General features: G+C 67.1%; 37 protein-coding genes and 1 pseudogene. 36 read left to right on the top strand and 2 right to left on the bottom strand.

All coding sequences use genetic code 11. The annotated features are described in order from the left end of the window. Positions 1-120: 120 nt before the first annotated feature. Complete coding sequence (locus N864_RS03480) at positions 121-1035, bottom strand: helix-turn-helix domain-containing protein (protein ID WP_034713578.1); 915 nt, start codon at positions 1033-1035, stop codon at positions 121-123. Between the two features lie 181 nt (positions 1036-1216). Between N864_RS03480 and N864_RS03485 the strand changes: the two genes are divergently transcribed. The 3 genes from N864_RS03485 to N864_RS03495 all read left to right on the top strand — a co-directional run bounded on the left by N864_RS03485 (position 1217) and on the right by N864_RS03495 (position 4052). Further along, a complete protein-coding gene (locus N864_RS03485) occupies positions 1217-2584 on the top strand; it encodes an MFS transporter (RefSeq protein ID WP_240474195.1) in 1368 nt (455 codons plus the stop codon). 95 nt (positions 2585-2679) lie between these two features. Beyond that, the gene (locus N864_RS03490; protein ID WP_034713580.1) at positions 2680-3087 is read left to right on the top strand and encodes a (R)-mandelonitrile lyase; all 408 of its coding nucleotides are present in this window, start codon (positions 2680-2682) and stop codon (positions 3085-3087) included. 71 nt (positions 3088-3158) lie between these two features. Continuing rightward, positions 3159-4052, top strand: coding sequence for an aldo/keto reductase (locus tag N864_RS03495; protein ID WP_051518141.1), 894 nt, complete (start codon positions 3159-3161; stop codon positions 4050-4052). A gap of 319 nt (positions 4053-4371) precedes the next feature. On the opposite strand, the gene N864_RS03500 is transcribed toward N864_RS03495, so the two are convergent. Continuing rightward, positions 4372-5448 carry a TIGR03617 family F420-dependent LLM class oxidoreductase gene (locus tag N864_RS03500; RefSeq protein ID WP_034713581.1) on the bottom strand — a complete coding sequence of 359 codons (1077 nt, stop codon included), beginning with the start codon at positions 5446-5448 and terminating at the stop codon, positions 4372-4374. A gap of 285 nt (positions 5449-5733) precedes the next feature. Between N864_RS03500 and N864_RS03505 the strand changes: the two genes are divergently transcribed. The 33 genes and pseudogenes from N864_RS03505 (at position 5734) to N864_RS03665 (ending at position 40553) form a co-directional block, all read left to right on the top strand. Continuing rightward, on the top strand, positions 5734-7038 hold the full coding sequence (locus N864_RS03505) for an MFS transporter (RefSeq protein ID WP_205620852.1): 1305 nt from the start codon (positions 5734-5736) through the stop codon (positions 7036-7038). Positions 7039-7119: 81 nt separating this feature from the next. Further along, positions 7120-8346, top strand: a complete 1227-nt coding sequence (locus tag N864_RS03510; protein WP_034713584.1) for a CaiB/BaiF CoA transferase family protein — start codon at positions 7120-7122, stop codon at positions 8344-8346. After that, positions 8343-9134 (top strand): enoyl-CoA hydratase/isomerase family protein, encoded by a 792-nt coding sequence (locus N864_RS03515; RefSeq protein WP_034713586.1) that lies wholly within the window; start codon positions 8343-8345, stop codon positions 9132-9134. Before N864_RS03510 ends, N864_RS03515 begins: the two co-directional genes overlap by 4 nt. Continuing rightward, entirely contained in the window at positions 9131-10354 is a 1224-nt protein-coding gene (locus N864_RS03520; RefSeq protein WP_034713587.1) for an acyl-CoA dehydrogenase family protein, read from the top strand. The genes N864_RS03515 and N864_RS03520 overlap by 4 nt, the downstream gene beginning before the upstream one ends. Beyond that, positions 10351-11109: an SDR family NAD(P)-dependent oxidoreductase gene (locus tag N864_RS03525; protein ID WP_034713588.1), complete on the top strand. Its 759-nt coding sequence runs from the start codon at positions 10351-10353 to the stop codon at positions 11107-11109. The genes N864_RS03520 and N864_RS03525 overlap by 4 nt, the downstream gene beginning before the upstream one ends. 20 nt (positions 11110-11129) lie before the next feature. After that, positions 11130-12008, top strand: a complete 879-nt coding sequence (locus N864_RS03530) for a 3-hydroxyacyl-CoA dehydrogenase family protein (RefSeq protein ID WP_034713589.1) — start codon at positions 11130-11132, stop codon at positions 12006-12008. 12 nt (positions 12009-12020) lie between these two features. Beyond that, positions 12021-12920 carry a 3-hydroxyacyl-CoA dehydrogenase family protein gene (locus N864_RS03535; RefSeq protein ID WP_034713590.1) on the top strand — a complete coding sequence of 300 codons (900 nt, stop codon included), beginning with the start codon at positions 12021-12023 and terminating at the stop codon, positions 12918-12920. Positions 12921-13009: 89 nt separating this feature from the next. Next, entirely contained in the window at positions 13010-14068 is a 1059-nt protein-coding gene (locus N864_RS03540; RefSeq protein WP_034713591.1) for an acyl-CoA dehydrogenase family protein, read from the top strand. After that, positions 14065-15735 (top strand): AMP-binding protein, encoded by a 1671-nt coding sequence (locus N864_RS03545; RefSeq protein WP_034713592.1) that lies wholly within the window; start codon positions 14065-14067, stop codon positions 15733-15735. Before N864_RS03540 ends, N864_RS03545 begins: the two co-directional genes overlap by 4 nt. Next, entirely contained in the window at positions 15732-16853 is a 1122-nt protein-coding gene (locus tag N864_RS03550) for a CaiB/BaiF CoA transferase family protein (protein ID WP_034713593.1), read from the top strand. Before N864_RS03545 ends, N864_RS03550 begins: the two co-directional genes overlap by 4 nt. 46 nt (positions 16854-16899) lie before the next feature. Continuing rightward, positions 16900-17892 carry an NADPH:quinone oxidoreductase family protein gene (locus N864_RS03555; RefSeq protein WP_034713594.1) on the top strand — a complete coding sequence of 331 codons (993 nt, stop codon included), beginning with the start codon at positions 16900-16902 and terminating at the stop codon, positions 17890-17892. Positions 17893-17991: 99 nt separating this feature from the next. After that, a complete protein-coding gene (locus N864_RS03560; RefSeq protein ID WP_034713595.1) occupies positions 17992-19176 on the top strand; it encodes a thiolase family protein in 1185 nt (394 codons plus the stop codon). Positions 19177-19190: 14 nt separating this feature from the next. Next, positions 19191-20033, top strand: a complete 843-nt coding sequence (locus N864_RS03565; protein WP_034713597.1) for a 3-hydroxyacyl-CoA dehydrogenase family protein — start codon at positions 19191-19193, stop codon at positions 20031-20033. Between the two features lie 48 nt (positions 20034-20081). Further along, positions 20082-20873 carry an enoyl-CoA hydratase/isomerase family protein gene (locus N864_RS03570; RefSeq protein WP_034713599.1) on the top strand — a complete coding sequence of 264 codons (792 nt, stop codon included), beginning with the start codon at positions 20082-20084 and terminating at the stop codon, positions 20871-20873. Between the two features lie 87 nt (positions 20874-20960). Next, complete coding sequence (locus N864_RS03575; RefSeq protein ID WP_051518143.1) at positions 20961-22316, top strand: MmgE/PrpD family protein; 1356 nt, start codon at positions 20961-20963, stop codon at positions 22314-22316. A 9-nt stretch (positions 22317-22325) separates the two neighbouring features. After that, positions 22326-23699, top strand: a complete 1374-nt coding sequence (locus N864_RS03580; protein ID WP_034713601.1) for an MmgE/PrpD family protein — start codon at positions 22326-22328, stop codon at positions 23697-23699. Positions 23700-23789: 90 nt separating this feature from the next. Then, entirely contained in the window at positions 23790-24965 is a 1176-nt protein-coding gene (locus N864_RS03585) for a thiolase family protein (RefSeq protein WP_034713602.1), read from the top strand. A 9-nt stretch (positions 24966-24974) separates the two neighbouring features. Continuing rightward, positions 24975-25409 (top strand): Zn-ribbon domain-containing OB-fold protein, encoded by a 435-nt coding sequence (locus tag N864_RS03590; protein ID WP_034713604.1) that lies wholly within the window; start codon positions 24975-24977, stop codon positions 25407-25409. Continuing rightward, positions 25406-26800 carry an MmgE/PrpD family protein gene (locus tag N864_RS03595; RefSeq protein ID WP_034713606.1) on the top strand — a complete coding sequence of 465 codons (1395 nt, stop codon included), beginning with the start codon at positions 25406-25408 and terminating at the stop codon, positions 26798-26800. The genes N864_RS03590 and N864_RS03595 overlap by 4 nt, the downstream gene beginning before the upstream one ends. Beyond that, the gene (locus N864_RS03600; RefSeq protein WP_034713608.1) at positions 26800-28041 is read left to right on the top strand and encodes a CaiB/BaiF CoA transferase family protein; all 1242 of its coding nucleotides are present in this window, start codon (positions 26800-26802) and stop codon (positions 28039-28041) included. The genes N864_RS03595 and N864_RS03600 overlap by 1 nt, the downstream gene beginning before the upstream one ends. Positions 28042-28079: 38 nt before the next feature. Further along, positions 28080-29261, top strand: a complete 1182-nt coding sequence (locus tag N864_RS03605; protein WP_051518144.1) for an acyl-CoA dehydrogenase family protein — start codon at positions 28080-28082, stop codon at positions 29259-29261. A 9-nt stretch (positions 29262-29270) separates the two neighbouring features. Beyond that, on the top strand, positions 29271-29750 hold the full coding sequence (locus tag N864_RS03610; RefSeq protein ID WP_051518145.1) for a MaoC family dehydratase: 480 nt from the start codon (positions 29271-29273) through the stop codon (positions 29748-29750). After that, positions 29750-30214 carry a MaoC/PaaZ C-terminal domain-containing protein gene (locus N864_RS03615; RefSeq protein WP_034713610.1) on the top strand — a complete coding sequence of 155 codons (465 nt, stop codon included), beginning with the start codon at positions 29750-29752 and terminating at the stop codon, positions 30212-30214. Before N864_RS03610 ends, N864_RS03615 begins: the two co-directional genes overlap by 1 nt. Before the next feature lie 54 nt (positions 30215-30268). Further along, positions 30269-31330 (top strand): LLM class flavin-dependent oxidoreductase, encoded by a 1062-nt coding sequence (locus N864_RS23425; protein WP_051518146.1) that lies wholly within the window; start codon positions 30269-30271, stop codon positions 31328-31330. Then, positions 31327-32205, top strand: a complete 879-nt coding sequence (locus N864_RS03625) for an alpha/beta fold hydrolase (RefSeq protein WP_051518147.1) — start codon at positions 31327-31329, stop codon at positions 32203-32205. The genes N864_RS23425 and N864_RS03625 overlap by 4 nt, the downstream gene beginning before the upstream one ends. Before the next feature lie 11 nt (positions 32206-32216). Continuing rightward, the gene (locus tag N864_RS03630; protein ID WP_034713612.1) at positions 32217-33479 is read left to right on the top strand and encodes an MFS transporter; all 1263 of its coding nucleotides are present in this window, start codon (positions 32217-32219) and stop codon (positions 33477-33479) included. A 171-nt stretch (positions 33480-33650) separates the two neighbouring features. Continuing rightward, positions 33651-34340 (top strand): FadR/GntR family transcriptional regulator, encoded by a 690-nt coding sequence (locus N864_RS03635; RefSeq protein WP_205620854.1) that lies wholly within the window; start codon positions 33651-33653, stop codon positions 34338-34340. Between the two features lie 101 nt (positions 34341-34441). After that, positions 34442-35287, top strand: coding sequence for an IS5 family transposase (locus N864_RS03640; RefSeq protein ID WP_034713613.1), 846 nt, complete (start codon positions 34442-34444; stop codon positions 35285-35287). 258 nt (positions 35288-35545) lie between these two features. Continuing rightward, a complete protein-coding gene (locus N864_RS03645; protein WP_051518149.1) occupies positions 35546-36376 on the top strand; it encodes an ABC transporter ATP-binding protein in 831 nt (276 codons plus the stop codon). After that, positions 36373-37248, top strand: coding sequence for an ABC transporter permease (locus N864_RS03650; protein WP_081793337.1), 876 nt, complete (start codon positions 36373-36375; stop codon positions 37246-37248). The genes N864_RS03645 and N864_RS03650 overlap by 4 nt, the downstream gene beginning before the upstream one ends. Before the next feature lie 193 nt (positions 37249-37441). After that, positions 37442-38488, top strand: a complete 1047-nt coding sequence (locus N864_RS23430) for an ABC transporter substrate-binding protein (protein WP_051518150.1) — start codon at positions 37442-37444, stop codon at positions 38486-38488. A gap of 264 nt (positions 38489-38752) precedes the next feature. Continuing rightward, positions 38753-39753, top strand: a pseudogene (locus N864_RS23440) (LLM class flavin-dependent oxidoreductase). Between the two features lie 38 nt (positions 39754-39791). Next, the gene (locus N864_RS03665) at positions 39792-40553 is read left to right on the top strand and encodes an SDR family NAD(P)-dependent oxidoreductase (protein WP_034713614.1); all 762 of its coding nucleotides are present in this window, start codon (positions 39792-39794) and stop codon (positions 40551-40553) included. Positions 40554-41912: the final 1359 nt, after the last annotated feature.

The following is a 41912-nucleotide window of genomic DNA, read 5'->3' on the forward strand; positions in this document are numbered from 1 at the left end:
ACGTCAGCACTCCCGATCCTCCTGTCCCAGAGGCACTTCCATAGCCCGCCACGCCGAACTCACCGATCCGCCCACTGTCGGTCCATGGATCGAGGCTAAAGGCTCGGTCCGTGGCTTCGGTCAGGCGTGCGATGCCGGGTCGCTGACCGGCGCGGCCACCGGGGCGGGCGTCAGTTCAGTTGCAGCCCAGACGGCCAGCAGGCGCAGCCGTTCCTCGTCGGGGGAGCCGGGTTCGGTGGTGTAGACGGTCATGGTGAGTCCGGGATCGGCGGGCAGGTCCATCCCGTCGAAGGAGACGGCGAGCTCGCCGACGACGGGGTGGCGAAAGCGTTTCAGGCCGGTGCGGTGGCTGCGGACGTCGTGGTCGGCCCACCGGCGGGCGAAGTTGTCGCTGCGGGTGCACAGCTCGCCGATGAGGTCGGTCAGCTGCTTGTCGTGCGGTCGGCGTCCGGCTTCGGCGCGCAACAGCTGGACTGCGGTGTTCTCGGACGTGTCGATGTCGGGGAAGAAGTCGGGGCCGTTGGGGTCGAGGAAGTGGAATCGGGCGATGTTCGGTGGCGCGGCCGGGGTGGGCCGGGTGGGGCTGTCGAACACGGGCGAGTAGAGGGCCCGGCCGAGCAGGTTGGTGGCCAGGATGTCCAGGCGCCCGTTGCGCACGAAGGCCGCCGCACCGGTCATCGCATCCAGGACGCGCTGCAGGGACGGGTGGATGGTCGCTGCTGTTGGCCGCTCGCGTCGGCTGCTCGCGGCGTTAGCGGCACGGGCGAGGTCGAACAGGTAGATGCGTTCTGCTTCGGTGAGTTGCAGAGCGCCGGCGACCGCGTCGAGGACGCTGTCGGACACCCCGGACAGGTTGCCTTTCTCGAGGCGGGTGTAGTGGTCGACGGAGACGCCGGCGAGGATGGCGACCTCTTCCCGGCGCAGCCCGGGGACGCGGCGTTGACCGCCGTAGCGGCGCAGCCCGGCCTGCTCGGGCGTGATCTTGGCGCGGCGGCTGACGAGGAAGTCCCGCGCCTCTTGGCTTCTCCTGCTCACGGTGTCAACGCTACGGCCGCTTGACGACCCTCGAGCAGCGTGTGGGGGGTCGCGTCGTGACCCGGAAGAACGCCACCTGTTTCGTGCACCTGAACCGGGCTTGCATGGAGACATGCCCCCTTCCATCTCCGACCCCGCCTACACACCGCCTTCGCGGTTAGGTCGGTCCACCACCACGTTGGTGGCCGCGACGCTCGTCTTCTTCGTCATCACGCTGGATGCCGTCATCGTCAACGTGGCGCTGCCACGGATCCGCACCGACCTCGGCGGCGGCATCGCCGGGCTGCAGTGGGTGGTCGACGGCTACACCTTGATGTTCGCCGCACTGCTGCTTTCGTCCGGTTCGCTCGCGGACCGGGTCGGTGCCAAGAAGGCGGTGGCCTACGGCATGGTCTTGTTCGTTGTCGCCTCCGCGGGCTGCTGCGCGGCACCCACTCTCGGGCTCCTGGTGGCAGCCCGGTTCGTGCAGGGCGCCGCGGCCGCCGCCATGATGCCCGCCTCGATGGCGCTGCTCGGGCACGCCTTCCCGAACCCAGTCATGCGGGCGCGCGCGGTCGCGGTGTGGGCGATGGGCGGTGCCATCGCCTCCTCCGCCGGGCCGGTCCTCGGCGGACTGCTCAGTCTCGCGAGCTGGCGGCTGATCTTCCTCGTCAACGTGCCCGTCGGGGCCCTCGCCCTGCTCCTGATCGCCCGTACCGCTACGACCAGCCGCCAGCGGGCCCCATTCGACTGGATCGGGCAGCTGACCGGCGTGCTCGCCATGGGCGGTCTCACCTTCGGCGTCATCGAGGCCGGCGACCGCGGCTTCACCTCCCCACCCGTCCTGGTCGCGCTCGGGACCGCGGTGGTCGGCATCGTGGCGTTCCTGCTCAGCCAGACGCGCGTCGATCACCCGATGGTCCCGGTGGCCTTGTTCCGGGCGCGGAACGCAGCCACGCCGGTGGTCATCGGGTTCACCTTCATGGTCGGCTACTACGGGCTGCCGTTCGTGATGAGCCTCTACCTGCAGCAGGTCCGTGGCCTGTCCCCGCTGGGAACCGGCGTGGTGTTCCTGCCGATGATGCTGATCGGGCTGGTGCTCACCCCGTTCGCACCGCGGATCGTGCAACGCCTCGGCGGCAAGACGGTCATCGTCACCGGGCTCGTCTCGATGGTGCTCGGACTTGCCCTACTCGCGTTCATCGGCGTCACCACACCGCTGCCGGTGTTGGCCGCGCTGATGGTCCTTGTCGGGCTCGCCGGTCCGCTCGTGATGCCGCCGACCACCGCGATCCTGCTCGACAGCGTCCCGGCCGACCGCGGCGGCGTGGCCTCGGGGGTGTTCAACACCAGCCGCCAGGTCGGTGGCGCGCTCGCGGTCGCGGTCTTCGGCGCGCTCCTGGGGCACGGCGCCTTCATGCCGGGCATGCGCGCCAGCCTCCTTCTCGCCGCCGCCGTCGCCCTTCTCACCGCGGCCGCCGCGACCGTGCTGCGGCCCGTCCACCACCTCGAGACCGACGCGTCCCTCGCCGCACATCAGGGCGCCGACCTAGCACGGACAGCGGCGTGAGCAGGCGAGCTGGACCTCCACGCACGAGCCCCCGCTCCGCTGACCGCGACCACCGGCGGGTACCACCGCCGGAACACCGAAACACGGGAGACATCATGAAGTTCACCCAGAGCGGCGGCCAGACCGCCACCGGCCCCGCTGACTGGTTCACCGGCACGGTCTACATCGACGGCATCCGCAACCCCGACGACCAGTCCGCCGTCGGCTGCGCCCACGTCCGGTTCACCCCCGGGGCGCGGACCGCCTGGCACCACCACCCCAAGGGCCAGACCCTGTACGTCACCGACGGCATCGGCTACGTCGCCCGCCGCGGCGACAACGGGGCCACCCAGGTCCAGGAGATCCGACCCGGCGACGTCGTCTACATCGAGCCCGGCGAGGAGCACTGGCACGGAGCCACCCCGGACCGGTTCATGGCCCACGTCGCCATCCAAGAAGCCGACGACCAAGGCCAGGTCGTGACCTGGCTCGACCACGTCACCGACGCCGAGTACGGCGCCTGAACCACCACAGACACGATGCGCGGCCGCATCACGCGACCCCGCACGGTCGACGGCAAAGGAAGAACGCACCGATGATCCTGAACGAGACGTACACGCTGTCCAACGAGGTCACCATCCCCAAGCTCGGCCTCGGGACGTGGTTCATCGACGACGACAAGGCCGCCCAGGCCGTCACTGACGCGGTCGCGGCCGGCTACCGCAACATCGACACCGCGCAGGCCTACGGCAACGAGCGCGGCGTCGGCGAAGGCGTCCGCTCCAGCGGCGTCCCGCGCGAGGACCTGTTCGTGTCCACCAAGCTCGCGGCCGAGATCAAGGACTACGACGAGGCGGCCGCAGCGGTCGACGGTTCGCTGGCCACCCTCGGGCTCGACTACATCGACCTCATGCTGATCCACAGCCCGCAGCCGTGGAGCGACTTCCGCGGCGGGGACTACGCCGAGGGCAACCGGGAGGCCTGGCGCGCCCTCGAGGACGCGTACCAGGCGGGCAAGCTCCGCTCCATCGGCGTGTCCAACTTCGAGCGGCACGACCTTGAGAACATCCTGCAGTCCTGCACGGTGGCGCCCCAGGTGAACCAGCTGCTCGTGCACGTGGGGAACACCCCGGCAGATCTGATCACCTACTGTCAGAAGAAGAACATCCTCGTGGAGGCCTACTCACCAATCGCCCACGGACAGATCCTGAAGAGTCCCGACGTGACAGCGATCGCCGAGCGCTACGCGGTCACCGTCCCGCAGCTGTGCATCCGATACACCCTGCAGCTCGGCACCGTTTCCCTGCCCAAGACGGCGAACCCCGATCACATGCGCGCCAACGCCCAGGCCGACTTCATCATCTCGGACGACGACATGGACGCTCTGCGAAGCCTGCAGTTCCGGGACTACGGCGAGCACTCCGCCTTTCCCGTGTACAGCGGGAAGGAGCCGCCGCCGCCAGCACGGGTGACGGCGTGCAACGAGTAGTCATGCAACCACCTTTGCGTGCTGCTCGCCGGCGAGGATGTGATGGCCTCTCACACGGAGCATGTGGGCCTCTGACAAACAGCATCTTGGGCCGCGTCTTGGGCGGCGGGCAGCGTTGGTCCTTGAACCCCAGAGGGTGCCCTTTGGCGATGGAGTTGGGTGGTTCGGGCCATTCGTTGGCATGGCAATTAGTCGCGTGACCAAGGCAGGACGTGCCTTGATTCCAATGTACCAAGGGGATGGAGGGTCACGGTTGGTCGCGGCGTGACTGCACAACCGTCATGGGCCGAACGGTCCTGCTCGCACTGGTGGGCTGAGGCTACGACTCTCGAACAGGTCCTGCCGGCATCGAACCCCGCTCTGCGCGGGCGGGGCTGGAGTCGCGCACGGCCGCTGTCACCTCGTCCAGCAGACCGGAATCCGGGTGGTAGGGGGTGTAGTACCACAGGCGATCCGCGATGCCGCTGTATCGTTCGACGAGCGCTGCGCCGGCCATTGCCGGAGGCGCGATGACGGCGAAGGTGCCAAGCACTTGGTCGTCCACCAGCTGAGCCATGGTCGCCCAGCGATCAGGGTCGTCGGTCCGGGACAGCCGGTTCAACTCGCTGCCGAGCTCGCCCCAACCGTGGTGCTCCAGCACCGGCTGGTATGCCGGGGTGCTGCCGTAGAAGGCAATCCGGCGACGCACGGCTTCCGTCGCAGCGCGGATGTCGTCCTCAGTGCGGCCGGTAGCCAGAAAGACGCGACAGCTGACATCGAACGCGGTCCGCAGCGTCCCGCGAGCGTCCAGCCCTTCCGTCACCGCAGGTAGGACGACCGATTCCAGATAGGACGGGGTCGAGAAGGCGTGGACAAGAAGACCGTCCGCCGCCCGGCCCGCGGTCCGCACCATGGCCGGCCCGACTCCTCCGATGATGATGCGCGGCATGCCGAGGCCGTGCGGTTCTGGCCGGAACATGGCGGTCATCAGGGTGTGTCGGTAGAACGCGCCCTCGAAGGACAGCGGCGTGCCCTCCTCCCACGAGCCGAGAATCGCGCGGACCGCATGGATGAACTCCTCGAGCCGCGCCGCGGGTGAGGACCACGGCATGGAGAACCGGCGTTCGACGTGAGACCGGACCTGCGTACCGAGCCCCAGGGTGAACCGGCCACCGGAGAAGCGCTGCAGATCGTGTGCCGCGTTGGCCACCGTCATGGGGTTGCGCGCGAACGCAACCGCGACGGCGCATCCCAACTCGATGTGCGAGGTGTGCTCTGCGGCAACGACGAGAGGCAGGAACGGGTCGTGAGCCGTTTCGGAGGTCCACAGGCCGCCGTAACCCGCCGACTCCGCGTGCCGTGCCGCATCCCGGATGTCATCGAGAGAACCGGGGTCCAAGCGGGCGTCAATCTTCACCGTTCACCTCTCGTTGCACGCGAGTGAGTCGTGCCAAGCGTAATGTCAAACATCGGATAAACACCGGTCGCGAAGCGAGAAGCGACCCGTCTCACATGTCGGCCAGCAGATGAATGCTTAATGTCAAACCTTGCGCACGCTGTCTAAGATCTGTACGGTTCCATCAATGCACAAGGCCGTGTAGGGACCGCTCCCTTAACGGCGATGCAGGCCAGACCGACTTGAGAGGGCATCGTGTCAACCTCGACGACCGACACCAGGGACGTCTCGATCACGAAGGTCGCAGTGGCCAGCCTGATCGGCACCACGATCGAGTTCTACGACTTCTTCATCTTCGGGACAGCAGCTGCGCTCGTCTTTGGCAAGCTGTTCTTCCCTGATCTCAACCCACTCGCGGGCACGTTGGCCGCCTTCGCGACCTTTGGCGTCGCATTCGCGGCCAGGCCGCTCGGCGCGGTCATCTTCGGCCACTTCGGCGACCGACTCAGCCGCAAGAGAATGCTGGTGACCAGCCTGCTCATGATGGGCCTCGGCACCATCGCGATCGGCCTGCTGCCGACCTACGCCCACGTGGGCATTCTCGCTCCCGTGCTGCTGGTGCTCTGCCGGCTCCTCCAGGGTCTCGCCCTCGGCGGCGAGTGGGGCGGCGCCGTCCTCATGGCCGTTGAGCACGCTCCCGCGAACCGGAGGGCCTTCTACGGGAGCTGGCCGCAGATCGGCGTACCGCTGGGGCTCGTCCTCGCCACGGGGCTCTTCTACCTCATTCAGCAACTGCCGGAGGCCCAGCTGGAGTCCTGGGGGTGGCGCGTACCCTTCCTCGCCAGCGGTCTGCTCGTCGCAGTCGGCCTGTACATCCGGCTGAAGATCGAGGACTCGCCAGCCTTCAAGAAGATCAAGGCCACGCGGCAGGAAGAGCGCTTTCCAGCAGCGACGGTGTTCCGCGAGGACGGACCCAGTGTCCTACTCGGCGCCCTCTCCGTTGCTGCCGCCAACGTTCCGTTCTACATGGCCACCGTCTTCGCGCTGACCTATGGGGTCGATGAGGGCGTCAGCCGAAACACCGTCCTCGGGGCTGTGTGCATCGCTTCCCTGATCCAGATGTTCACCATGCCGCTGGCAACCGGGCTGTGCGACAAGTTCGGGCGCCGGCCCGTGCTGCTCACCGGATGCGCGCTCACCGTCCTGATGGGCTTCCCCTTCTTCTGGCTGCTCGACACGCACAACACAGCAGCCATTTACCTGGCGCTGATCATTGCGCTGCCGCTCTGCCACGCCCTGAGCTACGGACCCCAGGCCAGCTTCATCCCGGAACTGTTCCCGACCCAGTTGAGGTACAGCGGCGCCGGCATCGCCTACACCTTGGGCGGCCTGCTGTTCAGCGCGCCGGTACCGTTCGTGGCCACCGCCCTGCTGGACCGCTTCGAGGGTGCCTCGCCACTCGCGCTCTACATCATGGTCGCCGGCGTCCTCACCTTTGTCGCGGTCGCCATTGCTCGGGAAACCCGCCAGGACGACATTGCGTGGTCCACCCGTCCCGCCCCGCCCGGTGACCCGCGGGCGGCCGCTGCGCTCGTCGCGTACGACGCGTAGTTCTCCAGCCGCTGCGGCAGGTGGTCTCCGACGGCGGACCTGCCGGCCCACGAACGACAATCTCGAAGGAAGTGACTGAAGGTGATTGAGCTCGGACCGTTGAACGGCGTACGTGTCGTTGACCTCACCACGTCGTATGCCGGACCGACGGCCGCCATGTACCTGGCGGATCTCGGCGCCTCGGTCATCAAGGTTGAGCGGCCGGACAGCGGGGATGACGCCCGCGGCTGGGGTCCGCCGTTCGTAGACGGCGCCTCGGCGTGGTTCGCGTCGGCCAACCGCAACAAGCAGTCGGTCGTGCTCAATCTCGGAGCGCCGGAGGGCCGGGAGGCGTTGCTTCGCCTTCTCGACACCGCGGACGTCTTCCTCCAGAACATGAACCCCGCCAAGCTCGAACGGATGGGGATTGACAGCGACACTGTCCGGGCACGCAATCCTCGCCTGGTCTACTGCGCGATGTCCGGGTTCGGGCAGGACGGCCCGGATAGTTCGCTTCCTGGGTACGACCTGGTGGCACAGGCCCGCTCCGGGCTGATGTCGGTCACCGGCGAGCAGGGCCGAGCGCCGCAGCGCGTCTCAACCGCGCTCTCCGACATTGTCACCGGCATGTGCGCCACCATCGCCATCAACGCCGCCCTCGTCCGCCAGCGGGTTTCGGGGATCGGCGAGGTGATCGACGTCTCCCTGCTCGACAGCGACCTCGCCCTCATGGCACCCCGCATCGCGGCCTTCCATGCCGGTGAGCCGGAACCGTCGCCGAGCGGCGGCACCGACTCCGTGCTTGCCGTGTACCAGCCCTTCGAGACGGCTGACCGGACCATCGTCGTCGCCATCGGCAACGACGCCATGTGGCAGCGGTTCTGCCGAGTTGTGGGGCTGGAGGACCTGTCTGCAGACCCGGCCCTCCGGGACAACGCCGGCCGACGCGACCATCGCGCTCGCATCACGGCGGCCGTGAGCGCGCGGCTCGTCACTCGTCCGGCCGCGGAGTGGCTCGCCGACCTCGCCGCCGTTGAGGTGCCGGCGGCGGCCGTCCAGTCCCTCTCTGAGGTCGTCACGGACCCACAGGTGACCGCTCGCGGTTCGCTCATGCCGGTCCCGTACTCCGGTGGCGCGATGGTCACTGTTCGCAGTCCGTTCCGGTTGGCCTCCTGCCCCACCCCGCGCAATGAGCGGTTCCCGGAACTGGGGGCCGACACCGAGTCCGTCCTCCTCGATATCGGCTACACGCCCGACGACATCGGCGGCCTGGTGGAGGCCGGAGTTCTCGGTCGGTCGCAGCGCGTTGAGCATGAGGCCGTGCTGTGACCGAACTGCTGACTGAGCAGTGTGACGGGGTGCTGCAACTGACGATCAACCGCCCCGACGCACTCAACGCACTCAACACCAACGTGATCGGCCTTCTCGTCGATACGGTTCGGGAGGCGGCCGACGATCCCGCCTGCCGCGCCGTCGTGCTGACCGGCGCCGGGGAGAAGGCGTTCTGCGCGGGCGCCGACCTCAAGGAACTCGCAGAGATGGGCGCAGACCGAGCCCATGAAGTCATGCGGGCCGGTCAGGCCGCCTTCCGGGCGATCGAGCGGACCCCCATCCCCGTCATCGCCGCGGTCAACGGCCTGGCACTGGGCGGTGGTTTTGAGCTCATCCTCGCCTCCACCATCCCCGTCCTGTCGACCCGTGCCTCTCTTGGCCTGCCTGAGTCAGGACTGGGACTGATCCCCGGCTACGGCGGGACCCAGCGGCTACCGCGAGCGGTGGGTGAACGGATCGCTGCGCACCTCATGCTCACTGGCAGCAGGCTCGACGCCGACCGGGCTTACGATCTTGGCCTCACGCCGGTGCCCCCCGTGGCGCCGGACAACCTGCACGAGGCCGCCATGGACATCGCACGCACGATCGCGCGGCAGGGCCCTGTCGCCGTGCGCTCCATTCTCACGGCGCTCGAAATCGGCCGCGACGCTTCCCTCGACGCCGCTCTTACCGCGGAGACGGGCATGGCAGCCCTCGCCATCGCTGGAGACGAATCAGCCGAGGGCATCTCGGCCTTCCTCGAGCGCCGGCCGCCACGATTCGTAACGGAAGGGGATCGACGTTGACCGTCGCAGCACTCTCCATCGACACCGACCCGACCGCCTACGAGGCGCTGCAGAAGGCCGTGGACGAACCCGTCGCGGACGGGGCACTCACCGACCGGGAGCGCGAGGTCCGGGCCATCGCCCGCGGCATTGCCGCCCGGGAACTGGCCCCCCGCGCTGCCGCCATCGACGCAGAGCACGCCTTCGCCCTCGAGGGGGTGGGCGCCCTCAACGAGGCCGGCCTCGGCGGACTGCTCTTCCCGGAGCGGTTGGGTGGAACCGGCGACAGCAACGTCGCGTACGCCCTTGCCATGGAGGAGATCACCGCCGCCTGCGCCGCCACGAGCTTGATCTTCATGACGCAGATGCATGCCGCCTACCCGATCCTGCTCTGCGGCAACGAGGAACAACAGCGCCGGTACATTCCCGGACTGATCCAAGGAACCGCCTTCGGCTCCATTGGGGTGACCGAGCCCGATGCGGGATCTGACGTGGCGAGCCTGCGCACGACCGCGACGCCGACGGAGCACGGATGGTCTCTGAGCGGACAGAAGACGTTCATCACCACCGGTGATCGGGCCGATGTGATCATCTGCTTCGCCACCGTGGACCGCGACCTCGGCCGCAAGGGTGTGACGGCCTTCATCGTCGAGGGCAACTGGGAGGGCGTCCAACGAGGGAAACCGTTCCACAAGATGGGAATGAACGGCTCCAGCACGGCCGAACTCTTCTTCGACCAAGTGGCCGTGCCCCGCGAGAACCTTCTCGGCGAGGAGCGAGGGGGGTGGCCCGTCGTGATGAGCTCAGTGGTGAAGACGCGGCTGAGCGCCGCCGCGCAAGGGGTCGGCCTGGCCCGCGGTGCCTATGCCCGCACGTTGGCCTTTCTCACAGACCGCTACGGCAAGCGGATCCCCGAGGAGCACACCTTCGCGCTCGCCGAGCTGCGCGGCCGGCTGTTGCAGGGCCGGCTGCTGCTGCACGCGGTCGCACGTCAGGCGGACCGCGACCCGCACATCTCACCTGGGTCGGTCGGGATCATGAAGCAGTCCTGCACCGATCTCGGGTTCATGGCCGCCGTCGAGGCGACCCGCATCCTCGGCCCGCACGGTGACCTTGCCGCCCTCGGCGTCGAACGCTTCCTCCGCGACGCGAAGGTCACGCAGATCTACGACGGCACCAACGAGATCCAGCGGCTGCTCATCGGCCGTGAGACCACCCGCGCCCTGGAGGCCCTCTCATGACCAGCGCATCGCTCACCGGCAAGGTCGCCATCGTCACCGGGGCAGGCCGGGGACTGGGGCGTTCGATGGCCGACGCGCTCATCGACGCCGGCGCCGCCGTGACCGTCGCCGCGCGGACCGGCACGGAGCTCGACCGCTTCGTGGCTGACGCCGAGCAGCGGGGAGGACGCGCTCTGGCAGCCCCCACGGACATCACCGACGAGGATGCGGTCGAGGCCATGGTCACCGCCACGGTGAAGACCTTCGGGCGCGTCGACATCCTGGTCAACAACTCGGGGATCGTGGCGACACGAGCGCTGATCGAGCAGCCCGCAGACGAATGGGACCGCGTGATCGCGACGAATCTGCGCGGTACCTATCTCGCGACTCGTGCGGTGGGACGTCACCTCGTCGCGCAGGGCGACGGGAAGGTCATCAACATCGCGTCCAACTTTGCGCTCCAAGGCGTCGCCAACCACGCGGCATACTCCGCCTCGAAGGCCGCGGTCATCGGCTTCACCAAGTCGATGGCGATCGAGTGGGCACGCTTCGGGGTCCAGGTCAACGCCATCGCCCCTGGCTACTTCGCCACGCCGCTCAACGCCGAGATGCGGGACGACCCGGAGACGCTCTCCCACGTGGTACGCGCGATCCCGGCGCGGCGGATGGGCGAACCCGACGAGCTGAAGCCGTGGCTCTTGCTGCTCGCTGGCCCGGCCTCAGACTTCATGACCGGCGAGGTCGTCGTCATCGACGGCGGCCAGAGCGTCCGTTGACACCGACAGGCAGGAACACAATGAACCAAGAACGGAAGACCGTCGCAGTGCTCGGCGCGGGGACCATGGGTTCGGGCATCGCCACCGTGATGGCTCGGGCCGGCCACAGCACGCTGCTCTTCGACGTCAACGAGGCCAACCTCCAACGCGGCATCGGCACCGTGCACGGCTTCTTCGACAACAGCGTCAAGAAGGGGAAGCTCACAACGGACCAAGCCGAGGCCGCCAAGGCCGCCCTACACGGAACGACGGACCTGACCGAGCTCAGCCGGAGCGACGTCGTCGTTGAGGCAGTCTTCGAGGACCTCGCCCTCAAGAAGGACCTCTTCGGTCAACTTGACGACATCGTCCCGGAATCCACCCTCTTCCACACGAACACATCCACTCTGTCCGTCACCGGCATCGCCTCTGGTTCGCGGATCCCCGGCCGGGTCGTCGGGACGCACTACTGCAACCCCGCCCCCCTCATGAAGCTCGTCGAGGTGGCCGACGGACGACACACGGCGGACTGGGCCCACAAGGCGACCATCGAGTTCCTCCACTCCCTCGGCAAGACGAGTGTGGTCACCCAGGATCGTCCCGGCTTCATCGTCAATCGCTTCCTCATCCCATGGGAGAACTCCTGCATCCTGGCGCTCGAGGCCGGCTTGGGCACCAAGGAGTCCATCGACGCCGCCGTCCTCGGTGCCCTGGGCCACCCCATGGGGCCGTTCCGACTGCTCGACATCGTCGGCATGGACATTCACCAGCAGGTCGCCATGCGGCTCTACGAGCAACTGCGCGACCCACGCTTCTTCCCCCCACCGATGGTGGATCGCATGGTCGCGGCCGGCGACCTGGGCCGGAAGACCGGCCGGGGCTTCTACGAGTACGACGACACCCGCCTGTTCGGGTCCTAAGGAGCACGCACGATGACGCCATCGACGACTGACACCCAGAGCCCGCTCGACCTCGCGACGTTCGGGCTCCTCGGACTCGGCACCATGGGGGCCGGGATCGCGCAGGTGCTCGCGGCCTCGGGCCGCACCGTGATCGCGCTCGAGAAGGACGAGGCCCGACTTGCAGCCGGTGTCGCGGCGGTCACGGCGGCCCTTGACGGCGGCATCAGACGCGGCAAGGTGACCGAGGACGAGAAGGCAGAGATCCTCAGCCGGATCAGGGGCACGACGGCAGTCGGCGATCTCGCAGACGTGGACGCCGTGCTCGAGACCGTGAGCGAAGACCTGGAGGTCAAGACCTCACTCCTCACCGAAGTCGCCGCTGTCGTCGCCGACGACACGCCCATCCTCACGAACACCTCGGCGTTGTCCGTGACGGCCATCGCGGCGGCGCTGCCGCACCCCGAGCGATGCGCCGGGCTGCACTTCTTCAACCCTGCACCCGCCATGCGCACGGTGGAGGTGATCCACGCCCTGCAGTCCGATGAACGCCTCATCGATCGGCTTGAGGCGCTTGTCGATTCCCTCGCGGACAAGATCGCGGTCAGGGTCAAGGATCGGCCGGGCTTCCTTGTCAACGCCCTGCTCCTGCCCTACCTCAATGACGTGATCCAGGAACTCGATGACGGACTCGCGACAGCCGAGGACATCGACGTCGCCCTGAAACTCGGCCTCGGCTACCGGTCCGGGCCGCTCGAGATGCTGGACATGATCGGTCTTGACGTGCATCTCAACGCGACAGAGGCGGCCTACGCCGCGACCCTTGACTCTCGGTACGCCGCACCGCCGCTCCTGCGCCAGATGGTCGCTGCGGGCCATCTCGGGGCCAAGAGCGGCTCAGGCTTCCGGACTGGCCCAAGCCAGACGTCCTGATCAAGCCTGGAGGAGGAGGCCATGATGGGGTATCAGGAAACCGGCGCCTGCGGTGACGGCGTGGACCACCGCACAGTGAGTGTGTCGTCATGACGTGGCGCGGCCCAACCCTTGACAGCGACCAGCGTGTCCTCGCCGCGACACTGGACTCGCTCGCCGCCGACCGCGCCGTCCTCCTCGAGGACGCCGCTCCGGTGCAGGTCAGTGCGCTGATCGCCGAGCTCGCCGGACTGGGCGTGTGGACCTTGGGCGCCACGGAGGAGATGGGCGGGGGCGGCGCCGACGAACTGACCACCGCCGTGGCGCTTGAACGCATGGGTCGGTCCTGGCCCGCTGTCGGGTGGGCGTCGGTCCAAGCGCACGCGGCGGTGGACCTGCTGGGCCGGGAGGAAGCCTGTACGTCACTGGTGCAGGCGATCCATGCGGGCAGCGCCAACGTTGCCGTTGTCGATGCCGCCTCGGCGCACGTCAACCTCTCCTGGTCGGGCGACCACCTGGTCGGCACCATCGACCGGGTTGATGCCGCGAGCAAGAGCCCACACCTAGTCGTTCTTGACGGCGACGAGGAGGCAACCCTCGTGCTGCCCGCGGGCCTGTCGACCGGACCGGTCCGGACGACGGGACTCGGAGGTTCCCAGACGTGCCAGGTCTCCGTGAATGCGTCCGCGGACAACTTCTACCGCCTCGGGGCCCCAGACGTCGTCACCGCCCGAATCCGCCTTGCCCTGGGCGCCGCCATCGTGGCGGCCGGCATCGCGGGCGCTGCGGCGGACGAGGCGCTCGAGTACGCGAGCGGCCGGCATCAGTTCGGCGATGCCCTCACCGCCATCCCCACCGTCCGCCAGTCGCTGCTCAGCCAGGCGGCCCGCACCGCGGTCATCCTCACCGCGGCTGCTGCGATGCCATCCGAACCGGTCCAGGCCGCCGCGGTCCTCCGCGAAGCATGCGACCAGGCGATCGAGGTCGCGGCGGCCGCGCTGCAGTCGCACGGTGGCTACGGCTATCTCACCGAATACTCCGTTGAGCGCCGGCTCCGTGACGCGGTGTCCCTGCGAGCCGCTGTCGACACGCAGGCCGCGGCGCGCGCCGCCGGCCGGCGTCTCGTCGGGCACAGCACGCCCCAGATCTTGAGGAAGGATCCGTCATGACCGAGACACGACCCAGCATGTCGCTGACCGACGTGCTCGACGGGCAGTACACCCCCCTCGACGCCGAGACCGCGGCCCGGTGGCGGGCCGAGGGCTGGTGGGAGGACCGATCCCTGCGGTCGGTTCTCACCGAGGCGGCACAGACGCACCCGGATCGGGTCGCACTCGTGGGGCGCCGCACCGACGGACAGCGGGTCAGCAGGACGTTTCGAGAGTTCGACGCGAACGCACACCACGCGGCGAGTGTGCTTGCCTCCCTCGGGGTCAAAGAGGGCGACGCAGTCGTGCTGATGCTGCCGAACTGGATCGAGTATCCGGAGCTGGTCTTCGGTATCAACGAGATCGGTGCCATCTATGTCGGTATCCCCGTCGCCTATGGAGAGATCCAGGCGGCGGCCATCCTGCGTCGCAGCAAGGCCAAGGTCCTCGTCATCCCACGTCGCTGGCGCAGCAATAACCACTTGGAACTGTCCCGCACCCTTCGGCGAGAGATTCCCACCCTCGAACGGATCATCGTCCTCGACGAGGACGGCACCGAGCTTGAGCCGGAGGAGTCGCTGTGGAGCTCGTATGCCGACGTGCCCTCCCGTTCCTTCCCCGAGCCGGACCCGAACCGCATCTGCTACCTCGGGTTCACCTCAGGGACCACCGGTGAGCCCAAGGGAGCGATGCACAACCACAACACGCTGCTCTACTCCGTACGCCGCCAGGCGGAACACATCGGTGCTGACGTCTACGGCAGCCCGGCCGTTCACCTGGTTGCTTCTCCTGCGGGCCACCACACCGGCTTCGTCTGGGGAATCCTCCTCACGACCCTGCTGGCCGGCCGAGGCGTCTACGTGGACCGGTGGGACCCGGTCTGGGGGGTCGACGTCATCCGGGAGGAGGGGGTCACCATGTTCTTCGGCGCGCCCACCTTCCTGCAGGACATGATGCGCACGAACCTTGTCGACGACCCCGCTTCGCCGCTGCGGTGTCTCGTCATTGCCGGTGCCCCGGTGCCGCGGAACCTGCCGGCGGTCGCGAGCAAGGCCCTGGGCGCGTACGTCGCCCCAGCTTGGGGCATGACCGAGTGCAGCATCATCATGTCGAGCACTCCCAAGGAGCCGGCCCCAATCCAGCGCACGGACGGCTCGGTCTTCGAGGGCTCATCCGTCAAGGTGGTCAACGGCGACGGCCTCGAGCTGCCCACCGGGGAAGTCGGCGAGCTGCTGGTGCGGGGCCCGGCGCTGACGCTCGGCTATTACGACCGCCGCGACGCCACCGAAGAGGCCTACCTACCCGGCCAGTGGTTCAGGACCGGTGACCGGGCGAGCGTCGACGAGCACGGCTGGGTCTCCCTGCGGGGCCGTTCGAAGGACATCATCATCCGCGGCGGCGAGAACGTTCCCGTCACGGACGTCGAGTCGGTGATCTTCGACCACCCCGACGTGCTCAACGCGGCGGTGGTGGGCATCCCCGACGAGCGCCTGGGCGAGCGCATCTGTGCCGTCGTGGTGACCCGTCCGGAGGCGGCTGAGCTCACCGTGGAGTCGTTGTCCGAGTACCTCGTGGCCCAAGGGCTGTCGAAGCACTACCTGCCTGAACGGGTGGTGCACGTGCCGGAGCTGCCCACGACGCCGAGCGGCAAGATCCAGAAGTTCAAGCTCCGCGAGATGGTTTTGTGACTGGTCTTCCCCTCTCGGGGGTCAAAGTCCTTGACCTCTCGACCTTGCTCCCCGGTCCGCTCGCCACCTTGATGCTCGCAGAGGCGGGCGCCGATGTCGTCAAGATCGAGCGTTGCGGACCGGGCGACGAAATGCGCACCTACGAGCCGAAGTTCGGCGGGGCCAGCGCCAACTACGCCGTCCTCAACCGAGGCAAGCGGGCGTATGCCGCAGACCTGAAGGACCCGCAGCAGCGTGACAGGGTCCTCGCCCTGGCTGGCGAGGCCGATGTCGTCGTCGAGCAGTTCCGACCCGGGGTCGCTGATCGACTTGGCCTAGGCTATGGAGCGGTTCGAGCTGTCGCTCCGGCCGTCGTGTACTGCTCGATCACCGGGTATGGGCCCGACGGTCCGCTCGCCGGCCGGGCAGGACACGACCTCACCTACCTCGCCCAATCGGGACTGCTCGGCGTCGTGGCGGACAAGACAGGCGCGCCGACCCTGCCGGTGACCGTGCTGGCAGACATCGCCGGTGGCACGTACCCGGCTGTCGTCAACATCCTGCTGGCACTTCGGCAGGTGGAGCGAACCGGTGAGGGCGTGCACATCCAGGTCTCCATGACACACAACCTGCAGACCTTGGCATACGGGTACCTCGCGGCCCACCAAGCGTCGGGTTCCTGGCCCCAGCCGGGCAGAGAGCTGCTCACAGGGGGGAGCCCGCGCTACCAGATCTACCCGACGTCCGACGGCCGCCACATTGCGTGCGCGGCCCTGGAACAGAGGTTCTGGGAGCGCTTGTGCCACCTCGTGGAGCTCGACGAACCTCTCCGCGAGGACCGCGGGCGTGAGACCGCGGTCATCGAAGCACTGACGGCTCGCTTCGCTGAACGGCCAGCGGCGTACTGGGAGGACCTCTTCGAGGGCGAAGACGTCTGCACGGCCGTCGTCGCCACCTGGGAAGAGGCCGTCGCGAACGGCCTCGTCCGAACCGATGGGTCGGACCGGGTCACCCCACCGGGTGGCGGAGAGTCGATCCCCACCCTCGCCAGCCCCATCGAGACCGCGTTGCGCGGAGCCGAGCGCACCCTGACCTATCCCGCGCTCCACACCCTCCCCGATGAAAGCCCTTGGGCGTGAGTCCGGCCATCGCGACGGCCCGCGGCAACCGAGAAGGAGATGCAACATGCGAGCAGTACTAGTCAAGGAGTTCGGCGAACCATCCGGTCTCGTCGTAGAGGAAGTCCCAGATCTCACGCCGGCTCCTGGCGAAGTCGTCATCGAGGTCGCCGCCGCCAGCGTCAACTTCCCCGACATCCTCGTCGTCGAGGGCACCTACCAGAACTTGCCGGGTCGGCCGTTCAGCCCGGGGAAGGAGGCGGCGGGCCGGGTCATCGCCGTCGGCGACGCGGTGACGCGGCTCAGCCCGGGCGACCGCGTGCTGGCACTGGTCGAACACGGCGCCTACGCCGAGCAGTTGCGGGTCCCCGAAGAGCTCGTCATGCACCTGCCTGACGAAGTCGACTACACCGAGGCGGCCGCGATTGGCCTCGTGGGTTCGACCGCCCACTTCGGGCTGATCCGCCGAGGACAGCTCAGGAAGGGCGAGACCGTCCTCGTCACCGGTGCCGGAGGAGGCGTTGGCTCGGCCGGTGTGCAGCTGGCCAAGGCTTTCGGTGCCACGGTGATAGCTCTCGCACAGGACGAGGAGAAGGCGGCGTTGGCCCGTCGGCAGGGCGCCGACATCGTCCTCACCTCCACTCCCGAGACGCTGCGTGACGACCTTCACCAGGCGACCGACGGGCACGGGGTCGACGTGGTTCTCGAGATGCTGGGCGGTGACTTCCTCACTCAGATCATCCGGGCAACGGCATGGGAGGGACGCATTGTCATCGTCGGATTCGCATCAGGCGGCCAGAATCCCATCAAGCCGGGGCACCTCCTCGTCAAGAACATCAGCCTGAGCGGCCTGCAGAGCAGCGACTACCGGGACCGCGAGCCCGAGACCATGCGTACCTGCATGGAAGAGGTCCTTGGCCTGCTGGCAGACGGCCGGCTCGATGCCGCGATCGACACCACCTTCCCGCTCGACCGAGCCAGCGAGGCCCTCGAGTACGTCAAGGACGGGAAGGTCAGGGGGAAGGTGGTCCTTGTCACCGGTGGAAGTCAACGACGTTGATCCTCAACGATATTCGCATCGCGCCGATGGGACGCACAGCGATAGCGGAGTCGCTCGGAACGGCGTCCCATGAGTGCTGACCACACGACAGGAGAGAACATGAGCGACGCATACATCTACTCCGCGGCACGCACGCCGTTCGGGCGCTTTGGCGGCGCACTGGCCGACGTGCGTCCCGACGACCTGGCCGCGCATGTCCTGACCGAACTGCTCAAGAAGTCACCGGCACTCGGCCCCGAGCAGGTGGACGAGGTCGTGTTCGGTAACGCCAACGGCGCCGGTGAGGAGAACCGCAACGTCGCTCGGATGGCTCTACTGCTGGCGGGACTGCCCGTCTCGGTGCCCGGTACGACGGTCAACCGCCTGTGTGGTTCGTCGCTCGACGCAGCCATGGCAGCCTCGCGCATGATCGAATGTGGCGACACTGAGGTCGTCGTCGCCTGCGGGGTGGAATCCATGACCCGGGCACCGTGGGTGATGGCCAAGCCAGCGCGCGCCTATCCCGCCCATGACGCAGCGATGGTGTCCACGACGTTGGGCTGGCGGATGGTGAACGCACGGATGCCGGCGGAGTGGACGGTCTCCCTGGGCGAGTGCAACGAGCAGCTGGCGGAACGGCTCGGCATCTCCAGGAAGCGTCAGGACGAGTTCGCCGCACGATCACACCGGTTGGCCGACGAGGCGTGGAGAGCGGGCCACTACGACGACCTCGTTGTCCCGGTTCCCGGTGTCGACCTCGTGCGTGACGAGGGCATTCGTCCCGGAACCAACACCGAGGTGCTGGCTGGGCTGCGGCCCGTATTCCGACCAGAGGGCACAATCACAGCCGGCAACGCATCCCCGCTGAACGACGGCGCGGCCGCAGTGCTGCTCGGCTCGGAGGCGGCCGCCGACATCATCGGGACGCGACCGCTGGCGCGGATTGCCGGTCGTGGCACGTTCGCGCTCACGCCCCAGGACTTCGGCATCGCTCCCGTGGGCGCCGCCGAGTCCGCGCTGAGGCGGGCCGGCATCGAGTGGTCGGACATCGGGGCGGTCGAGCTCAACGAGGCCTTCGCCGCACAGTCACTCGCCTGCCTCGACGCATGGAAGGTCGACCCCGACATCGTCAACGCATGGGGTGGAGCTATCGCCCTTGGGCACCCGCTCGGCGCCTCGGGCGGCCGCATCCTCGGCACACTCGCCAACCGGCTCGTCGCCGAGGGCCAGCGCTGGGGCCTGGCCGCAATTTGCATCGGGGTCGGGCAGGCGCTCGCCGTCGTCCTCGAAAACGTCGAGAACTAAGGAGGAACAGAGCCATGACGGTGCCCAAGAGGGTTGGGGTCTACGGTGGCGGCCGGATGGGTGGCGGCATCGCGCACGCCTTCGCGATCGCCGGCAGCGACGTGACGGTGATCGAGGCAGACGAGACGGCAGCCGCTGCAGCGGCGCAGCGGGTGCACGAAAGCCTTGCCGCAGCCGCGTCGCGCGGCAAGCTCGAGGAGTCCGTCGACGCGGTCGCGGGGCGAGTCCACGCCGGGACGGACGATGCGTCGCTGTCCGACTGCGAGCTGATCGTTGAGGCGGTCCCCGAGACCGTTAACCTCAAGGTGGACGTCTTGGCCAAGGTCGAGGAGGTCGCGCCGGAGGCGGTGCTGGCGACCAACACCAGTTCCCTGTCGGTCGACTCCATCGCGGCCGCGTTGCGCCGGCCCGAGCGCTTCCTTGGGCTGCACTTCTTCAACCCGGTCCCCGCGAGTTCTCTCGTGGAGATCGTGGTCGGGTCGAAGACGGCGCAGTCGCTGGTCGATGAGGCACGCGGCTGGGTGACCGACCTCGGAAAAACCGCGATCACGGTCACCGACTCCCCGGGGTTCGCGTCCTCACGGCTTGGGGTCGCCTTGGCGCTGGAAGCAATGCGCATGCTCGAGGAGGGCGTCGCATCCGCTGAGGACATCGATACAGCGATGACGCTGGGCTACAAGCATCCGGTCGGGCCGCTCCGAACCACCGACATTGTGGGGCTGGACGTCCGGCTCGCCATTGCGGAACACCTGGCGCGCACGGTTGGTCCACGATTCGAACCGCCCGCGATTCTGCGAGAGAAGGTCAAGGCCGGCGACCTCGGACGAAAGACGGGCGCGGGCTTCTACACCTGGTGAGGGCCGAGGAGGCGAGGGCCTGCTCGGAAATGAGAAAGCGAGATTGCAGTGACATTTGAGAAGTATGAGCGCCTTTCCTTCGAGCGAAAGGACAACGGCGTCCTCCTTGTGAGCATCAACCGACCGGAGAAGCACAACGCGGCCGACTCGGTCATGCTCGCCGAGTTCGCGACGGTGTGGACCGACATTGCGCAGGACCCGGACACTCGGGTCGCCGTGATCACGGGCAGCGGGGACAGGGCATTCTGCGCGGGGGGCGACCTGGGGGAGGAGCGGGACAAGCTCAATGACTTCCCCTCGGCCGTCGGCGTCTGGCAGGAAGCCCGCGGCCTGGTTGCCGGCATGATCGAGTGCGACAAGCCGCTCATCTCGGCCATCAACGGGCCGGCGGCGGGGGCTGGGCTGGCGGTTGCCCTTCTCGCCGACATCAGCATCATCGGCGAGGACGTGAAGGTCACCGACGGTCACTTGCGCATCGGCCTCGCGGCCGGCGACCACGCGGCCATCATCTGGCCGTTGCTCTGCGGTATGGCCAAGTCCAAGTACCTGCTGCTGACGGCCGACCAGATCGACGGTCGGGAGGCCGAGCGCATCGGTCTTGTGAGCAAGGCAGTCCCCAGGGAGCGGGTGCTGGAGGAGGCCCTGGAGCTCGCGGACCGGATCGCGAGCGGCCCGCAGTACGCGGCGCAGTGGACCAAGCACGCGCTCAACAACTGGCTGCGGCTGGCGATGCCGACCTTCGAGTCATCGCTCGGCCTGGAGTTGCTGACGTTCTTCTCGCCCGACGCCCACGAGGGCATGACCGCGTTCCTGGAACGGCGTTCTCCTCGGTTCAACTGAACCCGGTCGACGCTCCGCAGGGCCCCTATCCGTGCGCACAAGCGCTTTTCAGTGAGGTGAAAGATGAGCCAAGAGGATCTCGCAGCGATGTTCGGGCGGTATGTCGCGGCCGCAAAACATGATGACCTTCCCCCCGACGCGGTCAGAGCAGCCAAGTTCAGCACGCTCGACATGTTGGGTGTCACCCTCGGAGCGAGCGGGCTCATGGAGGTCATGCCCCCAATCGTCGAGCTCGCGCGGGAGTGGGGAGGCGCCGAACAGAGCAGCATCATCGGCTTCGGCGGAAAGATTCCCGCCGTCAACGCGGCCTTGGTCAACGGTTCAATGGGGCACGGGCTCGACTTCGACGATCACCTCCCCGAAGGCCATCACCCGAGCATCACGGTGCTGCCCGCCCTGCTCGCCGTCGCTGAACTGCGCGGCCGCGTCGGTGGCCGGGAGTTCATCACTGCGCTGGCGCTGGGCCAGGACCTGTTCGCCCGATTGCGCAAGAACGTCGCATGGAAGCAGGACTGGTTCATGACGCCGGTGGTCGGGACGCTGGCTTCGGCTGCGGCCTGCGCCAAGCTCCTGCGCCTGTCCGCTGAGCAGGTGAGCCACGCCATCGGCATCGCGTGCACCCAGGCCGCCACCACGATGCAGACGGCCTACGGCACGGGCGGCGATCTGCGCGCCATGTATGGCGGGACAGCTGCGAAGGCGGGGGTCCTCTCGGCGCTGCTCGCCGCCAAGGGGGTCAAGGCCACGTCCGCGCCCCTCGAGGGACGTGCCGCCTTCCTGCCCGTCTACTTTGGCGAGTGGGATCGAGATGCGATGCTCGAGAACCTGGGCGAGGACTTCCAGGGTGCAACGATCCTGTACAAGCTCTGGCCCAGCTGCGGGGTGACCCACGCCTACATCGACACTGCCCTGCGGCTGATGGGTGGCCCAGGTCGCGCCGAGGAGATCGAGCGGATCGAGGTCTTCGGCGGTGACTTCGCCCGGTATCTGACAGAGCCCACCCAGCTCCGGCGTCAGCCACCGACCTCCAACGACGGCAAGTTCAGCATTCCGTACACCGTCTCCGTCGCGTTGCTCCAGGGAACGATCGGCGTCGGAGACTTCGAGCCCGATCGCCGGGCTGACCCTCGCACGGGCGCTTTGGCCAGTCGGGTGGAGTTCGTGGAGGACAAGAGGTTCGACTGGGGCGACGAGCTTCCAGCAGGCGCGGTACGCATCAGCCTCCGAAACGGCGAGACGCTGTACGGGGAGGCCAGCCACGATGAGACTCCGGGCGCTGCGAAGAACCCGCTCGGCTGGGAGCAACTCGTCAGCAAGTTCGAGGACTGCGCAGCCCACGCGGTTCGGCCGCTTGACGCTGCCAGCGTGACGCGTGTCGTCGAAACGGTCCAGCACCTGGACGCGCTGGACGACATCGCGGACCTCGCCGCGCTGGTCTCCTGAGGGGGCGTCATGGACCATGTCCTTGAGTCACTCATCGACTTCGTCGAGCAGACCGACTTTGGCAGCCTGACGGCTGGCGCGGTGGACCGCGTCACCCGCCACACTCTGGACGCAGTGGGATGCGGCGCGGGCGGGTTCGGGAGCCGGCCTGCTCGGATCGCCCGTGAGGTCGCGCGCGGCGCGCGCGACGTGCTGAGTGCCTCACTGTATGGCGAATCCGACCCTGTCCCGGTGGGTATGGCAGCGTTCGCCAACATCACCGCGAACCGCTACCTCGACTTCAACGACTTCGGTGTGTCCGGTCATCCAAGCGACATGATCCCGGCGCTGCTCGCAATGGCAGAGGCCGCACGGGCAAGCGGCGCCGATGCCGTCACGGCGATCTACCTCGCATACGAGATTGCCACCCGGGTAGCCGAGGCGGTGCCCGCCGACGGCGGTTGGGATCAGGGTGTCTACTGCTCCCTCGGCATTGCCGCCGGCCAAGCGAAGATTCTCCGACTCAACCGGCAAGAGTTGGCCAACGCGCTTTCCCTTGCGGTCGTGCCCAGCCTGCCGCTGCGGGTGACCCGATTCGGTGAGCTGTCCGAGTGGAAGGCATCCGCCACGGCGCACGCGGCCATGACCGCGACCTTCGCCGTCCGGTTGGCTCGGGCGGGGATGACCGGTCCCTCCCAGCCCTTCGGGGGGAAGGATGGACTGCTCGAACGCGTCTGGCCGGCCTTCGACCTCGATCTCACGCCGACGAGCCCCTCGGCGATCGAGCGCGCCAGCCTCAAGCGGCACCCGGCGTGCTTCTGGGGACAGGTTCCCGTCGATCTCGTCCTCGAGGTTCGTGACGCTGTGCCGCTCGGTGACGTCGAAGCCATCGAGGTCGCGACGTGCGAGAACGCCTGGCGAACGATCGGCGGCGGTCGCGGGGACGCTGCAGAGAAGTGGCGCCCACCGACCCGGGAAACCGCGGATCACAGCATGCCCTACCTCATGGCCGTGGCGCTCGTGGACGGGCGGCTCTCGGAGGAGGCCTTCGCCCCCGACCGCCTTCGCGATCCGAAACTCCTCGACATCATCGACCGCATCCGGATCCTCGAACGACGTGACTTGACGGCTCGGGCGACCCGCGACACCTCTCCCACGGAGCTCACCGTCCAAGTGCCCGGCCGAGATCCCATCACCGTGGCAGCCGATGTCCCGCGCGGCCATCACGACAATCCGTTGAGCGATGACGAGGTCGCTGACAAGTTCCTGTCCTTGGCGAACTCGGCCCTTTCGGACGCCCAGGCGAAGGAACTCGCGGAGCGCCTCTGGGACCTGCCGCGGCTGTCCACGCTGGACGACGTGGCGCGCCTGTTCCGCGCGTTCACATGCTGCGACGCCTCTTGACACGGCGTCGCTCCTGCTGTCTGATGTCTGTCAGACATCAAATGTCAGTCTTATTCCTTGTTGGTAAATGAAGGGCAGAGTGGCCGGGTCATGAAGCCGATCGCGTCAGTAGTGGGCATCGGTGCGCTGCCGGTGGGCAAGCACCTCGACAAGCTCGAGCACGAGATGATGCTCCAGGCCCTAGTGGCGGCCGTCGCGGATGCCGGTCTGAGCAAGAAGGACATCGACGCGCTGATCTTCTCGACGCCGCGGCCCTACGCCGAGCAGCGCTACTTCGGCACCTTCATGGCCGGCTACCTCGAGATGGCGGTCGGGGACATCCTGATGGAGGTCCTCGGGAACGGGCTGACGGGGTCGATCGCCTTCGACGTCGCGCTGGAGCGCGTCGCCTCGGGCCGGGCCAAGGTCGCCGTGGCCCTCGGGGTGAACAAGGAGCTTCACATCCCGACTGGCGAGCACATGACCTGGTCGATGCGCGCGGTCGGCGATGTGGACTTCCATGTGCCGTTCGGGGTCACCCCCATCGCGTGGTACGCCTTCAACGCGGTGCGTTACATGCACGAGTACGGACTGACTCGGGAAGAGCTGGCCACGATCCCGGTGAAGAATCGCTTCCACGCCTCCATGAACCCGATTGCGCAAATGCGCAAGCCGATCACGGTTCAGGACGTGATCGAGGCCCGGGACATCGTGAAGCCGCTGGGTCTGCTCGATGTGCCGCCGCGATCCGACGGTGCGGTGGCGATCGTCATCGCAGCCCCCGAGATCGCGCGCTCACTGGGAAACCGGTACGTCGACGTCGTGTCGCGGGGCTTCCATCATGAGGGCATCCACCAGGTCTCCAGCCGCCCCCGTCCCCTCACCTGGTTCGAGTCGGCGGAGATCGCCTCGGGCAAGGCCTACGACGGATGTGGCATCTCGGCGGCGGATGTCGACTTCGCCGAGATCTACGCGCCGTGCTCGATCGTCGAGCTGATCCTCAGCGAGTCGATCGGGCTCTTCCCCAAGGGAACCGGCGGGGCGGCGGCCGCGGCCGGGGCCACGACGATTGGCGGTCAGCTCCCCATCTCGCCGTCCGGCGGGTGCGCCAGCCGCGGGCACCCGCCACACGTCACGCCGCTCTACAACGTGTACGAGGCCGTGGAGCAGCTGCGAGGCGAGGCCGGCGAGCGGCAGGTCAAGGATGCCGCCCTCGGTGCGGTCACCGGTGAGCTCGGTGACTACAACGCCACGATGATGCACATCCTTGCGGCCCAGGGAGCTTGAGGAGCGACGATGACGATCGGCACGGAGAAGCAGATGCAGGAGACGCTGGCCTACCCTCCTCGGGTCACGCCGTTCACTCGTCCGTTCTGGGACGGGCTGGATACGGGCGTGTTCCGGACCACCCGGTGCCTCGACTGCTCCCACATCACCTTTCCACCGAAGCCGATCTGTCCGGACTGCTGGCGCTCGAATCTGGAGTGGGTGGACCTGACGGGGCGGGGCACGCTCTACAGCTTCACCGAGGTTTCGGCAGCGCCCGCAACGTTCGCGGACGAGGCCCCATACGTCCTATGTCTGGTCGACCTCGATGAAGGCGTGCGCTGCCTGAGCAGGATCCTCGCCCCTTGGGACCGGCTGCGGCCCGATATGCGGGTCAAGCTGAAGATCCGTGACACGGAGCCGGTCAGGCTCTTCGACTTCGAGATCGACGAGGACGCGCCATGAGCAGCAGCGTTGACATCGCGCACTCGCTCGCCACCCATGCCGTGGGCCAGGACTTCACCAACCTGGCACCCGAGACCGTCCAGGCCGCCATCGAGGTCCTCTACGACACGTTGGCGGTGGCCCTCGGCGGCGTGCAGTCCCCGGGCGTTCCCGAGGCGCGGCAGGCCCTCGCCGGCTGGGGCGAGGGGAAGGCAACGGTGTGGGGGGTCGGCTCGACGGCGCCCGGACCCTTCGCGGCGCTGCTCAATGCCGGCGCCCTGCACGCCCTAGACTACGACGACACCGACGACAAGGTGCCGCTGCACGCCGCCAGTGTCGTCCTGCCGGCCCTGCTCGCAGACCTCGAGGAGCACCGAGCAGACTGCGCCGGCCGGGAGTTCCTCACCGCCCTGACGGTTGGTCTCGACGGTGCGATGCGCGTTGGTCGCGCCGGCGGACCGAAGGGCAGCCGGGGGTGGAACTACAGCGTCGTCAGCGGGGGAATCGGCGCGGCGCTCGCCGTCGCGCGTCTGCGGGGCTGGGACACGGACCAGGCGGTCAGCCTGCTCGGTCACCAACTCGCACAGACCTCCGGCAGCCTGCAGTCCATCATCGACGGGACGTTGGCGAAGCGGTTCCAGCCGGCGATGGTCGCCAAGGACGTCCTCTTCGGCGCGGCTCTGGCCGGCGCGGGAATCGATGGGCCGCGCAACGTTTTCGAGGGGCGGGCCGGGTTCATCAACCTCTACCAGGACGGCGACTTCGACGCCAAGGTCCTGCTCGACGGGGCCGAGACAGCGGCATACCTGAGCGACCTCAGCCTCAAGCCCTACCCGGCCTGTCGCTTCACCCACGCACCCATCGACCTCGCTCTGAGCATGCGCGCCGCAGGTGTGAAACCGGACGACGTCGAGGAGCTCACGTTCGTCACCAGCGGCCAGGCCGTCAACATGGTGGGGCGGCCATATGACCCCGCGACGGCGAACCTCGTCGATGCTCAGTTCTGTATCGCCTACACGACCAGCGTCGCCCTGCACCGTGGCGCCGTGCTGATCGGAGACTTCAGTGACGAGGCGCGCCGCGACCCGGACGTCGGCGGTTTTGCCGCCGAACGTATCAACGTCGTGGCGACCGACGACGTCGACTTCCTCTCGATGGCTCCCGTCACCGCCCAGGTCCGGTTTAAGGACGGGGGTGAACGGTCCTTCGTCACCGACACGGTCTCCGGCAGCCCGGAGCGCCGGCTGACCGTTGAGGAACTGAAGGCGAAGGCTGGTGACTGCCTCCGCAGCGGCCGCTCCGAAGTCACCGCCGACCAGCTCTGGGAGGCGGTCAACGAACTCGCTACCGACGCTCCCGTATCGCGGCTCGTCGAGGTCCTGTCCCGTCCCAACCAAGGAGTGATCGCCTGATGAGCGCCAACCAGGTCACCGGTGGACCGCTCGCCGGTATCAAAGTCGTCGAACTGTGCCACCTGATCGCCGGCCCGTACTGCGGCATGCTCCTCGCTGACGAGGGGGCCGACGTCGTCAAAGTCGAGCCCCCACAGGGGGAACTGACGCGCAGCCGGGAGCCGATCCGGGTCACGGAGCAGGGGACGATGTCCGGCTACTTCGCGTCGCTCAACCGCCGCAAGCGCAGCATCAGTCTCGATCTCAAGAACGCGGCCGGTGCCGAACTCTTCCACGAGCTGATGCAGGACGCCGACGTGTTCCTCACGAACATGAGGGGCGGGGCCCTGAGCCGGTTGGGCATCCACCCGGAACAGCTCCGCGAGCGCTACCCGTCGCTCATCGTGGTCAGCATGAGCGGCTTCGGGCTCTACAACACCGGCGAGGATCCGAACCGGGCCGGCCTCGCCATGGTGGCCGAGGCAGTGTCGGGCACCACAGCCCTCACCCGGGACCGGGAGGGCCGACCCACCTGGTGCGGCTTCGCGCTCGGCGACATCGTCACGGGCATGACGGCCCACTCGTCGGTGCTGCTCGGCCTGCGGGAACGGGACATCACCGGGCAAGGCCGCCTGGTCGACTTGGCGCTGACCGAGTGTGCGCTCCCTCTGGCCACGGTCGCCCTGGCCCGGGTGCAGTCCAGCTCCGCGGAACTGTCCAAGGTGGCCGGAGCCAACGACTTCCATGGTGTCCCCTATGGGACCTTCGAGGCGTCGGACGGGTTCTTCAACGTCGGCGTCAACCGTGACGACTTCTGGGCCAGGCTTTGCCAGGCCATGGGACGTCCGGAACTGACAACGGACCCGCGCTACGCGACGTACGTGGAACGCGCGAGTCGACAGCACGAGGTCGAGGCGCTGCTCGAGGACTGGAGCATGAGGCTCACCCGTGAAGAGGTGGTCCGGACCCTGACCGAGGCGGACGTTCCGGTCGCCCCGGTGCTCACCATGAGTGAGGTCACCGATTATGACCACTTCCGCGCGCGCGGCACCTTCATCGAGGTCGACGACACGATCGGCGGCACGCTCCGGCAGCCGACCGATCCGACCGGCTTCGCGGTGAACGCTCCCGCCCGCGTGCCACGTCTGGGCGAGCATCGCGACGAGGTCCTGGGTGAACTGGGGCTCGACGCAACCGAAATCAACAAGGTGGCGGAGCGCGGGGCGTTCGGCGCCATCGTGCCTGCCGGCGCCACCGCATGACATCTGCCAAGGCAGCAACTGGAAAGGCTGACAACACCATGACCGCTGTGGACACGAACGAGACGACCAAGGCCAGTCTGGAGGATGTGCTCCAGGCCGCCAAGGCGGTCACCTCGCGATTCCCGAACGAGTACTACCAGCAAGTCGACGAGAAGGAGGGCTTCCCGGAGGAGTTCGCCAAGGCCGCCGAGAAGGCGGGACTGCACGCCGTCATGATCCCCGAGGAGTATGGCGGCTGGGGCCTTGGTGTCACCGAGGCATCAGTGATCACCGAGGAGATCAACCGGTCGGGGGGAGCCGGCGCGGCGATCCACGCGGCCATGTTCGCAATGGGCATCGTGGTGGGCCATGGCTCGGAGGAACTGAAGCGGAAGTGGCTGCCGCAGATCACGAGCGGTGATGTGCGACTGACCACCTTCGCCCTGACCGAGCCGGACGCCGGCACCGACACGTCAAAGCTGGCGACGACTGCGCGCCTTGAGGGCAATGAGTGGGTCTTCAACGGCCAGAAGGTGTTCATCTCGCGTGCCGCCTACACGGACCTGATGGTCATCATGGCGCGTACAAGCCCGTCTCCCGACCCGAAGAAGCCCGGCCTCGGCATCTCCTGCTTCCTCATCGACATTCGCGACGTGGATCCGAAGCGGCTCTCCATGCGCAAGATCCCGCTGCTGTTCAACCACCACACCTACGAGCTGTTCATCGACAACCTGCGGGTGCCGGAGGAGTCCCTCATCGGCGAGGAGGGCATGGGGTTCCGGTACCTCTTCGACGGTCTCAATGCGGAGCGGATCGTCATCGCGGCTGAGTGCATCGGCGACGGCCGGTGGTTCATCGACAAGGCGGTCAAGTACGCGAATGAGCGCGTTCTCTTCGGCCGGCCCATCGGCGCGAACCAGGCGATCCAGCACCCGATCGCCCGGGGCTACGCCCACCTCGAAGCAGCGGACGCCATGCGCTGGAAGGCTGCTGCGGCATACGACGCGCGTGCCGAGAACGCGCCCGCGCTCGCCAACATGGCGAAGTACCTCGCGGCGGACGCGTCCTGGGAACTCGCCGAGGCATGCATGCAGACGCACGGTGGCTTCGGCCTGACCAAGGAGTACGACATCGAGCGGAAGTTCCGCGACAACCGCGTGTTCCAGGTCGCGCCCGTGTCACCCAACATGGTCCTCAACTACCTCAGCCACAAGGTGCTGGGGATGCCGAAGTCCTACTAGGGGCTCGGGATGGAGCCGCTCTATTTCGAGGATTACCAGGACGGGCAGTGGATCGAGACGCCGAGGCGCACGGTCACGGACTATGAGATCTCGGCGTTCGTGACCCTCTGTGGCTTCCTCACGCCGACCTTCACCGATCTGGAGTACGTGAGCAGACCTGAGCACTACTCCGGTCGTATCGCACCGGGGATGCTCACCCTGTCGCTGGCCGAGGGCCTCATCCTGGCCGCCGGTGTGACCCGAGGGACGGGTCTGGCGCTGATGGAGCTCACCCCCGCGTGGAAGGCGCCCGTCTATGCAGGAGACACGATCTACACCGAGATCAACTTCGTTTCCAAGCGGCTGACCTCAAAGGGAGACCGAGGGGTGGTGAAGACGAACAATGTCGTGCGCAACACCAAGGGCGACATAGTCGCCACCTACTCGTCCACTCGAATGATCAAGAGCAGAACGTTCGGGACCAGCGGACCCGAGGAAGGAGGACAATGATGGGCAAGGTTCAGAAGCCGGCGTTCTACTTCGAGGACTTCGAGGTCGGTGACACCTTCACCACGCCGAGCCGCACGATCGGCCTCGCCGAGATCTCGACCTTTGCCGGGCTCTCCGGCGACTACAACCCGATTCACACCGACGCGCAGTTCGCGGCTGACAGCTCGTTCGGTCAGCGCATCGCCCACGGCGTTCTCGGGATGAGCGTGCTGACCGGACTCATCACGCGGCTTGGCGTCTTCGAAGCCTCGACGATCGCTCTCCTTGGCATCGAGGACTGGCGGTTCAGGGGTCCGGTGTTCGACGGCGACACCATCCGCGTCGAGGTGCTGATCGAGGACAAGAAGCTGACCAGTGACGGCGAGCGGGGCGTCCTCCGCCGGCGATACCAGCTCATGAACCAGCGTGACGAGGTCGTCCAGGAGGGAGTCATGCCGCTTCTCGTGAAGTGCCGCCCCGAGTGAAGGGGCACGGCAGCTGCCGAGAGGAGCGGCGACTCGTGACGAAAGGAATCGCCGATGACGGGCTCTCGTGAAATCTGTGCGGGCGACGTGCGATTCGGTCTGTTCCTGTCCGGGTGGCTCGACCCGGCGGAGGCCAATCCTCCTCGTCGACTGGACGCCCACCTGTCCCGAGCCGCGGCCGCCGAGACGGCCGGCTTCAGCTCGGTCTGGGTGGGACAGCACTTCCTCGGCGCTCCCTGGCCGGTGCTCGACACGACAGCCTTCCTCGGTCGCCTCTGCGCGGCGACGAAGTCCGTCGAGCTGGGCGGGATCTATCTGCTGCCCCTGGCCCACCCCGTGGCGCTGGCCGAGGCCCTCGTCAGTCTGGACCACCTGTCCGGGGGACGCCTCATCGTGGGTGCCGCGCTTGGTTGGGCGCCTCGGGAGTTCGCTGCCTTCGGCGTGCCGATGAGCGAGCGCGTCAGTCGGTTCCGAGAAGGTCTCCGGATCATGGAGCAGCTGTGGCGGTCGGACGAGCCGTTCGACTTCGTCGGCCGCCACTTCGAACTTCACGACGTGCGGATGCTGGCCCGCCCGGTTCGGCAGCAGGGAATCCCGGTCTGGGTGGGCGCCAGCTCAGAGAAGGCTGTTCGCCGGGCAGCAAGGCTGGGTGACACCTGGCTTGCCAGCAGCCACACTCCCCAAGAGGTCCTGGCCGACCTGAGCAGCGTCTTCCAAGACTCGCTTCTCCGGGCCGGCAAGGACGTGAGCCGCCGTCCCCTCTTCCGTCACTGCCTGGTGGCGGAAACCGATGAGCTCGCGGTCCAGCGCTTTGTCGACGCCTTCGACTCCTACTATCGAGTGCTCGGCGAGTGGGGCATCTTCAGCCAGGTAGTGGGAGAGGGGCACGCGCAGGGCGCCGGTCCACGGTTGCCCGCAGGGCGCGCCATCGTCGGTAGCCCCAGCGCCGTTGCCCGGCAGATCGATGAGTACCGCGCGCTCGGCTTCGACGACTTCGTCTTCCAAGTGGGCCTGCCCGGCACTGCAGAGGCGTGGGTGCAGGAGTCGATCTCCTTGCTTGGCTCGGAGGTCCTGCCGATGGTGCAGACACATGCCGTGAAGGAGGCAACCCGATGAGCCTGACGCTCGAGCAGGACAGCGTCGATCCCTGGACGAGAGCGTACGCCCAGGTACCCACTCGCGAGGTGATCGAGGTCGACGACCACGAGATTGCCGTGAGCGTCTGGCCGGACCGTGAACCGACCGGAACGGACCTCGTCCTCATTCATGGCGGTGCCGCGCAGCGGAGCTGGTGGGACCACCTGGCGCCGCTCATCACAGGTGTCCGGCGCGTCGTAGCACTCGACCTCTCGGGCCATGGTGAGAGCTCCCGTCGCCAGGCCTACACCTTGGACGGCTGGTCGGATGAGGCGGCGGCAGTCGCCGCCCAACTGTGCCATCAACCTGTCCTCGTGGGCCACAGCATGGGAGGCCTCGTCGCAGTGAACGCCGCCCAGCGCGGCCTCACCGACGTCGCAGGGGTCATGGCTCTCGATAGCCCCCTTCGCCGGAGCGAGCAAGGCTACTCGGACCGCCGGGCGAAGATCGCCTCACGTCCGGTCCGGTCGTATGACACGTGGACCGAGGCGGTCGCTGGATACAAGACGTTCCCACCGGTCGTTGCCGTTCCGGACGAGGTCATGACGCACATCGTGCAGTTCGCCTATGGGAACGTCGAAGGGCGATGGGAGCTGAAGTTCGACCCTCGGATCTACGACCGGCCACAGGTCTCCGACGACTTCCTCATCCGAGCCGAGATACCCACGATCTGGGTCAAGGCGGAGTATGGGTTCGTCGACCAACGGATGGCCGAACGCATACCGGTCGAGCTCGGGCCCAAGGGGTCTTTGATCGAGGTTCCGGACGCCACGCACCACCTCATCCTCGAGCAACCACTGGCGAGCGCCTGGGTGATCAGCTATTTCATCCAGCAGTTGTCCCCCCGAGCATGACCACAGACGGGATGGACGGCGCCATCCCAGGCAGGGCAGGCTGGATCTCGCAGATCGCCAGTCGTTGGTTCGTGCGGTTGATGGTCATCACAGGCATCGCCCAGTTCATCAGCTCCTCGATTCGGCCGCTTCTCACCTACGAGAGTCTGGCTGCCGGGGCTGGGCCATTCGAGGTGGGCCTTGTCGCCGCCGCCTTCTCGACGCTGGCTCTCGCCGCAGCGATTCCGATGGGCAAGGCGGTGGACAGGCGAGGCGAAACCGGCTTCCTCATCATGGGCGGCGTCCTCGTGGCGACGACGTTGGTCGCCTTGATGGCTCCAGTGAACCTCGTCGTGCTCGGTGTGTGCAGCGCCGGTCTGGGCCTCGGGCACCTTTCCCTCGTCGCGGCCGGTCAGACTTTGATCGCGAAGGGGAGCCAGCCCGAGCGACGTGAGATGCGCTTCGCCACGCTGACCACGGTGAATGCGGTCGCCCAGATCGTGGGTCCCGCAGTGACTGGCTTCATCATTGGACAGGTTCCCAGCACTCCGCAGTCGGTGGCGCTTCACGTCCCCCGAAGCAACCTGGTGCTGGCGTTCGCAGCCGGACTGGCCGTCGTCGCCACAATATCTGCAATCAGCCTGCGTCTCCGTCCCGGTGCACTGATCGCACGACCGGCACCCCAGGCTTCGCCCCGGCGTCGCGCGTTCAGTGCCGTGATGAAGCTTCCCGCCGTGCCCACAGCGATGCTGGCAAGTCTCACAGTGCTGACGTGCGTAGACCTGTTGAGCGCCTACCTCCCGGTCTTCGGCCAGCAGCACGGGCTCTCGGTGCGAACCGTGGGTCTGCTGCTGGCCACCCAGGGCGTCGCCTCAATGCTGATCCGGTTCTGGATGCTGCGGCTCATCGCTCGCTTCTCACGACGTCGTCTCCTCATGGGCACGATGGCCCTCGCCGCCCTCAGTGTCGCGAGCATTCCGTTGTGGGGCATGACTTCCGATCCGGTCCCGGGTCTGTTCGTCGCCATGTGTCTGGCCGGCCTCGGCCTGGGGGTCGGCCAACCTGCCACGATGGCGTGGGTGGCCGCACAGACCCCGGCAACGTTGCGCGGTACTGCCGTCAGCATTCGACTGAGCGGCAACCGCCTGGGACTCATCCTGGTCCCCATCTGCGCGGGCTCGCTCGCCGGAGCGTTGGGGTTGGCGGCTGTCTTTTGGCTGCCCGCCACGCTCCTCGTCCTGTCGGTGTTCCTCGTGCGGCGGAGCGAGGTCGGCTCGCACGAGCGGGAAGGGTGAAGGCGCGCCGGAAGCCGTCTTGTCCACCACCGAGAACACCATTGTGTAAACTGTCAGACGAATAGCAATTCGGGGGGATGAAGCGGAGGACAAATGCCAGAGCTCAATCGTGTCAATGGGGGCACAAGTACGCCAATCCTGGGCCGGAAGGTACTGCGCCCTCGGCAGCAGGTGGAGGATGCCCTGCGAAAGGCGGTCCTCGACGGTCAGCTGCGCACAGGCGACCGGCTCCCGGCGGAGACCGAGCTGGCTCGTCAGTTCAGCGTCAGTCGGCCCACCATTCGCGAGGCGCTCTCCGCCCTCGAGTCCCAGGGTCTGATCCGCAAGGTCCCTGGCGCGGGGGGAGGCAGCTTCGTGCAGGCCGTCGACCACACCGCTCTTGGCCAAGTCGTGCAGGAGTCGATGCACAACCTGCTCCGGCTCGGAAGCATCAGCTTCGACGAGGTCGCCATCGTGCGCCAGTACCTCGAAGTGCCCGCCGCCACCTTGGCCGCCACGAACCGCACCGACGAGGACCTGGAGGAGCTGCAGGAGCTGCTCGCTGAGCAGAAGCGTCGCACCGTGGACGACCCGATGGTCGCGGAGCTCGATGCACAGTTCCACATCAGCATCGCTCGCATGTCTGGCAACCGCATTCTTGCGGCCCTCGTCTATGCGCTCCACCGTGAGTCGGAGCCGGTCAGCTACCTGGACCTGTCGCCGGAGGTCGGTCGCGACACGTTCGCGCAGCACCGCCACATCGTCGCCGCGATTGCGGAGCAGGATCCTGGGGCAGCAGAGGCGGCGATCACCGAACACCTCACCTATCTGCGGGGGAGGATTCGCAAGCACATCAGCAACCAGGACGCCGCGACAGTCTAGGAGCTCGCGCGGGTAGGTGACGGCGTGGCGTCGCCGGGGGCGGGCACGGCGCCTGTTACCAGTGTGATTTGTGAGAAAAACGCTGCTACTCATGAATCACCGTGCCCGCGGTCCCATCTTGGATCATTGAGCCGATCTGGGACCAGTTCCAGGCGCTGATCCCACCGATCGCCGATACGCACCCGTTGGGGTGCCACAACCCGCGCATCCGCGACCGGATCGTGTTCGACAAGCTCGTCCAGGTCTTGGTGTTCGGCGCCGCCTACGCCAAGATCGCCGACTCGACGTGCTCGGCCACCACGATCCGCACCCGCCGCGACGAGTGGATCACCGCCGGCGTCTTCGACCAGCTCGAGCAACTGTGCCTGACCGCCTACGACCGGGTGGTCGGCCTCGACCTGGAGAACGTCACCGTGGACGGGTGCCTGGTCAAGGCACCCTGCGGCGGCGAAGCAGCCGGCAAATCCCCTGTCGAGAGAGGCAAGCTCGGCACGAAACGCTCGGCGATGACCGACGCGTCCGGGATCCCGATCGGGTGCGTCATCGCGCCGGCCAACCGCAACGACTCTCCCCTGCTGCGGCCCACCCTCGAGCGGCTGGGCCGTTTCGACCAGGGTATGGGTGTCGGACTGCCCGATCGGATCACGGTGCACCTGGACGCCGGTTACGACTCCGCCAAGACTCGCGACCTGCTCGACGAGCTGGGCTGCACCGGCGTCATCAGCCAGAAGGGCTTCCCCCTCCAGGCCGGTGCCCGCTGGGTCGTGGAACGAACCCACTCCTGGCACACCCGCGGCTTCAAGAAGCTGCAGACCTGTACCGAACGACGCACCCGCGTCATCGCCGCGTTCATCGCCCTGGCCAACGCGATCATCATCATCCGCCGACTCATCCGCATTGCCTGGACCACCCACCGCTGGGACACCAGACCATCCAAACGTCCATGACCTACCCGCGCGAACTCGAGGTGCTACCGACTGTGCGGAGGAGGGGCCGGCCTTGGGTCGGCCCCTCCGCGCGTCCCCCGCCGGCCGCCGATACGAAATGCTGAAATAGACCCGCTCGCCTATTGACTTACATTCACGTCGATGTCAGTCTCGTCCTGTGGAGTGATGGACGACACCCCTGTCCCAGCTCCTCGACAACGATGTCCGGCCTTGGCAGCCTGCGGTGGGTCAAGGAGTCAGAAGAGTAGGGATCGAGAGATGCCGAACGCGAGCACGGCCATGGCACCCCAGGCGGTCCAGTCCATGGCCCAGCCCAAGGTCGAGTTCCAGCGCCTTGGCAAGCGCTTCCATCGTGGGAGCGAAGCCGTCACCGTGATGGAGGGGCTCGACCTGACCATCCGCGAGGGTGAGTTTGTTTGCGTCGTGGGTCCGAGCGGCTGCGGAAAGTCGACGCTGTTGAACATGTCCGCCGGCTTGATGCGGGCCTCGGCAGGCAAGGTGCTCTACGACGGAGCGCCCGTCCCCGAACCCAACACCAAGGTCGGCTACATCACGCAGAAGGACAACCTGATGCCGTGGCGGACGGTGAAGGCGAATATCGAACTGCCGCTACAGATCCGCGGGGCGGCCAAGGCCGAGCGCGAGCAGCGCGTCAAGGAAATGATCCAGCTCGTCGGTCTCGCGGGGTTCGAGAAGGCACTGCCCAGCGAGCTCTCCGGAGGCATGCGGAAGCGCGTGACCCTGGCGCGCACTCTGGTGTACCAGCCGGAAGTCATTTTTGCTGACGAACCGTTTGGAGCGCTGGACGCGCAGCTTCGAGCCATCATGCAGCAGGAGTTGCTGCGGATCTGGAGCGCATCCAAGAGCACCGTTGTGTTCATCACCCACGACATCTCGGAGGCAGTCGCTCTCGGCGACCGCGTCGTCGTCCTTTCCGCGCGACCCTCACGGGTCAAGGTCGACGTACCGATCGACCTGCCACGGCCAAGGGACCTTTCGAAGCTGCGCTTCCAGAAGAGGTTCAACGAACTGAACGAATACCTGTGGTCGGTTCTGGCTGAGGACCTGAACGCAGGTGACGAGGTATGAAGAAGGTCGCTGACATGATCGACGTGCAGGCCGTGAAGGCCCCAACCCACCCTGTCACCGCAACGTCCGGAGAGTCGGAAGAGACGGTATGGCTCGACACGCCGCGATCGGGCCGTGACCGATGGCTGCACATTGGCGCCATCCAGTTCGGCCGCTTGGGCATGGTCGCGGTCCTCTTGGCGGTCTGGCAGGTCGCGTCCGGCCGCTGGGTGGATGAGTTCTGGATCTCCAAGCCCTCCGCGATCTGGGACGTGCTGTGGGGCTGGATCTCCAGGGGAGAGATCCTCACGCACCTCGAGGCGACGCTCACCGAGATGGCCCTCGGGCTCTTCTTCGGCGCGCTCGGCGGCGTCGTCTTCGGCTTCGTCCTCGGACGGGTCAAGTGGTTGGCAGAACTCATTGACCCGTTGGTCACCGCGGTTTACTCGCTGCCCAAGATTGCGCTCGCTCCGCTGTTCATCCTCTGGTTCGGGGTGGACCTGCTCTCAAAGGTCGTCCTGACAGCGGTGGTCTGCTTCTTCCTGGTCTTCTACAACACCTATGCGGGCGTCAGGGCGGTCGACGATGACCTCGTCGACGTCGTGCGCGTCATGGGTGGGCAGCGGTCGGACCTCCTTCTCAAGGTGGTTCTGCCGAGCTCAGCGACGTGGATCTACACCGGGCTCCGACTGGCCGTCCCCTATGCCCTCATCGGTGCGGTCGTCGGCGAAATCGTGGCGTCCAACAAGGGCCTCGGGTATCTCCTGGCGCATGCGGCCGGGACATTTAACACCTCGGCGACCTTCGCCGCGCTGTTCATCCTGATGATCATCGCGACGTTCCTGAACTTCTTGGTCGACTGGTCCGAGAAGATCACCAGCCGTCGCCAATGAGATGGCCGGCGGGCCTCCAGCGGCGCCCGCCGACCACAAAAGGCATGGGAACACGTCTCACGTGAAAGAAGCCCCTCCCGAATGCCTTGCGATCCGTCGTCCGATCTCGTGGGCGGTCGGACCTGCGGTTTCCACCATTGGGCGCACCCTGCGCCGTATCGAAGGGAAAGTCATGAAAAGGAGCCACGCGCTCATGTTTGCCTCGGTGGGTGTCGCCTCGGTGATCGCCCTCGCCGGTTGCGGCAATGCCGGGGCCAAGTCAGACGCGCCCGCTGCAGCTGCCTCTGGCACCTGCAAGGGCGACACCATCCGAATCGCTCAGGCTGCGCCGAGCTTCGTCTACCTTCCGTTCTATGTCGCCCAAGGGGCGGGATATCTGGAGCAGGAAGGGCTGGTCCCGGAGACGGTCGACCTGAGCACCGGCTCGGGAATCGTCGCCGGCGCGGTCAGCGGAAGTGTCGACGTCGCGCTCTCGACTGCGGCGGAGGTCTTCGTCGCCCGGAGCCAAGGTGCGCCCGTGACGGCCTTCGCCCAGGTCGAGTACATGGGCACCAACGTCGTCATCAAGCAGTCCGTCCTGGACAAGCTCGGTCTCACCGCCACGTCGTCCGACGAGCAGAAACTGGCGGCCCTGAAGGGTCTGCGAATCGGTGTTACGGGCGCCGGTAGCGGGAGCGACCTGCTCGTGCGGTACCTGGCCCGCACGGCCGGCCTCGACCCCGACAAGGACATGAGGATCACGGCGAGCGGCGGCGGCGCCAACAGCGTTGCCGGCTTTGTCAGCAACCGGTACGACGCCATCGCCATCTCGTCGCCGCAGTCCGACATCGCGATCAAGGAGGGGAAGGGCGCCTTCCTCTTCAACCTCGCGAACGGCGAGTACAAGCCCCTTGCCCACAACCTCTACATCGTCGCTTTCACGAGTGATCGCGTCCTGAAGCAGAAGCCGCAGGACATCCAGTGCTTCACCCGCGCCCTCGCGAAGGCGCAGAAGGACATCCACGAGAACCCGGACGCGGCGGCGAAGGCAGCGCAGAAGTACATGGGCAAGCTCGACCCGGCCCTCTATGAGAAGGTGTTCAAGGCGAACGTTCCGTCCTGGCCCGCGTCGCCCGTGATTGACGAGGCGGCGGCCAAGTCGACTATCGAGTTCCAGAACAAGGTCGGTGGCACCAACCTCGGGGAGGACGTGCTCAAGCAGGCGATCAACACGGAGATCGCGACGGTCGCCAGCAAGTAGGTCGGATCCGTCCACGGCGGTAGGGCGGTCGACTCCGAGCGTGATCAGTTCTGGCCCCGGTCGGGATGGCTTCGTTCATCCCGACCGGGGTCGCGCTCTTCCTACCGATGGTTCTCGGCTCAAGCATCATGCCTCCTGACGGCGCAAGCCGCCTAGGGAGAGGAGATCTCTGGGCCGCATGGTGACGCAGAGAGACGAGGAGAACCGATGAGATTCGGCGTCTATGTGCCCAATCAGCATCCATCCGAGAGCGATCCGGGGGTGATGCTCGCCGAGCAGGTCGAGTTCGTGCGATGCGTTCGAGACCTCGGCTGGGACTCACTGTGGACGGGGCAGCACTTCCTAACACGCGAGACGTCGCAACTGAGCACAATCGTCACCTTGACCCGGCTCGCTGTGGAGGCCGGGGACATGGAGCTCGGGATCGGCCTACTGCTGCTTCCGCTGCTGAACCCGGCGGAGGCCGCCGAGCACATCGCCTCCTTGGCTGTGGTGACGGGTGGTCGCCTCACCGTGGGCGTCGGCATCGGTTACCGCGACGCCGAGTATGACGCGTTCGGGTGCCCAAGTCGGAGGCCGGCAAGCGCTTCACAGCCAATGTGAAGGTCCTGCGGTCGCTGTTATCCGGTGAGCCGACCGACGCGGACCGGCCATGGTGCAGACTGCGTGCCGCCACGATGTCGGTGCGTCCTCCGCGAGCCCGAGAGCTGTGGATCGGGGCGAACAGTGACGTCGCGGTTCGCCGGGCCGCGCGCCTCGCGGACGCTTGGCTCATCAACCCGCATGCGCCATTGTCTACCGTCATGCGGCAGACCCAGGTCTTCGACGAAGAGCGCGCCCGAGTGGGACTTCCTAAGCCGAGTCAGACGCCGCTGTTTCGTGAGGTGGTCTGCGCGCCGCGTTCGCAGGATGCCCACGAACTGGCCGCTCGCTACCTGGGGGCCAAGTACGAGACGTACACGGTATGGGGCCAGGCGGACGTCCTTCCCGACGACGACACTTTTTACGGCCCCTTCGGTCAACTGGCCGCCGGGCGCTTCATCATCGGCGACCCGGAAGAGTGTCTCGCGACCATGCGTGCCTGGCGCGATGCGATCGGCGTGGACCACTTCGTCCTCCGGGCCCATTGGGCTGGAATGCCGTTCGAGGATGCCAAGACGTCCGTTCGGCTGCTCGCCCAGGAGGTGTTCCCGCAGTTGCGCGATGCGGCGGGAGTCGCTCCTCCACAAGGAACGCGCCCGGGCGAGGTAGCGACGCCGATCTGACAACGTCGAGAGCAGCCATCCTCGACAGGATCGATCCGATGGAAGCGCGCAGTTCCGAGGTCGCGGTCGTCACGGGTGCGACGGGCGGCCTCGGTGGCGCAATCGCGCTCGAGTTGGGCAGACATGGTGTCTCGGTTGTCGCGTCGGGACGCGACGCGACAACCGGGCGGGAGCTCGTGGGAGCGATCAGCGCAGCTGGCGGGGCGGCAATCTTCGTACCGGCGGATCTCGAGAACCGGGCGGATGCCGACCGGCTCGCACGCACGGCGATCGAACACTTCGGCGGGATCGACATCGTCGTCGCCAGCGCCGGGTTGCCGCCATCCGCGCAGGGCTTCTTCGGAACCATCGACTTGGCGGACGCGGGCCTTCAGATCAGCCGCACCATCCAGCTCAAACTGAATCCGGTCCAGTTCTGCCTCCCGTACATGATTGAGCGCGGAGCGGGATCGATCCTGTTGGTGACGTCAGAGGGTGGGCGCTACGCGACACCCGGCCAGACCACTGTGGCGCTGCCTTCAGCCGGTCTGATCCACGCGTCACGCGTGCTGGCCAAGGAACTTTCCCGCCACCAGATCCGGGTGAACTCCCTCTGCGTCATCGTCGGGGACACGCCGACCTGGGACCGCTTCTCGGACGGAGATATGACCGAGCAGCGCCAGCGGATGTTCCGCAAGATCACCGCGAGGGCGCCATTCGGCATCGCCCACGCCAGCGATGTTGGCGCTGTCGCAGCATTCCTCGTCTCGGATGATGCGCACTTCATCACAGGCGCGACGATCAGCGCCACCGGCGACTGACGGAGGCAGCGGTCCCTTCTCCACTCTCACGGCCAGACGATTCTGCCATCGGCGTCGCGCCGGGGCAGCCGGCGCAGGCGGTTGAGAGGCCCCCGGCGGGTCTCGTCAGGGCGTATGCCGCTGGGCCGGCTTGCGCTGGAAGCGCGCTCAGCGGCATACAACGCCGCCTCCTAGCCTTCAGGACCGCATCTCCGTCATGCTGCAGTCGGGATTGTTTGATTCGGCTGTCCGCGATCTGGGTGCCGCTCTTGAGTCCCGCATGCGCGTTGTGACAGGAACGGACGACTACGGGCAAAGGCTCGTCGACCGATATGTGCAGTCGATGCTGGACGGCGGAACGTTGCTTCCCGCCCGCGTCCGGTCGCTGCGGCAGGAACTTCGAGCCCTCTTCAAGTTTGTCCGCAACGAGTCTGCTCACAGCCTTCAGGATGTTCCTCCGGCACGGGGGTATGCGTTGATCTCCAGGATGTGTTGGCACGTGCGAGACGTCGAGCTCGTAGCCGAAGCGGTGAGCACCGGCTAACTGCACAACTCATGTCCAGACGGCGGCGACATTGACGCGGGTCTTAGACAGTTGTGACCACATCGTCATTTTGGATACTGCGCGCTCGCGCCGGGCCCGGCGGTCACCTTGGAGTGGGAGGAGTTTTGGCCAGGACGGCTAGGCCTTCCGCGCTGTCCGGGTATGGCACCCTGGCAGCGATCCGGCCGAGGCAGCGGGCGAGCGTGACAGCACGGCGTACACCTCCACGCTCACATGGCACTTGGGCGACAGGCCCGACCACTGACGCCCGTCCACTCGCGGCGCCGGTAGGCGTGGCCAACAGGCGGCGGTGTGGGCGCCCGCAGTGGGCGCAACGACCCGCTACGCCGTGGGAACGAGGCCAGCAGCCAGGGGTCCGTCGTGAGATCGCTACGTGGGTGGATGTCCATGCCGTGCCCGACGCCCAAGGGGATGCGCGCCATGAGGTACTCGAGCGCCCAACCCCGGGATCGACGTCAGCCGGGTTGGCTGGCTGTGAGTAGGACTCCCGGCCCCTCGATGACCTTCCGATCGTGAAGTCGGAAGGTCTCTTGACGTCGAGACTTCGTGCAACGCGTCGTGCAACCAAAGCGGCGATCGGCTGCTCGCGCTTGCCCCCCCGGAACTGCTGAGCTAAAAGAGCCGACCGACGTTTCCGCAGGTCACAGGGCCGTTCGGGTCTGAGCCGGAGCCCACCACCAAGAGGACCGTCCTGTTACCGGGGAAGAGTGTCACTCTGCCCATTTCTGGTCCCGGGGCGCGTGCAACGAGTTGCGACGTTTCCGCAGGTCACAGGCTGTTACTGAGGAGTTGGAAATGGTGGCCAGGGGCGGGGT

Origin of the sequence: Intrasporangium chromatireducens Q5-1, assembly GCF_000576575.1 — a bacterium.
Classification (GTDB): domain Bacteria; phylum Actinomycetota; class Actinomycetes; order Actinomycetales; family Dermatophilaceae; genus Intrasporangium_A; species Intrasporangium_A chromatireducens.

Coding starts and splice junctions, on each gene's coding strand:
- N864_RS03540 (WP_034713591.1), top strand. CDS start 13,010: ATGACGTGGCGCGGCCCAACCCTTGACAGCGACCAGCGTGTCCTCGCC.
- N864_RS23430 (WP_051518150.1), top strand. CDS start 37,442: ATGTTTGCCTCGGTGGGTGTCGCCTCGGTGATCGCCCTCGCCGGTTGC.
- N864_RS03665 (WP_034713614.1), top strand. CDS start 39,792: ATGGAAGCGCGCAGTTCCGAGGTCGCGGTCGTCACGGGTGCGACGGGC.
- N864_RS03605 (WP_051518144.1), top strand. CDS start 28,080: ATGACCGCTGTGGACACGAACGAGACGACCAAGGCCAGTCTGGAGGAT.
- N864_RS03525 (WP_034713588.1), top strand. CDS start 10,351: ATGACCAGCGCATCGCTCACCGGCAAGGTCGCCATCGTCACCGGGGCA.
- N864_RS03590 (WP_034713604.1), top strand. CDS start 24,975: ATGACGATCGGCACGGAGAAGCAGATGCAGGAGACGCTGGCCTACCCT.
- N864_RS23425 (WP_051518146.1), top strand. CDS start 30,269: ATGACGGGCTCTCGTGAAATCTGTGCGGGCGACGTGCGATTCGGTCTG.
- N864_RS03645 (WP_051518149.1), top strand. CDS start 35,546: ATGCCGAACGCGAGCACGGCCATGGCACCCCAGGCGGTCCAGTCCATG.
- N864_RS03580 (WP_034713601.1), top strand. CDS start 22,326: ATGGACCATGTCCTTGAGTCACTCATCGACTTCGTCGAGCAGACCGAC.
- N864_RS03560 (WP_034713595.1), top strand. CDS start 17,992: ATGAGCGACGCATACATCTACTCCGCGGCACGCACGCCGTTCGGGCGC.
- N864_RS03595 (WP_034713606.1), top strand. CDS start 25,406: ATGAGCAGCAGCGTTGACATCGCGCACTCGCTCGCCACCCATGCCGTG.
- N864_RS03530 (WP_034713589.1), top strand. CDS start 11,130: ATGAACCAAGAACGGAAGACCGTCGCAGTGCTCGGCGCGGGGACCATG.
- N864_RS03535 (WP_034713590.1), top strand. CDS start 12,021: ATGACGCCATCGACGACTGACACCCAGAGCCCGCTCGACCTCGCGACG.
- N864_RS03615 (WP_034713610.1), top strand. CDS start 29,750: ATGGGCAAGGTTCAGAAGCCGGCGTTCTACTTCGAGGACTTCGAGGTC.
- N864_RS03490 (WP_034713580.1), top strand. CDS start 2,680: ATGAAGTTCACCCAGAGCGGCGGCCAGACCGCCACCGGCCCCGCTGAC.
- N864_RS03565 (WP_034713597.1), top strand. CDS start 19,191: ATGACGGTGCCCAAGAGGGTTGGGGTCTACGGTGGCGGCCGGATGGGT.
- N864_RS03600 (WP_034713608.1), top strand. CDS start 26,800: ATGAGCGCCAACCAGGTCACCGGTGGACCGCTCGCCGGTATCAAAGTC.
- N864_RS03585 (WP_034713602.1), top strand. CDS start 23,790: ATGAAGCCGATCGCGTCAGTAGTGGGCATCGGTGCGCTGCCGGTGGGC.
- N864_RS03610 (WP_051518145.1), top strand. CDS start 29,271: ATGGAGCCGCTCTATTTCGAGGATTACCAGGACGGGCAGTGGATCGAG.
- N864_RS03575 (WP_051518143.1), top strand. CDS start 20,961: ATGTTCGGGCGGTATGTCGCGGCCGCAAAACATGATGACCTTCCCCCC.
- N864_RS03625 (WP_051518147.1), top strand. CDS start 31,327: ATGAGCCTGACGCTCGAGCAGGACAGCGTCGATCCCTGGACGAGAGCG.
- N864_RS03495 (WP_051518141.1), top strand. CDS start 3,159: ATGATCCTGAACGAGACGTACACGCTGTCCAACGAGGTCACCATCCCC.
- N864_RS03545 (WP_034713592.1), top strand. CDS start 14,065: ATGACCGAGACACGACCCAGCATGTCGCTGACCGACGTGCTCGACGGG.
- N864_RS03630 (WP_034713612.1), top strand. CDS start 32,217: ATGGACGGCGCCATCCCAGGCAGGGCAGGCTGGATCTCGCAGATCGCC.
- N864_RS03555 (WP_034713594.1), top strand. CDS start 16,900: ATGCGAGCAGTACTAGTCAAGGAGTTCGGCGAACCATCCGGTCTCGTC.
- N864_RS03650 (WP_081793337.1), top strand. CDS start 36,373: ATGAAGAAGGTCGCTGACATGATCGACGTGCAGGCCGTGAAGGCCCCA.